This is a genomic window from Roseateles sp. YR242, assembly GCF_900109745.1.
Classification (GTDB): domain Bacteria; phylum Pseudomonadota; class Gammaproteobacteria; order Burkholderiales; family Burkholderiaceae_C; genus Roseateles.
Genome location: NZ_FOAV01000020.1, coordinates 1 through 57671, shown reverse-complemented (window position 1 = coordinate 57671; position 57671 = coordinate 1). Strand labels below are relative to the sequence as shown.

Annotated in this window: 41 protein-coding genes; 26 read left to right on the top strand and 15 right to left on the bottom strand. The window is 65.6% G+C overall.

All coding sequences use genetic code 11. The annotated features are described in order from the left end of the window. Positions 1 to 48: 48 nt before the first annotated feature. Entirely contained in the window at positions 49 to 825 is a 777-nt protein-coding gene (locus BMY53_RS23900) for an acid phosphatase (RefSeq protein ID WP_177201029.1), read from the bottom strand. Between the two features lie 184 nt (positions 826 to 1009). Between BMY53_RS23900 and BMY53_RS23895 the strand changes: the two genes are divergently transcribed. Both BMY53_RS23895 and BMY53_RS23890 read left to right on the top strand, forming a co-directional pair. Continuing rightward, positions 1010 to 1915, top strand: a complete 906-nt coding sequence (locus BMY53_RS23895) for a DUF6502 family protein (RefSeq protein WP_143074218.1) — start codon at positions 1010 to 1012, stop codon at positions 1913 to 1915. Between the two features lie 28 nt (positions 1916 to 1943). After that, complete coding sequence (locus BMY53_RS23890; RefSeq protein ID WP_177201028.1) at positions 1944 to 4001, top strand: prolyl oligopeptidase family serine peptidase; 2058 nt, start codon at positions 1944 to 1946, stop codon at positions 3999 to 4001. Position 4002: 1 nt separating this feature from the next. On the opposite strand, the gene BMY53_RS23885 is transcribed toward BMY53_RS23890, so the two are convergent. Beyond that, positions 4003 to 5124, bottom strand: coding sequence for an ABC transporter substrate-binding protein (locus BMY53_RS23885; protein ID WP_092949441.1), 1122 nt, complete (start codon positions 5122 to 5124; stop codon positions 4003 to 4005). A gap of 235 nt (positions 5125 to 5359) precedes the next feature. Here BMY53_RS23885 and BMY53_RS23880 point away from each other — a divergent pair, with 235 nt between their 5' ends. Next, complete coding sequence (locus tag BMY53_RS23880; protein WP_092949439.1) at positions 5360 to 6208, top strand: LysR family transcriptional regulator; 849 nt, start codon at positions 5360 to 5362, stop codon at positions 6206 to 6208. 29 nt (positions 6209 to 6237) lie between these two features. Here BMY53_RS23880 and BMY53_RS23875 read toward each other — a convergent pair whose 3' ends face one another. Then, positions 6238 to 7632 (bottom strand): FAD-containing oxidoreductase, encoded by a 1395-nt coding sequence (locus BMY53_RS23875; protein ID WP_092949437.1) that lies wholly within the window; start codon positions 7630 to 7632, stop codon positions 6238 to 6240. 158 nt (positions 7633 to 7790) lie between these two features. Here BMY53_RS23875 and BMY53_RS23870 point away from each other — a divergent pair, with 158 nt between their 5' ends. From BMY53_RS23870 to BMY53_RS23860, 3 genes are all read left to right on the top strand, one after another. Further along, the gene (locus BMY53_RS23870; protein WP_092949435.1) at positions 7791 to 8066 is read left to right on the top strand and encodes a metal/formaldehyde-sensitive transcriptional repressor; all 276 of its coding nucleotides are present in this window, start codon (positions 7791 to 7793) and stop codon (positions 8064 to 8066) included. Between the two features lie 61 nt (positions 8067 to 8127). Continuing rightward, positions 8128 to 9237 carry an S-(hydroxymethyl)glutathione dehydrogenase/class III alcohol dehydrogenase gene (locus BMY53_RS23865; protein ID WP_092949433.1) on the top strand — a complete coding sequence of 370 codons (1110 nt, stop codon included), beginning with the start codon at positions 8128 to 8130 and terminating at the stop codon, positions 9235 to 9237. Between the two features lie 187 nt (positions 9238 to 9424). Then, on the top strand, positions 9425 to 10633 hold the full coding sequence (locus tag BMY53_RS23860) for an NAD(P)H-dependent flavin oxidoreductase (RefSeq protein WP_092949431.1): 1209 nt from the start codon (positions 9425 to 9427) through the stop codon (positions 10631 to 10633). A gap of 105 nt (positions 10634 to 10738) precedes the next feature. Here BMY53_RS23860 and epsC read toward each other — a convergent pair whose 3' ends face one another. Both epsC and BMY53_RS23850 read right to left on the bottom strand, forming a co-directional pair. Beyond that, entirely contained in the window at positions 10739 to 11668 is a 930-nt protein-coding gene (gene epsC, locus BMY53_RS23855; protein WP_092949429.1) for a serine O-acetyltransferase EpsC, read from the bottom strand. Between the two features lie 58 nt (positions 11669 to 11726). After that, positions 11727 to 12101 carry a hypothetical protein gene (locus BMY53_RS23850; protein WP_092949427.1) on the bottom strand — a complete coding sequence of 125 codons (375 nt, stop codon included), beginning with the start codon at positions 12099 to 12101 and terminating at the stop codon, positions 11727 to 11729. A gap of 543 nt (positions 12102 to 12644) precedes the next feature. On the opposite strand from BMY53_RS23850, the gene BMY53_RS23845 reads away from it, so the two are divergent. Further along, positions 12645 to 14456, top strand: coding sequence for an aspartyl protease family protein (locus BMY53_RS23845; RefSeq protein ID WP_092949425.1), 1812 nt, complete (start codon positions 12645 to 12647; stop codon positions 14454 to 14456). 44 nt (positions 14457 to 14500) lie between these two features. On the opposite strand, the gene BMY53_RS23840 is transcribed toward BMY53_RS23845, so the two are convergent. The 3 genes from BMY53_RS23840 to BMY53_RS23830 form a co-directional block, all read right to left on the bottom strand. Further along, positions 14501 to 15892 (bottom strand): TAXI family TRAP transporter solute-binding subunit, encoded by a 1392-nt coding sequence (locus BMY53_RS23840; RefSeq protein ID WP_092949423.1) that lies wholly within the window; start codon positions 15890 to 15892, stop codon positions 14501 to 14503. 153 nt (positions 15893 to 16045) lie between these two features. Beyond that, positions 16046 to 16966 (bottom strand): 4'-phosphopantetheinyl transferase family protein, encoded by a 921-nt coding sequence (locus BMY53_RS23835; RefSeq protein ID WP_092949421.1) that lies wholly within the window; start codon positions 16964 to 16966, stop codon positions 16046 to 16048. Next, complete coding sequence (locus BMY53_RS23830) at positions 16963 to 17724, bottom strand: IclR family transcriptional regulator (protein WP_092949419.1); 762 nt, start codon at positions 17722 to 17724, stop codon at positions 16963 to 16965. The genes BMY53_RS23835 and BMY53_RS23830 overlap by 4 nt, the downstream gene beginning before the upstream one ends. Positions 17725 to 18011: 287 nt before the next feature. On the opposite strand from BMY53_RS23830, the gene BMY53_RS23825 reads away from it, so the two are divergent. From BMY53_RS23825 to BMY53_RS23770, 12 genes are all read left to right on the top strand, one after another. Beyond that, positions 18012 to 18764, top strand: coding sequence for an SDR family oxidoreductase (locus BMY53_RS23825; RefSeq protein ID WP_092949417.1), 753 nt, complete (start codon positions 18012 to 18014; stop codon positions 18762 to 18764). Between the two features lie 76 nt (positions 18765 to 18840). Continuing rightward, positions 18841 to 19698: an ureidoglycolate lyase gene (locus BMY53_RS23820; protein ID WP_092949415.1), complete on the top strand. Its 858-nt coding sequence runs from the start codon at positions 18841 to 18843 to the stop codon at positions 19696 to 19698. A gap of 110 nt (positions 19699 to 19808) precedes the next feature. Then, positions 19809 to 21089, top strand: coding sequence for an L-fuconate dehydratase (locus tag BMY53_RS23815; RefSeq protein ID WP_092949413.1), 1281 nt, complete (start codon positions 19809 to 19811; stop codon positions 21087 to 21089). A 29-nt stretch (positions 21090 to 21118) separates the two neighbouring features. Then, positions 21119 to 21478: an L-rhamnose mutarotase gene (locus tag BMY53_RS23810; protein ID WP_092949411.1), complete on the top strand. Its 360-nt coding sequence runs from the start codon at positions 21119 to 21121 to the stop codon at positions 21476 to 21478. Positions 21479 to 21680: 202 nt separating this feature from the next. Continuing rightward, on the top strand, positions 21681 to 23222 hold the full coding sequence (locus BMY53_RS23805; protein ID WP_092949479.1) for a sugar ABC transporter ATP-binding protein: 1542 nt from the start codon (positions 21681 to 21683) through the stop codon (positions 23220 to 23222). After that, positions 23219 to 24202, top strand: a complete 984-nt coding sequence (locus BMY53_RS23800) for an ABC transporter permease (RefSeq protein ID WP_092949409.1) — start codon at positions 23219 to 23221, stop codon at positions 24200 to 24202. The genes BMY53_RS23805 and BMY53_RS23800 overlap by 4 nt, the downstream gene beginning before the upstream one ends. A gap of 110 nt (positions 24203 to 24312) precedes the next feature. Beyond that, on the top strand, positions 24313 to 25281 hold the full coding sequence (locus BMY53_RS23795) for an ABC transporter substrate-binding protein (protein ID WP_092949477.1): 969 nt from the start codon (positions 24313 to 24315) through the stop codon (positions 25279 to 25281). Between the two features lie 32 nt (positions 25282 to 25313). Then, positions 25314 to 26333, top strand: a complete 1020-nt coding sequence (locus tag BMY53_RS23790) for an aldo/keto reductase (protein ID WP_092949407.1) — start codon at positions 25314 to 25316, stop codon at positions 26331 to 26333. Then, positions 26330 to 27238 (top strand): amidohydrolase family protein, encoded by a 909-nt coding sequence (locus BMY53_RS23785; RefSeq protein ID WP_092949406.1) that lies wholly within the window; start codon positions 26330 to 26332, stop codon positions 27236 to 27238. Before BMY53_RS23790 ends, BMY53_RS23785 begins: the two co-directional genes overlap by 4 nt. A gap of 50 nt (positions 27239 to 27288) precedes the next feature. Further along, on the top strand, positions 27289 to 28299 hold the full coding sequence (locus BMY53_RS23780; RefSeq protein WP_092949404.1) for a zinc-binding alcohol dehydrogenase family protein: 1011 nt from the start codon (positions 27289 to 27291) through the stop codon (positions 28297 to 28299). A 7-nt stretch (positions 28300 to 28306) separates the two neighbouring features. After that, entirely contained in the window at positions 28307 to 29506 is a 1200-nt protein-coding gene (locus BMY53_RS23775) for a mannitol dehydrogenase family protein (RefSeq protein WP_092949475.1), read from the top strand. 12 nt (positions 29507 to 29518) lie between these two features. Further along, complete coding sequence (locus tag BMY53_RS23770) at positions 29519 to 31081, top strand: UxaA family hydrolase (RefSeq protein ID WP_092949402.1); 1563 nt, start codon at positions 29519 to 29521, stop codon at positions 31079 to 31081. A gap of 100 nt (positions 31082 to 31181) precedes the next feature. Here BMY53_RS23770 and BMY53_RS23765 read toward each other — a convergent pair whose 3' ends face one another. From BMY53_RS23765 to BMY53_RS23755, 3 genes are read right to left on the bottom strand one after another with little or no spacing between them, the layout of a single operon-like run. Continuing rightward, entirely contained in the window at positions 31182 to 31976 is a 795-nt protein-coding gene (locus BMY53_RS23765; RefSeq protein ID WP_092949400.1) for a phosphodiesterase, read from the bottom strand. Positions 31977 to 32030: 54 nt separating this feature from the next. Then, a complete protein-coding gene (locus BMY53_RS23760; RefSeq protein ID WP_092949398.1) occupies positions 32031 to 32408 on the bottom strand; it encodes a GFA family protein in 378 nt (125 codons plus the stop codon). A 30-nt stretch (positions 32409 to 32438) separates the two neighbouring features. After that, positions 32439 to 34010, bottom strand: coding sequence for a methyl-accepting chemotaxis protein (locus tag BMY53_RS23755; RefSeq protein ID WP_255370355.1), 1572 nt, complete (start codon positions 34008 to 34010; stop codon positions 32439 to 32441). Positions 34011 to 34462: 452 nt separating this feature from the next. On the opposite strand from BMY53_RS23755, the gene BMY53_RS23750 reads away from it, so the two are divergent. The 6 genes from BMY53_RS23750 (at position 34463) to BMY53_RS23725 (ending at position 47046) form a co-directional block, all read left to right on the top strand. Further along, positions 34463 to 37711 (top strand): hypothetical protein, encoded by a 3249-nt coding sequence (locus BMY53_RS23750; protein ID WP_143074217.1) that lies wholly within the window; start codon positions 34463 to 34465, stop codon positions 37709 to 37711. A 1-nt stretch (position 37712) separates the two neighbouring features. Further along, positions 37713 to 42401 (top strand): GMC oxidoreductase, encoded by a 4689-nt coding sequence (locus BMY53_RS23745; RefSeq protein ID WP_177201027.1) that lies wholly within the window; start codon positions 37713 to 37715, stop codon positions 42399 to 42401. A 38-nt stretch (positions 42402 to 42439) separates the two neighbouring features. After that, a complete protein-coding gene (locus BMY53_RS23740) occupies positions 42440 to 44041 on the top strand; it encodes a DUF4331 family protein (protein WP_092949391.1) in 1602 nt (533 codons plus the stop codon). Positions 44042 to 44162: 121 nt separating this feature from the next. Continuing rightward, positions 44163 to 45362, top strand: coding sequence for a tetratricopeptide repeat protein (locus BMY53_RS23735; RefSeq protein ID WP_092949389.1), 1200 nt, complete (start codon positions 44163 to 44165; stop codon positions 45360 to 45362). A 20-nt stretch (positions 45363 to 45382) separates the two neighbouring features. Further along, positions 45383 to 46297, top strand: coding sequence for a HoxN/HupN/NixA family nickel/cobalt transporter (locus BMY53_RS23730; protein ID WP_143074216.1), 915 nt, complete (start codon positions 45383 to 45385; stop codon positions 46295 to 46297). A 263-nt stretch (positions 46298 to 46560) separates the two neighbouring features. After that, complete coding sequence (locus BMY53_RS23725) at positions 46561 to 47046, top strand: SgcJ/EcaC family oxidoreductase (protein ID WP_092949385.1); 486 nt, start codon at positions 46561 to 46563, stop codon at positions 47044 to 47046. 87 nt (positions 47047 to 47133) lie between these two features. Here BMY53_RS23725 and BMY53_RS23720 read toward each other — a convergent pair whose 3' ends face one another. The 3 genes from BMY53_RS23720 to BMY53_RS26220 all read right to left on the bottom strand — a co-directional run bounded on the left by BMY53_RS23720 (position 47134) and on the right by BMY53_RS26220 (position 49705). Further along, the gene (locus BMY53_RS23720) at positions 47134 to 48231 is read right to left on the bottom strand and encodes an acyltransferase family protein (RefSeq protein ID WP_092949383.1); all 1098 of its coding nucleotides are present in this window, start codon (positions 48229 to 48231) and stop codon (positions 47134 to 47136) included. 190 nt (positions 48232 to 48421) lie between these two features. Continuing rightward, positions 48422 to 48877 (bottom strand): DUF2726 domain-containing protein, encoded by a 456-nt coding sequence (locus tag BMY53_RS23715; protein WP_255370354.1) that lies wholly within the window; start codon positions 48875 to 48877, stop codon positions 48422 to 48424. Positions 48878 to 49558: 681 nt separating this feature from the next. Further along, positions 49559 to 49705, bottom strand: a complete 147-nt coding sequence (locus tag BMY53_RS26220; RefSeq protein ID WP_218151299.1) for a hypothetical protein — start codon at positions 49703 to 49705, stop codon at positions 49559 to 49561. 347 nt (positions 49706 to 50052) lie between these two features. On the opposite strand from BMY53_RS26220, the gene BMY53_RS23710 reads away from it, so the two are divergent. After that, positions 50053 to 56736, top strand: a complete 6684-nt coding sequence (locus BMY53_RS23710) for a DUF3320 domain-containing protein (protein WP_255370353.1) — start codon at positions 50053 to 50055, stop codon at positions 56734 to 56736. A 653-nt stretch (positions 56737 to 57389) separates the two neighbouring features. Here the strand turns inward: BMY53_RS23710 and BMY53_RS23705 are convergent. Further along, positions 57390 to 57671, bottom strand: a 282-nt coding sequence (locus tag BMY53_RS23705) for an IS66 family transposase (protein WP_143074120.1), incomplete at its 5' end; no start/stop codon positions are given.

The following is a 57671-nucleotide window of genomic DNA, read 5'->3' as shown; positions in this document are numbered from 1 at the left end:
ACGGGGGAGAGGCTCAAGCGCGGCTGGCGGGGTGCCGCCAGCCGGGGGTCAACGAGCGGCGGCCAGTTCGGCGCGGGCGCGTTGCAGGTCCTGCTGGAACTCGGGGTTCAAGTCCAACTGGGAGACCACGGCGGTTGCGAGCTGTCGGCCCGCTTCCACGTCGCTTTGGAAATGCATGCCGCAGATCAGGCGGCTGTCGGCGTATTCATTGGCGCGTGCCAGCAGCGCGGCGGCCTTGTCCGGTGCCACGCGGGCGAGCACGAGCGCCGTGGTCCAGCCATAGGTGGAATGGCCGGACGGGTAGGAGGTGCGCTGTTGCGCATCCGGGTCCGGCTTGGAGCCGCCGCTGCGGCCGCAGACCTGCGACAGCGTCAAGCGCTGGTAGGGGCGCAGCCGCCGGTAGATCTGCTTGGCCGCAAAGGCCGGTTGGCCAGCCTGGCGCACCGAGCGGTTCAACAGGCTGATCAGCGCAGGAAAGCGCTCGCGCTTGAGCTCAATGCCCAGCAGCGGCGCGAAGCGGTCATACAGCAGCTCGCCATCGAGCTCGGCGCTGGCGCGGCGGGCCGGGTCGACCTGCTGGCGTGCCAGCACGCCCGCCACGTCATCGCGGTCGGCCTGTGTGCCTTCGGCGGGCGGCGGTGGCAGCACCACCGCCTGCAGCGCGGTCACATCCGCATAGGGCTTCACGTCCTTGTGGCTGGTCGCCGGCGTCTCCCATTCGGGCGACGCCGCGTGGGTCGCAGGCGCCGCAGCGAGGCCCAGGCAGAGCAGCACCGCGCTCAGGCCGAGGGACCGTGGACGAGACGTATCGGGATGGTGTGGCATGTGAAGCATTGTTTATTTGTGCGAAAAAATCGCAAATCGAGACTAACCCTCATCACACAACAGCCACACATCCCGGATAGTTCATGGGCGCCAAACGCCAGGGAATGGATCGCGCGACCAGCGCCCACGACAACACGGCTGCGGCATGATGCGCCGCCCGCGCGGCGCGCACAGAGACATTGCCATGACTGCCCCAACCACCGCTCCTACGACTGCCAATACCCAAGAACAGGGCCTTCACATCGCCACCCTGCTGCTGCGTCCGGTGATCCGGTTGCTGGTGCGGGAGGGGGTGGGGCTGAACGAGTTGGTCGAGTTGGCCAAACGCGTCTACATCGAACAGGCGGTGCACCAGCTGGACGACGAAGGCCGGCGCATCACGGATGCCGCGCTCAGCACCCTCACCGGCGTGCACCGCAAGGACGTCAAGCGCATCGGCACCGAGGCGCCGGTGGCGCCGACCGAGCGTCGTCGCAAGAGCCTGATGGAAGCCGTGATGGCGCTGTGGAGTGGTGACGCACGCTTCATTGATGAACGCGGCGCGCCGCGTCCGCTGGAGCGCCGCAGCACCGCGCGTGAAGCGGACCAGGCCACCTTCGAGGATCTGATTGAGGAAGTCACCAAGGGCGTGCCGCCCAAGGCGCTGCTGGATGCCTGGCTGCAGCAAGGCGCCGTGCGTGTGGATGAGGACGGGCACGTGCGCTGGGGCACGCCGGAGCGCGCGGCAGGCGAGGGGCTGCAGAGCATGATGCGCAGCGCCCGTATTGCGGCGGACCGCATGCAGGCGGCCTGGGAGCGCCAGCAGCGCGATGACGCCGGCCACTACCTGTTCTCCGTGCGGGGTGGGCAATTGCTGGACGAGGACGTGAGCCGCCTGCACGGCCTGGTACGGCGCTGGGGGCGACGTTTCAGCGACCGCCTCAACCGAGAAGTGACCTTGGCCCAGGCCCGAGGCCGGCGTGCGGGTGGCACGCTGCGCTACAGCTTCGGCCTGCAGAGTTATGCCGAACCCGGCGAATCTGACACAGTCGGTGAACCACGCCTGGATGATGGAAAAGCGCGACGCGCCGCCATTGCTGCCCCGACCTGATTGAACCGGACCGATGCGAGCCGCTACCGTGATCACTTCCCTGAAGACCCATCGCCGCGATTGGCTGCGCCTGAGCGGCGGCCTGCTGGCGGCGTTGCACCCGCTGCTGGCCGCTGCCGAATTGGCGCGTCCCGGTGTCCACATGGTGTTGGACGGCATCCCGCCTTTTGAGAAGACACCGCTGGCTGAAGCCCATGACAGCGCCACCTTGCGCTTCCTCGGCTGGCATCCTCAACGTGCGGAAATGCTGGTGCTCATGCGCCACGGCGCCAGCCAGCAACTGCATCTCGTCCGTGCGCCTGGTGCCGCGCCAGAGCCGCTGACCTCCGGCCGGGACGCAGTGACCAGTGGTGCCTGGGAGCCTGCGCGCGGCGACTGCCTGGTTTTCAGCCGCGACCCCGGCGGCAGCGAGGCTTACAGGCTCTACCGCCTGGGCGTGGCGGGCCAGCTGGAGGGGCCGCCCGTTCCGCTGACGCCAGCGGGTGAGCGCATCAGCGAGTGGGTCTGGCTGCCGCAAGGGCGCGGGCTGGTCTGTCTACAGGAGCGGCTGGACAAGCGTCCGCCCTCGGCGGAAGAACCGATCGAAGATCGCGATGAGGGCAGCGGGGGCAGTGAGGCCAATGAAGCCACACCCCTGCCGGTCGACGGCGCCGCCAGTACGCCACCAACGCCCGACAGTGGCGCGCTGAGCCGCATCTGGTGGATGGACCCGCAGCGCCCCGATGAGCGCCAGTTGCTGGCCCAGAGCGCACGGGGCCGCTACACCGGCCTGCGCATCAGCCAGGCGGGCAGCATTCTGGCCACGCTCACCCTGGACGGGCGCAGTACGCCGGTGCGCTTTGCATCGGGCGCTAGCGCGACGGGGGCCTCCACGACCGTCGCGGTGGCTTCGGCGCGCGACCTGGCCTGGCATCGTCAGGCGGTCGTGGGTGAGTTCCGCCACCTCGTCCGGCAGGACCTGAGCGGCGGCTCGCGTCGCAATGAACTCACCGAAATCGGTGCAGACCTGGAGGCGTTGGCCGAACCGCCGCCAGGCAGTGATTGTCCGCTGGCCCTTGTCTACAACGTGGATGGTGTCTCCGAATTGCGCCTTTACCGTGATGGCACCAGCCAGCCGCCCGCGGCGGTGGCTGCCGGCCTGACGCCGGGCGTGATCCGCAACCCGCGCTGGCATCCCGTGCTGCCGCTGCTGGGTTTTGATCAGATCTCGGCGGACAGTCCTGGCCGTCTGTTTGCCTTGTCCCTGGAAGACGGCAAGGCCCGCCCGTGGAGCAGTGCGGCCGGTGAGGCCTCTGCATTGCGCACCCAGGTGTTGCGCTGGACCAGCTTCGACGGTCTGGCCATCAGCGGCCTGCACATCGCGCCACCGGCCCGCTTCGAAGGGCCCCGGCCGGTCTTCATCAGCCTGCATGGTGGCCCCTCGTCGCAATCCCGTCCGGGTTATCTGGCAGGGGTGATGCGGGCCTATGTGGAGCGCCTGGGCATGCATCTGATCATGCCCAACGTGCGGGGCTCCGACGGCTTCGGCAAGTCGTTCCTGACGCTGGACAACGGCCGGCTGCGCGAGCATTCAGTGCGTGACGTGAGTGCGCTGCTGGACCTGATCGCGAAGCTCCCGGACATGGATGCCGGCCGCGTGGTGGTGGCGGGCGGCAGCTACGGGGGGTATTTGTCGCTCGCGGTGGCCACGCACGAATCGGCACGGATCGCCGGCAGCATCTGCCGGGTCGGCATCGCCAACTTTGTGAGCTTCCTGGAGAACACCGAGAGCTACCGGCGCGACAACCGGCGCATGGAGTACGGCGACGAGCGCGATCCCGGCATGCGCAGCTTCCTCACTTCCATCTCTCCGCTCACGCATGCCGATGCGGTGAAGAAGCCGTTGATGGTCGTGCACGGCCGCAACGACCCACGTGTGCCCTTTGGCGAGGCGCAGGCCATGGTGGCGGCAGTGCGTGCACAGGGCACGCCGGTGTGGTTCCTCAGCGCTTCCGATGAGGGCCACAGCTTCACCAAGGCGGACAACCGGGCCTACCTGAACCAGGCCAGCTTCGAGTTTGTGCGCCGACTGGTGACGGCGGCTTGACTCAGCGCACCAACCGGCCGCCCGAGCCGAGGATGGCGAAGTCCACGTAGCGGGAAGCCGCCTGGCCCTTGCCGAAGCTCAGGCGCATGCCGCCGACATCGGTTTCGACGCCGCGTTCAAGTGCTTCGGTCAGGCTCTGGGCGGTGGGGCTGGGGGTGCGCTCCAGGGCCTTCACCAGCGCCTTGGCAGCGATGAAACCTTCCACCGAACGCGAGGACAGATCCGGGTCCTTGGCGTTCTGGCGCAGACGCTGATACTCACGCATGACTTCACGGTCCTGACGGTCGTCGGTGGGCAGCACCAGCGAGAACGCAAAACCGCGCGCGCGATCCGGGCCCAACTTGGCCAGCAGCTCCTGCACGTCGATGATGGACATGCCGTAGAGACCGGCGCGGCCACCCGCCGTCTGATAGCGGTTGGTGAACTCGATGGCGGCAGCGGTCGTGGCGGCCAGGAAGATCACGTCAGGCGTCTGCTTGACCATTTCGTCGACCGCCTTGCTGACTTCCACCGTGTTGCGGGCGTAACCCGCCTGAGCCACCAGCGACAGACCATAGGTCTTGGCGGAGGCTTGGGCGCCAGCCAGGGCATCACGGCCCAGGCCGTCATCCTGATAGACGATACCAACGCGGGTGCGGCCCATCTCCCCCAGTTGCTTGAACAGGCGCTCCACCTCCTCGCGGTAGGTGGCCTTCACCGGATACATGTTGCGTGCCGACACGACGCTGGTGGCGCCCGAGATGGCACCGACCATGGAAACGCGGGTCTTCTCCAGCACGCCGTCCTGCTTGAGGGCTTCGAGGTTGGAGGTGCCGATGGTGCCGATCAGGGCGGTCGGGTTGTCCTGTTCGATCAATTCCTTGACCAGGCGAACGGTCTCTTCCGGCTTTTGTGCGTCGTCACGGGTGACGAGCTTGATGCGCTGGCCGCGAATGCCGCCACGGGCATTGACGTCGTCGACCCACAGCTTGATGCCCGCACGAATCGCCTTGCCGGTCACCGCCTGGGGGCCGCTGAACGGCGCGACCTGACCAATGACGATGTCGGCGTGGGCCAGCGGCGCCACAGCGAAACAAAGAAGCGCAAACAGGTGGCGAGCGCGACGGGAGAGGGAGAGGTTCATGGGGAAGCGGCCGGGGCCGAGGCAACGTTTCGTGACATCGGTCACGGATCGATTCACAAATCGCCTCCGTGAGCAATTGGGGTAATCGCTTGGTTCGCGATCGTCTCCGACTTGTTCATATTGGTAAAGCGATTCTTATTGCTGCTTGAGTGCAAAATGCTTGATATCAAATTTCGAGTCGATTCGGGTCGAACCGTTTCGCGCTGATCTGCAACCGCTCGGTTGCGCCCCCGCCATGGACATCACGCTCGCAAAAACCTTTCTGGAGATCGTCGCGACCGGCAGCTTTGTCCGTGCCGCCGAGATCCTGCATGTCACACAGACGGCGGTGAGTGCGCGGGTGCGTTCACTGGAGGAGCATCTGGACGCCACGCTTTTTGTTCGCAACAAGTCCGGCGCCACGCTCACACCAGCGGGCGAGCAGTTCACACGTCACGCGTCGATGCTGGTGCAGGTGTGGGAGCGGGCGCGGCAGCAGGTGGCCTTGCCGCCCGGGCGTGAATCGGTGGTGACGATTGGTTGCGAGGTCAGCCTGTGGGATCCGCTGCTGCTGGACTGGCTGCTGTGGATGCGCACGTCTGCGCCCCATCTGGCCCTGCGGACCGAGGTCGGGATCTCGGGCGACCTGATCGAGCGGGTGGCCTCTGGCACGCTGGATGTGGCGGTGGTCTATGCCCCGCAGTTGCGGCCGGGGCTGCGCATCGAGCTGCTGCTGGAAGAGCGGCTGGTGCTGGTGACCACCCATCCGGATGGTGAGCTGGACCCCAAGGACTATGTCTATGTGGATTGGGGGCCGGAGTTTGCGGAGCAGCACGGGCTGGCGTTTCCGCATCTGGTGAATGCCGGCATCAGTGCCGGCCTGGGGCCGTTGGGGCGCGAATATGTGCTGACGGCCGGCGGCTCCGGCTACTTCCGGCTCGCGGTGGTGCGCAAGTATCTGGAAAGCGGCAAGTTGCGGCGGATTCAGGGCGCGCCGGAATTCCTCTATCCCGCTTATGCGGTGTTTGCGGATGGAGCAGATATGGCGGTGGTGGCACCGGCGCTGGAGGGGCTGCGAAGCATTGCAACGGCCATGGTCGTCTGATCATTGCCGCTGCGGCGGTCTCTCGATCTTCAAGACCCCGCCAGCGGCTTGAGTGACTGCAGCACGGTCGGCAGCAGTTCGCTCACCGTCGGATGGATACGCACGCCTCCCGTGGTGATGTCGGTATAGGGCCGCTGGGCCTGCATCACATCCAGCAGTGAGTGGATGGCCTCGTCCCCGTCCACGCCCAGGATGGTGGCGCCGACGATGGCTTGGGTGTCGGCGTCCACCAGCAACTTGATGAACCCGGCGTCCTCGCCTTTCTCCACCGCCCGGCCCACGCGGGACATCGGCCGCGTGCCGATGAGGGCAGGGCGCCCGCGCTTGCGAACCTCCTGCTCGCTCAGCCCGATGCGGGCGAGTGGGGGGTCCGTATAGAGCGCGTAGCTCACCAGCCGGTTCTTGACGCTGCGCTGCCCGCCATCAAACAGATTGGCGGCCACCACCTCGAAATCGTTCCACGACGTGTGGGTGAAGGCGCCTCGCCCATTGCAATCCCCCAGCGCCCAGATGTGCGGCACATAGGTCTGCAGCTGGTCGTTCACGCGGATGTAGCCCCGCTCATCCACGGCGACCCCCGCCCGCTCCAAGCCAAGATCCTGGGTGTTGGGCTGCCGCCCGGTGGCGATCAGGACATGGCTGCCATGCAGATGCGGCTCACCTTCGGTGCAGTTCACTTCCACCGCAATCTCATCGCGCGCCGGGGCGAGACGCACGCACTCGGCCCCCGTGCGGATCTGGATGCCTTCGTCCTCCAGGATGCGCTGCAGGGCCTGGGCCACATCGGCGTCCTCGCGCGGGACCAGTTGCGCGCCGCGCTGAACGACCGTCACCTCCGACCCGAAGCGCCTGAACATCTGCGCGAATTCCAGCCCGATGTAGCTGCCGCCCACCACCACCAGATGCCGGGGCAGGCGGTCCAGATGCATCACGCTGGCATTGGTCAGCCACGGGACGTCCTGCAGCCCTTGCACACCCGGTTGCGCCGGACGCCCGCCCACGTTGATGAAGATCTTCTCGGCACGCAGCAAGCGGTCGCCCACGCGAACGGTGTGGGCGTCTTCAAACGTTGCGTGGCCCTTGATCAGCTCGACCTGCCGCATGCCCTGCAGCCACAGCTCCACGCTCTGCCGGGATTTGCCGGAGATCCGGTCCTTGCGCGCCAGTACCGCGGCCAGATCCACTTCCACCTCGCCAGCAAGCTTGACACCCCAGCGCTGGGCGTGCTGCGCCACCCAGGCCGCATGCGCGCTGGCCACCATCGCCTTGGTGGGAATGCAGCCCGTGTTCACGCAGGTGCCGCCGACCCGGGCGCGCTCGATCACCGCCACCCGCCAGCCTGCCTGGGACATGCGTTCGGCCAGCGGTGGCCCCGCCTGGCCGGCACCGATGACGATGGCATCAAACGTGGTGGTGGACACCATGCGGGCTCCTGAGTCGCGAATGTTGCGTAGCCTAGAAGCAGCCGCCGCCACACGCAAGGCGCCGGCCCCAGGGCTGGCCGAGCAGGTGGGCGGATAGTGTCCCCATTGGAGGGGATGTGGTGAATGAATATACCCCCAGGGGGTATAGACTCCGCGCCATGCCGCATGCTCCCGAAGACAAGAAAAAGGCGCTCCTGCGGGTGCGCCGCATCCAGGGCCAGACCGAAGCCCTGGCGCGCGCCCTGGAGGCGGGGGAAGCGTGCGGCCCGGTGCTGGTGCAACTGGCCGCCATCCGGGGCGCGGTGAACGGGCTGATGTCCGAAATCCTGCAATCCCATATCCGCGAGGAGCTGGGGGCCCTGCCGGAGGCGGATGATCGTCATGCCCAACTGGCGCTGGAGATGACGACGCTGGTCCGCACCTATCTCAAGTAACCATTGCCCGGTGCGACGCCTTCCCCGGCGCCGCACGTCCATTCTTCTGAAAGGCCTCCCCATGAAGTCCCGTGCCGCTGTTGCGTTTGAAGCAGGCAAGCCCCTGCAAATCGTCGAGATCGATGTGGCGCCGCCCCAAAAGGGTGAGGTGCTGGTGCGCATCACCAATACCGGTGTCTGCCACACCGATGCCTTCACCCTGAGCGGGGATGATCCGGAGGGCCTGTTCCCGGTGGTGCTGGGCCACGAAGGTGCCGGCGTGGTGGTGGAGGTGGGCGAGGGCGTCACCAGCGTCAAGCCCGGCGATCATGTCATTCCGCTCTACACCGCCGAGTGTGGTGAATGCCTGTTCTGCAAATCGGGCAAGACCAACCTCTGCGTGGCCGTGCGTGCCACGCAGGGCAAGGGCGTGATGCCGGACGGCACCACCCGCTTTTCCTACAACGGCCAGCCGCTTTATCACTACATGGGCTGCTCCACCTTCAGCGAGTACACGGTGGTGGCCGAGGTTTCGCTGGCCAAGATCAACCCGGACGCCAATCCCGAGCAGGTCTGCCTGCTGGGCTGCGGCGTCACCACCGGCCTGGGCGCGGTGAAAAACACCGCCAAGGTGCAGCCGGGGGACACCGTGGCCGTGTTCGGCCTGGGTGGCATTGGCCTGGCGGTGATCCAGGGTGCCAAGCTGGCGAAGGCCGGCCGCATCATCGGGATCGACACCAATCCGACCAAGTTCGATCTGGCCCGTGTCTTCGGTGCCACCGATTGCGTCAATCCCAAGGACTTCGACAAGCCCATCCAGCAGGTGATTGTGGAGATGACCGGTTGGGGTGTGGACCACTCCTTCGAGTGCATTGGCAATGTGAATGTGATGCGTGCAGCGCTGGAGTGTGCGCACCGCGGCTGGGGCCAGTCCGTGGTCATCGGTGTGGCGGGGGCCGGGCAGGAGATCTCCACCCGTCCGTTCCAGTTGGTCACCGGCCGTACCTGGAAGGGTTCGGCATTTGGTGGCGTCAAGGGTCGTTCACAACTGCCCGGCATGGTGGAGGAAGCCATGCGTGGCGACATCCAGCTGGCGCCGTTCGTGACCCACACCATGCCGCTGACCGAGATCAATGAGGCGTTCGATCTGATGCACGAAGGCAAGTCGATCCGCTCGGTGGTGCATTTCTGAGCTGACTTGCATGAGTTGACTTGATCAAGGTTGGGCTGATCTGAAGGCTGGTTGAGCGGTTGGTCGGAAGGTCGGGAGTGGGAAGCGCCGCATTGGCGTGTCTTCCACCCCCGGCTTTGATTTTGTGCAAGGTCACCCATCGTCGCCCCTGGCACGATCGCCGGATTACGCACTTCTCTGCCCCACCATGCCCAGCAGCCCTTCGCCCCTGTTCGACCGTCTGACGCTGGCCGGTTTGCGGCCCCTGCAATTGGCAGGGCGCACGCTGCTTCCCGTGGTGCAAGGCGGCATGGGCGTGGGCGTCTCCGCGCATCGGCTGGCGGGCAGCGTGGCCGCGCAAGGAGCCATGGGCACCATCTCGTCGGTCGACCTTCGCCGCCACCATCCGGATCTGATGGCGCAGAGCACCGGCGCCTCGGTGCCGGACCGCAAACAGGCCATCGTGGCCGCCAACCAGCTGGCCCTGGCCCGAGAGATTCAGCGCGCGCGCGACCTGTGCAAAAACAGCGGCCTGCTGGCCGTGAACATCATGCGGGCGGTCAGCGACTATGCAGCCTCCGTCCGCACCGCCCTGGAGCACGGCATTGATGCATTGGTGGTGGGCGCCGGCCTGCCGCTGGAACTGCCGGACCTGGCCAGCGACCATCCCAGGACGGCCCTGGTGCCCATCCTGTCCGATGCGCGTGGCGTGTCCCTGCTGTGGCGCAAATGGGAGCGCCGCCATCGCGTACCGGACGCCATCGTCATCGAACACCCGGCCCACGCCGGTGGCCACCTGGGCGCGGCCCGTGTGGCGGATGTGACGGACCCGCGCTTCGATTTCAACGTGGTCATCCCGGCGGTGCGCGAGTGGATCCGCAATGCCGGCATGGACGGGCGTGTCCCCCTGATTGCAGCCGGCGGTGTCCGGACCTGTGAGGACATTCAGCGTCTTCAGTCCCTCGGCGCCGACGCGGTCCAGATGGGCACACCCTTCGTCGCCACGCATGAGTGCGACGCCCACCCCGAGTTCAAGCGCGTGCTGGCGGAATCCTCCGATGACGAGCTGGTGGAATTCACCAGCGTGGCGGGGCTGCCGGCGCGTGCCGTGCTGACACCATGGCTGCGCAAATACCTGGGCGCGGAGGGCCGCCTGCAATCCGTGGCGCAGGTCAAGAAGCACTGCACCATGGCCTTCGACTGCCTGGCGCAATGTGGCCTGAGGGACGGGTTGAAGGGCTGGGGTCAGTTCTGCATCGACCAGCGCCTGGCGGCTGCACTGCGTGGCGATGTCGACAAGGGCCTGTTCTTCCGTGGCAAGGGCGCCTTGCCCTTTGGCACGCAACTGGCATCTGTCCGGGAACTACTCGAGCGGGTGCTGACACCGGCTGCGCCGTCGGGCGCCGTGGCGGTTTAGGCCACCGCCGCAGGGTCGGGCCGAGCAGCGCTGGGCCCCGCCGCGCCGAGCCGAGCCGAGCCGAGCCGGATGGTTGCCGACGGGCCGGCAGAAAAGTCTCGGCGCTCAGACCTCCCCAGCGGCCTGGCTTTGAGAATTGGCCTGGCTGATATGACAGCCCGGCTCAATGCTGCGCGTCAGCCAGACATTGCCCCCCACCACCGAACCACGCCCCAGGGTGATGCGGCCCAGGATGGTGGCGCCTGCGTAGATGACCACGTCATCTTCCACCACCGGGTGGCGGGGCGCCCCCTTGCGGATCTGCCCTTGCTCGTCGGTGGGAAAGCTGCGCGCCCCCAGCGTCACGGCCTGGTAGATGCGCACCCGCTCGCCGATGACGGCGGTTTCGCCGATCACCACCCCGGTGCCGTGATCGATGAACAGGCCCGGGCCGATCTGCGCGCCCGGGTGGATGTCGATACCGGTGCGGCTGTGGGCCAGCTCGGCCACGATGCGCGCCAGCAGCGGCACGCCCAGCGTGTACAGCTTGTGGGCCATCCGGTGATGGATCATGGCCGTGATGCCGGGGTAGCACAGCAGCACCTCGTCGACACTGCGCGCGGCCGGGTCACCCTGGAAGGCGGCCAGTACATCGGCGTCCAGCAACCGGCGGATGGTTGGCAGCGCACGGGCGAAATCGGCGGTCAGTGCATCGGCGCGGCCGAGCAAGTCCGGCGCTGACGCGTCGAGGCTGGTGGCCGAGGTCAGCTCCAGATGCACCTGGTGGCGCAATGCCTGCAACTGCGTGTCCAGCGTATGGCCGATGTAGTAGTCCTCCGCCTCGGGGCGCAAGGTGGGGGGGCCGAGGCGCAGCGGGAACAGCACGCCGCGCAGGCCGTGGACGATGTCGTCCAGCACCTCGGTGGAGGGAAGCTCCCGCCCACGCGGCTCGTGCAGGCGGTGATGGTCACGCCACGCTTGGCGGGCGGCGCGCAGGCCGGAGACCACTTCATCGAGGGGCCAGTCACTGCCGGGCCGCTTGGGGGCATTGCTCACGCTGAGATCCTTTCCGCCGCCGTCGGCGGAGATATGTCCGGATGCCAGGGTATCAAAATCAGGCGCACTGCTCAGAGGGCAGGGGCATCTCCCAGCGGATGACGTCGAAGAGTTGGACGCGCGGGGCGCGGATGATCAATTGAGCAGGCACGATCCCCGGGCAGTTGGCGATCTCCACCAGCACCAGGTCGCTGCCCACCTGCACGGCCGTGATGCCGTCTTCACTGCTCCAGCGCACCCGGCCGACCAGGCAGACCCGGCCTTGTTCTTCAAAGATCGACTCGTCCTGATGGGTTTCCGCTACTTCGTAGCCCCAGTTGAGCACGCCCGGGACCGCCATTTCCACCTGGCGCGACGCGCCTTCTTCGGGCCGGGTGCCTACCCATTGGGCGGTGCCCCAGCCGAGCGCGGACTCGAAGGTCACCGTGGCCATGCTGCCTTGTACTTGTCTAACCTGATGAAGCTGAACCTGCATTGACTTGTCCTGATGGCCCGGTCGGCAGGCCGCGCCGCCGCCGTGAACGGCCTGGCGCAGGCGCCTGAACATCGAGCGGCCTCTCCCTCTGGATACGAACTGTCGCAGGTGGCCGTTTCATCACCGTTTCACACGCAACAACCATCCCCCTTTTGTCTGGATTGCAAAGAGTGTCCGAGGGCGGCAACGTTCGGGATATGACAGGAGTTTTGCTGATGGGTGTTGCGATAGAGTGCGGCCGCGCCAGTCCTGGGAAACCATACACAAGCCCGCGACCTGGCCAAGCCGATGTACCCGGTTCAAACATGTGAGATGTCCAGGGAGGACACTGTGATGCGAGGGATTACCCTGATTTCGACACACGGTGAGGGCGTGGCACCACAAGGTGCCAGTGGCCATCACCGCAGCCATAGCCATAGCCGCAGCCATAGCCATAGCCGCAGCCATAGCCATAGCCATAGCCGCAGCCATATTCATAGCCGCAGCCCGTGGCGTTCATGGATGGCCAGATGGTTGCCGGTGCTGTTTGGCGCACTGAGCGTCCCGGCCTGGGCGGGCTGTGGGTTGTCGACCATGGAGATTCCGGTGCGTATCGTCAATTCGCGCCCGATCGCCACCTTGACGCTCAACGGCACCGAAGTGCCCATGCTGGTGGACAGTGGCGCCTTCTTCAGCATGTTGCCGGAGTCCACGGCGGCGCAATTGAAATTGCCCCTGCGCAATCTGCCGTTTGGCTTTCGGCTGGAGGGCTACACGGGGGCCATCGAGGCGCAGTTGACGCGTGTGGACCGCGTGGGGCTGCGAGACGCCGAGATGAAACGGGTGGAATTCATCGTCGGCGGCAATGAGCTGGGGGCCGGCATCATGGGCATCCTGGGCCGCAATATCCTGTCGGTGGTCGATACCGAATACGACCTGGCCCATGGTGTCATCCGTTTGGTGTCGCCCGGCAATGACTGCGAAAAGTCCAACATGGCCTACTGGGCCGGCGACGCGCCGGTGGTGGTGGTGCCACTGGAGCGCTCGCGCGGCAGCAGGGACACCGCCATCCGTGTGGAGGTGGCCATCAATGGCCGCAAGACCATTGCACTGTTGGATACAGGCGCCCCTGAGACCGACCTGACCTGGCGAACCGCCAAGGCGTCTGGCATCGACAAGGCCAGCCTCAAACCCATCGGCCGGGTCGGCGGCGCGGGCGATGGCCTGGTGCCCAGCTATGTTGGCATGGTGGACAGCTTTGAGCTCGGCGGAGAAAAGATCAGCAACAACCGCATGCGGATCAGTGACACCGACAACTTTGAAGACGGCATGCTGGTGGGTCTGGACTATTTCCTGTCCCATCGCATCTACGTCGCGCGTTCGCAGAAGAAGCTGTACGTCACGTGGAATGGCGGGGTGATCTTTGCGCAGCAACGTGCCAATGCTTCGGGCAACTATGACCAGCGTTATGCGGCGCTGCCTGAAGACCTTTCAGGGGACGATGCAGACGCCCTGGCGCGCCGCGGCAATGCCTTCGCCGCGAAGCGGGATTACAAGCGGGCGCAGGAGGATCTGAGCCGCGCCATCGAGCTGACGCCCGGCGTGGCGAGCTTCTTCACCGATCGTGCGCGCATACTCGTGGCTCAACATCAGGGCAAGGCCGCACTGGCGGACATTGACGAGGCGTTGAGGCTGGACCCCAAGCAGGCCGAGGCCCGTGTGATGCGTGTCAGGTTGCGCCTCAATGCCAAGGATGAAGCGGGCGCATTGGCCGACCTGGCAGAACTGGATGCCAACCTCGCGCCGTCGGCGCAGCAGCGTGCGGCGATGGCGAACATCTATGTCCGCCTCAAGCGTCTGCCGGACGCCCTGCGGCAATGGGCGCAGTGGATGCCCACGCACGAGAGCGACATGCAATACGCGGAGGCGCTCAACAACCGTTGCTGGGCGCGGACCCGTTTCAACATGGAGCTGCCGCAGGCGGTGGAAGATTGCAAGGCGGCCGTGTCCAAGGACAAGACCGAGGCCAACTATCGGGACAGCCTGGGCTGGGCCTACCTGCGGCTTGGCGATGCGCAGCGATCCCTCAAGGCGTTTGACGGCGCGCTGGAGTTGAAGCCGGGGCACCCCTGGGCACTTTATGGCCGGGGCCTGGCACAGCTGAAGCTGAAGGACGGCGCAGCCAGCCAACGTGACTTGCAGGAGGCACGGAAGGCGGAAGCCAGGATCGACGAGCTGATTCGGGATGCGGGCTTGGATGTGGCGCCGGATGCGCCAGCGGTGGCGGCGAAGCCGGCGGCGAAAAGCGCATCGACCGTGACACCTGGCGGCTGAGGCTGGCCAGTGATGATCAGTCGTTCGGTCTGGCTATCTGTCGTTCAGTCCGTTCGTCCGTCCGTCATTCCGTCAGTCCGCCGGGGACCCTGCGCCAGCAGGCGTTTGCGCACCGCATGGATGTTGTTGCGCAGCGCGTAGAGTTCCTCGGCATACGACAGCGGCACCGCAATGCGGTGCGTCACACGGTCCAACTCGTCCAGCTCGTCGAGCAGGGCCTCGCGCTCGCCAGCGCCGGTCTCCAGCTTCGCTTCCACCTCGCGCAGCCGCGCATACCAGCGGAACACGCGCGAGCGTACCCGGAAGGTGTAGAGCGGCGGAACGACCCGCGATAGCGGCAGCATCAGCACCAGCAGGCCGCCGACCACCAGCCACATGCGCTCCAGCAGATTGCCGGCCCAGAACGGCAGGTGGCGCGCCCAGGCGGGCGGCGTGCCATTGATCGCGCGGTCGCCCTCGGCGCTGACCGGCAGTTCGCTGGTGCGGGTGTTGGGGAAATCGCGCGCGCCATTGAACCAGCCGGCCCCGCTGTGCTGTCCCAGCGCCGCCTGAGCGAACAGCTGGCGCAGTGCCGGGTGGGTCTGCTCGCGCGCCAGCAGGGCGGTGGTGGTGGCCAGCAGCGGCACATCGTGTGGCGGCAGATCGGCCGCCAGGTCCACCACGCCGCGCGGCAGCGTCACGGTGGACAAGAAGGGCAGGTGGCGCGAGTAGGCCTCGTTCTGCTCGAAGGCCATCAGCGCGACGGCCGGGTCGCGCAGCAGCGTGCGGATCACGCCGGCCTGCGGCGCCGAGATCAGCACCACGGCATCCAGCCGGCCCTGGCGCAGCGCCGCGCCGGCGGCATCGGGTGCCAGGTTGGACAGCCGCAGATCGGTGGGCTTCAGCTGGTTCAGCGCCAGCAGCTTCTCGACGATCTGCGGCACACCGCTGCCGTCCTGGTCCACATTGACGCGCAGGCCGCGCAGCTGGGGCAGACGCTGCAGTTCGCCGCCGGGCTGGCGGCGCGCAACGCCGAGATCACGGCGATAGAAGATCCAGATCGGTTCATAGAACAGGCTGCCCAGCGAAACGATGCCAGCCTCGGTATCGGCCACCGGATCGGCCATGCCACCTCGTACGAAACCCACATCGGCCGTGCCCGCGCGCAGATGGGCCAGATCGTCCTGGGCGCCTTCACTGGGGACAAGCGCCACCTGGATGCGTTCACGCGCCAGCGCCTTGGCATAGCCTTCGCCGAAGCTGGCGTAGGCACTGCCGGCCGGACCAGTGGCCAGCCGAACCTGGCGCGGCGGCTGCGGGTCCAGCCACCAGTAGGCCGCCACCAGGAGGCCGCCGCCGAGCAGCAGCAACGGCCCCATCGAGAGCAGCATGTCGCGCAGCGTCTGCAGCAGCAGGCGCAGGCGGCGGGTGGCGTGCCATTGCTGGATCGGGGTCATGGCTGGCCGTCCTGCTTGTGCTGTGCAGGCGTGGTGGCCGCAAGGGTGCGGATGGTGATGATGCCGGGGCGTCGCATGGACTGGATCTTTGCCGATGGAGGAACGGCCGATCGTATTCGAGGTGCGCGGGCTGGTCGGTCTGACTCGCAGGCCTCACCAACTCACATGGGTGAAGACCACCGCCGGCTGGAGCAGCGCGTAGTGGGCCGTGATCCGGCTGCCGGGCTGCAGATCAGGGCTCAGGCGCTCGGTCAGTTGCAACACCAGCCGCCGCTCCGATGGCGCCAGTTCCACCACCCGCGCCGCATCGAAGTCAAAGTAGCGTTGCACTGACGGGAAGGCGGCCTTGAACAGGCTTTCCTTGGCAGAGAAGGCCAGTGTGATCAGCACGGGCACTGGCAATGTGTTGTCGTGGGACTCGAGCAATCGCCTTTCTGCAGCGTCCAGCGTGGTGGTTCGCAGGGCTTCCAGGTTGTCTCCGGTCGCTACCCGTTCAATGTCGATGCCCAGCGCGCGCAATGCGGACACGCGGGCCACCGCTGCAGCGGCAAAGCCCTCGCAGTGAGTGAGGCTGCCCACCATGCCTGCCGGCCACAGCGGCTCGCGAGACTTCCCAATGGGCAGGTTCCAGTCGGGGCCCCCGGTCGTGTCCTGCGCCTGATGCAGGACGCACCGTGCCGCCCACCGGCCATGGAAGAACTCCGCCTGCCGCTTGGGCACGCTGCGGGCAATGGTTTCCGGGATGGCCATGCCGGCCGCCTTGAACTGGCCGATGTCGAAGGGAACGTCCTCACGCAATTGCAGCAGGCAGGAATGAATCGTCGAAGTGGCCGTCGACGTTGTCGCCAAACAGCCCGCCGATTCGGCCGCCGAATGGGCCGACGGATCGCCCGCCGGATCGGCCGTCAGATCAGCGCGCGGAGCCGATACCCAATGAGCCGGCAGCGGCAACACGCCTTGCGTGAGGATGCACTGCGTGGGGCTGGGCAACGCCCGGCCCGCCATGCAAGGCTGCGCTTCGGAGCCGGACTGCAGGGGACCGTACGGCGGGAGCCCGGAACGGGACCCGCTCATTGCAGCGACAGCCCTCGTGCCGCCGCCAACATCAGTCCCCGCACCGTCTCCAGGTCCGCCACCACATGCCGGTCGATACGCCGGATGAAGGGGCAGGTGAGGGCGGCCAGGGCATGGCCGTCGGGCCCGAGGATGGGCATGGACAAGTCGGTGATGCCGTGTGCCTGCGGGCTGTCGCCCTCCCAGTAGCCCCGGTCCCGCACGCTCTGCAGCATGGCGAGCAACTCCGTGTCCGAGACCGGCAGTTCCCCCTCCAGCACCTCGTGCTCCGCCAGCATCTCGGCCCGGCGCTCTTCGGACTGGAAAGCCAGCATCACATGCCCGGAGGCCGTGTCCATCAGGCTCACGCGCGAACCCAGCCGGGAGGACAGGCCCCAGGTCGCCGGGCTGTTCACTTGCGCAATCAGCGTGAGGTTGCCCCGGTCGAAAACGCCCAGGTGGCAGGACTGCTCCGCCGCCTTTGCAAATGCCTCCATCGCCGGCCGCGCCTGGGACACCAGCCGCTCCACCGGCGGGTGACGATGGCCCAGCACAAAGAGCTTGAGGCTGAGCGAATAACGGTCGCCTTCCGCAGAGCGTGTCACGTAATGGCGGGCCACCAGCCGCTCCAGCATCCGGTAGATCTCGCTGGGGCTGCGATCCATGGCCTTGAGGATCTCGGCACGGGTCAGGCCGGTGGGCTGGTCGGCCAGCAGTTCAAGAATGTCCAGGCCCTTGTCCAGGGCGGGCGCGCGATAGCGGTCCTGAGGATCGGTCATGTGTGTGCGTGAGTCCAATGCGTCACCCGAATACATCGTTCTTTTGTGGATCGGTCTTCCTGGATCCGGTGGTCCGTTCGTCGGCGTCTGTCGTCGGCATTTGTCGTCGGCATCTGTGCGCCGCCGAACCATACCCCGTCTGCAGCACGCCGCTAAACATTCGCAACATCGTCGCGGCGGGTGGTCGCAACTGCGGCGTCAGGGTTAGCACTGAAGGCAGTCAGCGTTTCCAGGCCTACATTGTTCTCCAATAAACAAAGAGTTCATAGATGAACTCGGAGACAAAAATGAGGCTCAGAGACAAGACGATCCTGGTCACCGCAGCGGGCCAGGGCATCGGCAAGGCGTCCGCATTGGCCTGTGCGCAGGCTGGGGCGCGTGTCATTGCCACCGACATCAACCCCGAATTGCTGGACGGCCTTCGTCGTGAGGACGAGCGCATCCAGACGCAGGTGCTGGACGTGCGCAGCAGTGAGGCGGTAAGTGCCCTTGCTGCCCAGACGCCAGCGCTGGATGGCCTGTTCAACTGCGCCGGCTTTGTGCACCACGGCACCGTGCTGGAATGCGATGAGGCTGCCTGGGATTTCAGCTTTGACCTCAACGTCAAGGGCGCCTACCGCGTCATCCGCGCGCTGCTGCCGGCGATGCTGGAGAAGATGAGCCGCGAGCACACCGCTGGGTCCATCCTCAACATGGCGTCCATGGCGTCGTCGGTGAAGGGCTTTCCCAACCGCTTTGCGTATGGCACCACCAAGGCGGCTGTGATCGGCATGTCCAAATCCATTGCGGCGGACTACGCGCGCATCGGCCTGCGCTGCAATGCCCTGTGCCCCGGCACGGTGGATACACCTTCGCTGCGGCAGCGCATTGCCGCCGCGCCGGACCCGGTGCAGGCGGAGAAGGACTTCATTGCCCGCCAGCCGCTGGGTCGCCTGGCCACGGTGGATGACATTGCCCCCCTGGTGGTCTATTTGCTGAGCGACGAATCCCGCTTTGTCACCGGCCAGGCCGTGCTGGTGGATGGCGGCGTGACCATCTGACCGCTGCCAGGCCCCGATTCCATGGGTGCGCTGCGAAACTGCAGGGCACCGAGACCGTCTCCCGAAAGGACTTGCTGTGAAACTCTTGCGATACGGCCCGCGTGGCCAGGAGAAGCCCGGCCTGCTGGACGCCGACGGCCGCATCCGCGACCTGTCTGCCGTGGTGGCCGACATCAGCGGTGACGTGCTCACACCAGCCGGGTTGAACCGGCTGCGCGATGTCGACCCGGCCAGCCTGCCGGTGGTGCCGGGCGTTGCACAGCAGGACGTGCGCCTGGGCCCCTGTGTCGGCCAGGTCGGCAAATTCATCTGCATCGGCCTGAACTACGCGGACCACGCCGCCGAATCCGGCATGGCGGTGCCGGTCGAGCCGGTCGTGTTCTCCAAATGGACCAGCGCCATCGTCGGCCCGGACGATGACGTCGAGATTCCCCGTGGCAGCGAGCGCACCGACTGGGAGGTGGAACTGGGTGTGGTGATCGGGCAGGGCGGCCGCTACATCAGCCAGGCCGACGCGCTCTCCCATGTGGCCGGCTATTGCGTGATCAATGACGTGTCCGAGCGCCAGGTGCAGCTGGAGCGTGGCGGCGGCCAGTGGGACAAGGGCAAGGGCCACGACACCTTCGGCCCCATCGGCCCCTGGCTGGTGACCGCCGACGAGGTCCCGGACCCGCAGGATCTGCGCCTGTGGCTGGAGGTCGACGGCAAGCGTTTCCAGGACGGCAGCACCCGCACGATGGTGTTCGGTGTGGCTGCACTGGTGAGCCACCTCAGCCAGTTCATGAGCCTGCAGCCGGGCGACATCATTTCCACCGGCACGCCACCCGGCGTCGGCCTGGGCCAGAAACCGCCGCTTTATCTCAAGGCGGGCCAGGTGATGCGCCTGGGCATCCAGGGCCTGGGCGAACAGCGCCAGCGCACCGTGCAGGCGTGAGTCCTTGAGCGCCTGAACGGTGGGGCGCCTGAGCGCCTGACCGACCGTCTCCCCTACCGCCGCGGCTCCCCGGCCGCGAATGGACAACCCTTTCCGATTCGCAAGCAGACATGGCCATCATCCGCTCGATGCGCGTGCTCGACGTGCGCTTCCCGACCTCCCAACATCTCGATGGCTCCGACGCCATGAACCCGGACCCCGACTACTCGGCCGCCTACGTGGTGCTCGAGACGGATCAACCCGGGCTGGAAGGCCACGGCCTGACCTTCACCATCGGCCGGGGCAATGAGATCTGCTGTGCCGCCATCCGCTCCCTGGCGCCGCTGGTGGTGGGGCTGGACCTGGCCGACATCGCCCGCGAAATGGGCCGCTTCTGGCGCCGCATGACCTCGGACAGCCAGCTCCGCTGGATAGGCCCGGACAAGGGCGCCATCCACCTGGCCACTGGCGCGGTGGTGAACGCCGTCTGGGACCTCTGGGCCAAGGACGAAGGCAAGCCGGTCTGGCAGCTGGTGGCGGACATGACGCCGGAGGAAATGGTCCGGCTCATCGACTTCCGCTACATCCAGGACTGCATCACGCCCGACGAGGCCCTGGCCCTGCTGCGTGAACGCGCGGCAGGCAAGGCCGAACGGTTGGCGGACCTGCAGGCCCATGGCTACCCCTGCTACGTGACCTCCGCGGGTTGGCTGGGTTATGACGATGCCAAGCTGCGCCGCCTGGCCCAGGAAGCGGTGGATGCCGGCTTTGACCACATCAAGCTCAAGGTGGGGCGAGACCTGCAGGACGACATCCGGCGCGTGCGCATCGCCCGTGAGGTGCTGGGGCCGGACCGCCATCTGATGATCGATGCCAACCAGGTCTGGGAGGTGGAGCAGGCCATCGACTGGCTGGGTGAACTGGCCTTTGCCAAGCCCTGGTTCATCGAGGAGCCGACCAGCCCGGACGACGTCGAGGGCCACCGCCGCATCCGCGAAGCCATGAAGGGCGCCATGCAGGTGGCCACCGGCGAGATGTGCCAGAACCGCATCGTCTTCAAGCAATTCATGATGCGGGACGCCATCGATGTGGTGCAGATCGACGCCTGCCGGCTGGGCGGCGTGAACGAGGTGCTGGCGGTGATGCTGATGGCCGCCAAGTACGGGCTCAAGGTCTGCCCGCATGCCGGCGGCGTGGGCCTGTGTGAATACGTGCAGCACCTCTCAATGATCGACTACCTGTGCATCGCAGGCACCAAGGAAGGCCGGGTGATCGAGTATGTGGACCACCTGCACGAACACTTCGTGGACCCCTGCGTCGTGCGAGGCGCCGCCTACCTGCCACCGCAGCGGCCGGGTTATTCGATCCAGATGAAGCCCGAGTCATTGGCGGCTCATACGTTTCGGGGCTGACGCGGACCCGGGCGCACAAGGAGACAGCTTTGGAACACTGCCTGCTGCTGGACCTGAAGGAAGACCCCGCGCTGATCGACGCCTATGAGGCCCATCACCGTGCCGTGTGGCCAGAGGTGCAGGCCCATCTCAAGGCGCACGGGGTGCTGGGCATGCGGATCTACCGCCTGGGCACGCGCTTGTGCATGGTGATGGACACCGACGACCAGCATCACGACCCCGCCGCCATGGCGGCCGAGGCGCTGGCTTCGCCGCGTTTGCGTGAATGGGAGGCGCTGATGGGGCGCTTCCAGCAGGCAACGCCCTGGACCGTGCCCGGCACCAAGTGGACACCCGCCACCCGGATTTTTGACTTCTCTGGCCTGAACCCGCCTTCTGAGCCCGGATGACCGCCGGGGGCCACGCCTTGCCTTGGTGGCATAGTGGCCCCGCCTGACGACCTGATGGCCGTACCGCTTGACCGCCCCATAGAGCGCGGCGAGTGCACCGCAAGACCTGGAGACCAGCGACGTGAGACAGCGCGTGAGACAGGAAGTGGCAGACCCCGTGGAGGCCGGCACCGATGGAGCCGGCGCCCCGGCGGCCGTGCCCATGCTGAGGCTGGCAGGCATCCGCAAGGCATTTGCCGGCGTGACGGTGCTGGACCAGGTGGACTTCGACGTGTTCCCGGGCGAGGTGCATGCCTTGTGCGGCGAGAACGGCGCGGGCAAGTCCACTCTGATGAAGATCATGAGCGGCATCTACCAGCCCGATGGCGGCTCGCTGCTGTGCGGAGGCGAGGAGCGGCGCTTCAGCTCCACCCAGGAGGCCGAGGCCCACGGTGTGGTGATGATCCACCAGGAGCTCAACCTCATCCCCCACCTCACCGTGGCGGAGAACATCTTCCTGGCGCGCGAGCCACGGCGTGGCTGGTTCATCGACCAGCGCCAGTTGCGGGCGGATGCCCAGGCCTGTCTCGACCGGCTGGGCGTGGCCATCTCGCCGCGTTCGGTGGTGCACGGCCTCTCGGTGGCGCAGCAGCAGATGGTGGAGATCGCCAAGGCACTGTCGATGAATGCCTCGGTGCTGATCATGGACGAGCCGACCTCCTCGTTGACCGAATCCGAAACCGCCCAGCTGTTCAAGGTGGTGCGTGAACTCAAGGCCGCTGGTGTTGGCGTGGTCTACATCTCCCACCGGCTGGACGAGATGGCGCAGATCGTGGACCGGGTGACGGTGCTGCGCGATGGCAAGCGGGTGGGCCACAGCCGGTTTGGCGAAACCAGTGTCGACGAGATCGTCGCGCGGATGGTGGGGCGGCCACTGGAGGACAAGTTCCCGGCCCGCCGCAGCGTGCCCACCAACGACACGCTGCTGGCGGTGCGGGACCTGTGCCGGCCGGGTGTGTTTTCGCCGGTGAGTTTCGAGCTCAAGCGCGGCGAGATCCTGGGCTTTGCCGGGCTGATGGGGGCTGGCCGCACCGAGGTGGCACGGGCCCTCTTCGGGGCGGACCCCAACTGCGGGGGCGAGGTGCGTCTGCAGGGCCGGACGCTGCGCATCCGCTCACCCCGGGATGCGATCCGCGAGGGCATCGCCTATGTGTCCGAAGACCGCAAGGCCACCGGCCTGGCGGTGAAGATGACGGTGGCGGAGAACATCACCATGGCCCACCTGGGCCGCGTGTGTCGACGCTTCGGTTTCATCCGGCGTGGGGTGGAACGCCGGACGGCGCAGGAGTTCATCGAGCGCCTGGGCATCCGTACCGCTGGCCCGCATCAGGTGGCGCGCCTGCTCTCCGGGGGCAACCAGCAGAAGGTGGTGATCGCCAAATGGCTGTTCCGCCAGCCCCGGGTGATCATCTTCGACGAGCCCACACGCGGCATTGACGTGGGGGCCAAGTATTCGATCTACGAGCTGATGGACCAACTGGCCACCGAAGGCATTGGCGTGATCCTCATCAGTTCCGAGCTGCCCGAGATCCTGGGCATGACAGACCGCGTGGCCGTCTTCCACGAGGGGCATCTCGTGCAGACGCTGCCCACCCGGGCCACCGACCAGGAAGAAATCATGCACTACGCCTCCGGCCGTGGCCCCACGAGCCGTCCCCAGGACCTGCCCGCCGGCCGGGCCTTCTTGCAAGCCCTCCCATCATGAATGACCGTCGCAAAGACCTGATCCAGAAATTCGCCGCGTTGGCCGGACTGCTGCTGCTGGTGGCCGTGTTCTCCGCCACCAGTGACGCCTTCTTCAGCGTGGGCAACGGCATGACCGTCGCCCTGCAGGTGACCTCCATCGCCTTGCTGGGCGTGGGGGCCACCTACGTCATCATCGCGGGCGGCATCGACCTGTCCGTGGGTTCGGTGCTGGCCCTGGCCGGTGTGCTGGCGGCGATGGCGGTGAAGGCCGGTGTGCCGGTTCCCCTGGGCATGGCGCTGGGCGTGCTGGGTGGCGCGGTGTGCGGGGCGCTGAATGGCTTGCTGGTCACCAAGGCGAAGCTGCCGCCCTTCATTGCCACGCTGGGCATGATGCTGGTGGCACGTGGCGTGGCGCTGCAGATCACGGGGGCGCGGGCCATCTCCGGCCTGGGCGAGTCCTTCGGCGTGCTGGGCAACGGCTCGCTGTTCCGGGTGGAGCACATCGATGCGCAGGGTTTCCCGGAGGTGGTGTTCCCGGGCATTCCGTATCCGGTCGTGCTGATGGTGCTGATCGCGGTGGCGGCCTCCGTGCTGCTCACGCGCACCCGCCTGGGCCGTCATATCCATGCGGTCGGTTCCAACGCCGAGGCGGCGCGCCTGTCTGGCGTGGCCGTCGACCGGGTGGTTCTGTTCACCTATGTGGTTTCCGGCGCACTGGCCGGGCTGACCGGTTGCGTGCTGATGTCACGCCTGGTGACGGCCCAGCCCAACGAAGGCGTGATGTATGAGCTGGATGCCATCGCGGCCTCCGTCATTGGCGGCACCTCGCTGATCGGCGGCGTGGGCACGATTTCCGGCACCGCCATCGGGTCGTTCGTCATCGGCATCCTGCGCAACGGACTCAACATGAACGGCGTATCCGCTTTCACCCAACAGATCATCATCGGCCTGGTCATCCTGCTCACGGTGTGGATTGACCAATTGCGCAACCGGCGGTGACCTTCGACCTTCCATCCCGTGCCAATGTTCCCTAGGAGACAACCATGACAAATGCGAAGAGCACCGAGAGCACCAACAGCGAGATGAACACCGCCCGCGACCCGGGCCGTATGACGGTCCGCGGCTTCATCCAGCGCCTGGCGGGCGTGGCAGCACTGGGGGCGCTGGGCTGCGCCGTTGGTGGCGCCGGGGCCGCCCAGGCCGGGGAGATCGCCGTCATCGTGAAGACGACCAATTCCACCTTCTGGCAGAACGTGAACAAGGGCGCCGCTGCCGGCCTGAAGGAATCCAAGGGCGGCCACACCATGACCTTTTCGGGCCCGGCCGCCGAATCCGCCATTGCGGAGCAGGTGAACCTGGTGGAGAACGCGGTGAACCGCAAGGTGGCCGGCATCGTGCTGGCGCCGTCCGACCCGGATGCCCTGATCCCGGCCATCAAGAAAGCCTGGGAGGCCCGCATTCCGGTGGTGCTGATCGACTCCATGGTGTCTGACGCGGGCAAGGCCTATTACCAGTCCTTCCTGGCCACGGACAACGCGCTGGCCGGGGAACTCTGCGCCAAGCAGCTGATCGCCAAGGTGGGCACCACCGGGAAGATCGCCATCATGTCCTACGTCGCCGGGGCGGGCTCGGAGATCGGCCGGGTGGGGGCCTTCAAGAAGTACATCGAGACCCAGTCCAAGCTGCAGATCGTGGGGCCGTTCTATTCGCAGTCGCAGATGGCCACCGCGCTGAACCAGACCACCGACGTGCTGGCTTCCAATCCGGACCTCAAGGGCATCTTTGGCGCCAATGAGCCGACGGCCGTCGGCATGGGGCGCGCGCTGGTGCAGTCCGGCAAGGCCGGCAAAGTGGTGGCGGTGGGCTTCGATGGCAACGAGGATCTGCAGAAGTTCGTCAAGGAGGGCACGCTGGAGGCCACCGCCGTGCAAGGCTCCTACCAGATGGGCTTTCTGGGCGTGAAGACGGTGGCGGATGTCATTGCCGGCCAGAAAGTGCCCAAGGTGCTGGATACCGGCGTGGTGATGGTGACCAAGTCCAACATCGACAAGCCGGAAGCCAAGAACGTCCTGTACTGAGCGCTTTTGTCGTTTTGCTTCAGGGGGTGTGAATGAAGGTCACGGATGTGAAGCCCATCGCCGATGGGCATCTCAAGCTGACGCGCTTCGGCCTGGGTGGCGCGGCACTGGCCGGGCTCTATCAAGCCGCGCCAGCCCAGGATGCCCTGGACACGCTGCGGGCCGCCTGGGCGGCGGGGCTGCGCTACATCGACACGGCGCCTTATTACGGCCATGGTCTGAGCGAACACCGCGTGGGTGCCTTCCTTCGCGAGCAGCCGCGCGACAGTTTTGTGATCAGCACCAAGGTGGGCCGGCTGCTGCGGCCGGATGCCAGCGTGCGGCCCATGGACAACGGCTGGGCGGCGCCACTGCCGTTCCGGCCGGTCCATGACTACAGCTACGACGGCGTGATGCACTCCTTCGAGGACAGCCTGCAGCGGCTGGGCCTGGCGCGTATCGACATCCTGTTTGTGCATGACATCGGGCGCTATACCCATCGGGAGGCGCATGCCGTTCACTGGCATGCGCTCACGCGGGGCGGCGGCTTCCGGGCCTTGGAGCAACTCCGCGAGGCCGGGCGCATCCAGGGTTTTGGTCTGGGCGTCAACGAAACCCAGGTGGTGCTGGACAGCATGCAGGAGGCGCGGCTGGACTGCACGCTGCTGGCGGGGCGCTATACCCTGCTGGAGCAACACAGCCTGGCGCTGCTGCAAGCCTGCCAGCAGCAGGGTAATGCGGTGGTGGTGGGCGGACCCTTCAATTCGGGGCTGCTGGCCGGCAACGGCAAGTTCGATTACAGCGATGCCCCGCCCGAGGTGCTGGCCCGTGCGGACGCGTTGCGCGAGACCTGCGCAAGCTTCGACGTGCCGTTGCAGGCAGCGGCCCTGCAGTTTCCGCTGGCACACCCGGCAGTGGTGGCCTGCCTGTCGGGCATGCGCTCGGCGGCGCAGGTGCGGGAGAACGTCGCGTGGTTTGAACGGGACATCCCCTCCGCCATGTGGCGGGCGCTGCGGGAGCGCGGTCTGATCGATGCCGACGCGCCAGTGCCGGGCGACGGAGCGGCGCCATGAACGCGCCCGCCACACGCGCCGGCCGTTCCTGGCGCGTTGATGCCCATCAGCACTTCTGGCAGTTGGCCGACCGAGTGGGTGAATGGCCACCGGCCTCGCTGGCCGCGATCCATCGGGATTTCGGGCCGGCCGATCTGCAGCCGCTGCGGCAGCGGGCCGGTGTTGACGGCACCGTCCTGGTTCAATCCCTGCCCACCGAGCAGGACACCCATTGGATGCTGTCGCTGGCGGACCGGCATGACTTCATCTGGGGCGTGGTGGGCTGGACAGACATGAAGGCACCAGATGCAGCGGTGCGTGTGGCGGCACTGGCCCGGCATCCCAAGCTGCGGGGCCTGCGCCCGATGCTGCAGGGGCTGTCGCCGGACGACTGGATTGCGGACACCGCCGTGGACCCGGCCGCGCACGCCATGGTGGCGCACGGGCTGGTGTTTGACGCGCTCGTGCTGCCTCGACAACTGGCCGCGCTGGAGGTCTTCGCCCGTCGGCATCCGGACTTGCCCATCGTCATTGACCACGGCGCCAAACCCTTGATCGCCACCGGCGAGCTTGAACCGTGGCGCACCCAGATGGCGCGTTTGTCCGCGCTTCCCCAGGTGTGTTGCAAGCTCTCCGGGCTGCTGACCGAAGCGGGCGATCGGGCCAACGCCGAAGCGCTGCGGCCGTTTGTGGCCGCGTTGCTGGATCTCTTCGGCCCGCAGCGCTTGTTGTGGGGGAGCGACTGGCCGGTGCTGTGCGTGGCGGGCGGTTATCAGTCCTGGCTGGACATGAGCCGCGGGCTCCTGGAAACCTTGGTGCCCGGCCTGACGGATGCCGACCATGCGGCGGTATTTGGCGGCAATGCGGTGCAGCTGTATGGCCTTCAACCTGTCGCGCCCGTGGCCCCGCTGGCACCCGTGGTCTGAACTCGGGCGGCCAACCCCAACACCGATCAACCCTGGACCCCTACAACGCCATGCTGACCGTCATCTGCGAGTCCCCCGGCCATCTGCAGGCGCTTGAGCGCCCGCGCCCTGAACGGGCGCCGGGCGAGGTGCTGTTGCGGGTTAAACGGGTGGGTGTGTGCGGCACCGACCTGCACATCTTCACCGGCAATCAACCCTATCTCGCTTACCCACGGGTCATGGGGCATGAACTCTCCGGGCTGGTGGAGGAGGCGGATGCGCAGAGCGGGCTGTCGCCAGGTGATGCGGTCCACGTCATGCCTTATCTCTCCTGCGGACACTGCGTGGCATGCCGCCAGGGCAAGACCAACTGTTGCGTCCGCATCCAGGTGCTGGGCGTGCATCGGGATGGCGCCTTCACCGAATTTCTGAGTGTGCCGCAGGCCTTTGTGCACCGCGCCGAGGGTGTCTCCCTGGACCAGGCCGCCATGGTCGAGTTCCTGGCCATTGGTGCGCATGCGGTGCGCCGGGCCAGCGTGGGCACCGGGGAACGGGTACTGGTCGTCGGGGCCGGGCCCATTGGCCTGGCGGCGATGATCTTCTCGCGCCTGCGCGGAGCGGTGGTCACCGCCATTGACGGACGGCAAGATCGACTGGATTTTGCGCTTCACGAGGTGGGGGTGGCGGCGACGGTACGGCTGGGCGAGGGCGATGAAGCCGAACTCGCCCGCCTGACCGACGGCGAGTTCTTCGACGTGGTGTTTGACGCCACCGGCAATCTCGCCGCGATGGAACGGGGTTTCCGTTTCATCGCGCATGGGGGGCGCTATGTGCTGGTGTCCATCGTGCAGGGCGAGGTGAAGTTCTCCGATCCCGAATTCCACAAGCGGGAGGCCACGCTGCTGAGCAGCCGCAACGCCACCACGGAAGACTTCCGTACGGTGATGGACGCCTTGCGCGCCGGCCAGGTGCCGGATCGGGCACTGGCCACCCATCGACTGACGCTGGCGGAGGTGCCGACCGGTTTCTCCCGGTTGCTGGATCCCGCTGAGGGCGTGATCAAGGCCATCGTGGAATGCTGAGGTGGCCATGAGCGGCGGTTTCCCCATCCTGCAGTTCGGCACCAGCCGGTTTTTGCAGGCGCATGTGGACTTGTTTGTCTCCGAGGCACAGGCCTGGAAGGGCGCTCTAGGCGGCATCACCGTGGTGCAGACCACGGCCAATCCCGCGAGCACCGAGCGCGTTCGCGCCATGGCGCGTGCTGACGGCTTTGACGTGCTGGTACGGGGGCTGGTGGACGGACGCCCTGTGAAGACACGCACCGTCTGCCGGTCCGTGGGCGAAGCGTTGGAGGCGCGGACGCAGTGGCCACTGGTGCGACAGCGGATGCGGGAGGACGTGCGCGTCATCGTGTCCAACACCGGGGACAGTGGCTGGGTGTCGCATCAAGGAGACCATGCAGGTCTGCTGGCGCCCGACGCCGCCGCGCCCCAAGGCTTCCCGGCCAAGCTGGTGGTGCTGCTGCATGACCGCTGGCGCCACCGACCCGAACTGCCGCCGTCGGTGCTGCCTTGTGAACTGGTGTCGGCCAATGGCACGCGGTTGCGGGATCTGGTGACGGGGATTGCGCAGGCATGGTGCCTGGATCAAGGCGCTGCGGAAGAAACGGCTTCAGCAGGACCGCCGTCGGAGCGTTCCTCTCCTGCGGTCCGTTCCCGTTTCGCGGATTGGCTTCGAACCCATGTGGTGTGGGCGAACTCGCTGGTGGATCGCATTGTGTCCGAGGCCCTGGTGCCCGTGGGCGCGGTGGCGGAGCCTTACGCGTTGTGGGCCATCGAACGCCAGCCTGGGCTGGTGCTGCCATGCCAGCATCCGGCCATCGTGCTGACGGACGATCTGGCGCGCTTCGAGCGGCTCAAACTCTTCCTGCTGAACCTCGGCCACACGCTCCTGGCGGACCTGTGGCGAAACGGCGGCCATCCGGTAGACATGACGGTGCTGCAGGCCATGCAGGAGCCAAGCATGCGAGACGTGCTGGAGGCGGTGTGGCGTGACGAGGTGCTGCCGCTGCTGGATGCCATGGGGCAGGGTGATGAGGCGCGGACGTATCTGGGGACCTTGCGGGACCGCCTGCTCAACCCATTCCTGGCGCACCGGTTGGCGGATATTGCCCAGAACCATGCGCAGAAGCTGGAACGGCGAGTGGCCCCGCTCGTGGCGCTGGCTCACGAGCAACTGCCTGGTCTGGACCAACCCAGGTTGCGAGCCCTGCTGGCGGCCCAGGCGTGAAGGAGCCATTTGATGGAACAGGTATTGGATGAACGCAGCTTGCTGGTGCTGCACGAGGCGGACAACGTGGCTGTGGCGCGCGTGGATCTGGCTGCCGGGGCGTTCGTGATGCGAGGGCGCCGGCACCAGACCGGTGCCGCCGCCGCAGCCGGCCGGCTGTCCATACGCGAGCCTGTTGCTGCCGGACACAAGGTGGCGCTTCGGTCCATTGCGCCTGGGGAGCTGGTGCGAAAGTTCGGACAGCCCATTGGTGTGGCACGCCAGGCCATCGCACCCGGGGACCACGTGCATGTGCACAACCTGGAGGCCGGTGAATCCCACCCGGACCATGGCATCGGTCGAGCGTATGTGCCCACCGAGCCGATTCGGCCTGCCGCCACGTTTGAAGGTTATGTGCGCGCCGATCTGCGGGTGGGAACGCGCAACTACGTGGGCATCATCTCCACGGTGAACTGCTCCGCGACCGCCTGCAAGGCGATTGCGCAGACCTTCGCCGGCCCGGCATTGGCCGAGTACCCTGGCGTGGACGGGGTGGTGGCAATCACTCACGGCGGCGGCTGCGGCACCAGCGCGCAGGGGGAGGGCATCGAGCTGTTGCAGCGCACCTTGCGCGGTTATGCGGAACATCCCAACTTCTCGGCGGTGCTGGTGCTGGGGCTGGGGTGTGAGGTCAACCAGGTGGATGCGCTGGTGGCCGGGATGGCGCTGCCGCCGGGCCGGTTGCGCACGCTGACCGTTCAGGATGCTGGTGGCACGCGGGAGGCGGTGGCGCAGGGCGTGGCCATCGTGCAGGAGCTGCTGGTGGAGGCGGGCCGGGCGCGCCGCAGCACGGTGCCAGCCTCCCAGCTGGTGGTGGGGCTGCAGTGTGGCGGCTCCGATGGCTATTCCGGCATCAGCGCCAATCCGGCGCTGGGCGCCGCAGTGGACCTGCTGGTTCGACATGGAGGCACGGCGGTGCTCTCGGAAACGCCGGAGATCTACGGCGCGGAACATTTGCTGACTGCGCGGGCCGCCTCAACGGCCGTGGCAGAGGGCCTGCTCACGCGCCTGCGCTGGTGGGAGGCCTACACCGCGCGTCATGGTGCGGCGATGGACAACAACCCATCGCCGGGCAACAAGGCGGGTGGCATCACCACCATCCTGGAGAAGTCGCTGGGCGCAGTGGCCAAGGGCGGCGGCAGTGGGTTGATGGACGTGCTGGGTTATGCCGAGCCGGTGCGCAGCCAAGGCCTGGTCTTCATGGATACGCCGGGTTATGACCCGGTATCGGCCACCGGGCAGGTGGCGGGCGGTGCCAACCTGATCTGCTTCACCACCGGGCGCGGCTCCACCTACGGCTGCAAGCCCACGCCCTCATTGAAGATCGCCACCAACACGGCGATGTACCAGCGCATGAGCCTGGACATGGACTTCAATGCCGGTGAGATTGTCGATGGCACGCTCAGCGTGGCAGAGGCGGGCGAGCGACTCTTCCGACTAATGCTGGCCACCGCGTCGGGGAAGCACACGCTCAGCGAGGAGAACGGCTTGGGGGACAACGAGTTCGTACCCTGGCAGCTGGGCGCCGTTCTTTGAGAGGGTTGGTGCGCAGGTATCGGTGGGATGGCTAGGTTCGCCCTCCGTCATCGAGGATTTGCCACCGCGAGTGGCCAGTGCATATCGTGTGTACGAGAGCTCAGGCGAATGGGTAGGGGCCGGGTGATTCGCCCACCAGGCTGGTGTGGCTGAGCATGCCCAGGTGCTCGTCCCACAGGTGCAGCATGCAGCCGCGTGGGCCTGCATGGCTGCTGGGCAAGGCGTTGGGCAGCAGCTGCAGGTCGATTTCGGTGACGGTGCTGGGGCAGGCGCACACCACGGTGCCGGCCCAGCGGCGCAACATGGAACGGTGTACATGGCCGCACAACACCAGCTCGATGTTGCTGTAGCGCTGCAGCACGGCGGCCAACGGCGCCGGGTCGATGTAGCGATATTCGTCCATGTAGGGAATGCCGCAGACAAACGGGGGGTGGTGCAGCATCACCACCGTGGGTTTGACGGGGTTGCTCTCCAGCACGCCGTCGAGCCACGCCAGGCCGTCCGCATCGATGTGGCCGTGGTGAAGCGTGGGAACACATGAGTCCAGCCCGATGAAGCGAACAGCGTAGTCGTCCACGCAGTAGTGCAGGGGGCCTTCCGCGGGCAGATAGCCGTGGTCCTGGAATGCGGCCCGGAAATTCTCGCGATGGTCGTGGTTGCCGGGAATGACCAGGTAAGGCATGGGCAGGCGGGCCAGCAACGCTCGGGCCACCGCATATTCCTCAGGGCGACCTTCATCGACCAGATCACCGGTGACCAGGACCAGGTCGGGCCGCTTGTCGATGCGCAGCAGATGATCGATGGCTTCGATGAGCGCCTGGTTCGAGTCGACGACGCCTTGATACAGCACGCCGTGCGCACGGACATGTGGATCGGACAATTGGCCTATCAGCATTTGCATACTCCCTGCGCCGAAGCGTACTACGGGAGGAGGTGAATGGCCGGACCGTCATGGACGGTCCTCCTCGTATTGCACGGCGCCGTCGATAGGCTGCAGCCACGGCTCCCGCCGCTTCACCCACAGCTCATAGCTGGGCTTCAGGCCGCTGGGTACATCCGACAGGCTGCCCAGCTTGATCTCCGCTTCGTGTTCATCGACCGAGAACATCGGCGACCCACAGCGTGGGCAGAAGTGCTGCCCGCGTGATTCGGTGGTCTGGCCACTGTGCTCGAACTGCGCCACCGGCCAGACGGCATAGAAGGTGAACGCCGAGCCGCTTTCCTTGTGGCAGTTGGCGCAGTGGCAGATGCCCACGCGCAGCGGCTCACCCCGGACAGCGACCCGGACCTGGCCACAAAGGCATGTTGCGCTACGGTGCTGGGTCATGCACCGTTGTCCACCCTGGCGGCGTCGGCGTCAAGCCCGCAGCTTGAATACCCGTACGGTCTGCGCCAGCTGCTCCGCCTGGTGCCGCAGGCTGTCTGCCGCTGCCGCGCTTTCTTCAACCAGTGCGGCGTTCTGTTGCGTCACCTGGTCCAGCTGCGCCACCGCGTCGCCCACCTGGCTGATGCCGGAGGTCTGCTCGGTGGTGGAGTGGGAAATCTCGCCCAGCAGGTCGTTGACCTTCTGCACCTGGGCCACGATGGAGGTCATGCTGCGGCCGGCGTCGTCCACCAGGCGTGTACCGGCTTCCACCTTCTGCGAGCTGTCCTCGATCAATTGCTTGATCTCCTTGGCCGCACCCGCCGAGCGTTGCGCCAGCGTGCGCACTTCCGCTGCCACCACCGCGAAGCCGCGGCCCTGCTCGCCGGCACGGGCGGCTTCCACTGCCGCGTTCAGCGCCAGGATGTTGGTCTGGAAGGCGATGCCGTCGATCACACCGATGATGTCGGTAATGCGGCGCGACGAGGTGACGATGTCCTGCATGGTCGTGACCACATTGCCCACCACCACGCCACCGCCGGCAGCCGCTGTCGACGCCTCGCCAGCCAGACGGGCGGCTTCCTTGGCGGTGTCGGCATTGCTGCGCACGGTGCTGGTCAGTTCCTCCATCGAGGCCGCCGTTTCTTCCAGGTTGGCCGCCTGTTCTTCGGTGCGCTGGCTCAGGTCCGCATTGCCGTTGGCGATCTGGCTGGAGCCCGAAGCGATGTGCTCGCTGCCTTGACGCACAGAACTCACGATGCGGGCCAGCGAGAGCTGCATCTGCTGTGTGGCGTTCAGCATGTCGGCCACTTCGCCGCGGCCGACCACCTGGATGTCCTGCGAGAGATCGCCTTCACCGATGGCCTTGACCGCCTGTATGGCCTGGCCCAGCGAACGGCGAATGCCCGACACCATCAGCCAGGCAAAGACGCCCAGCAGTGTCAGGCCGGCGATGCCGGACACGATGATGGTCCAGCGGTAGGCGGCGATCATCGCGGCGGCTTCTTCACCATGCTCCCCGGCGCGGCGCGCCTGGTAGGCCACCATCTTGTCGGCCATCCCGTTGTACTTCTCCATCAACGGCGCATAGCTGCTGAGCGCGAGCGACTTGGCCTGTGCCAGGTCGCCAGCCTTCTTCAGGGCCAGTGCCTTGTCGCGGGCCTCCATGTAGGGCTTGCGCGCCGTGGCGAGTTCCTCAAGGATGCTCAACCCTTCGGGCGACTTTTCCAGCTCGGTATAGCGCTTCTGCGCAGCAGATGTGTCGGCCGTGGTGGCAGCCATCACGTCCTTGAAATAGTTCTGAAGCTCGTCGCCATCGGAGAGGATGACGGCGAACACACGGGTCGAATTGACCGCGATGTTGTTGCGCCAGCGCTGGGCCAGCTGCAGAAGCTCGACCTGCTCGTTGGCCAGTTCGTCGACCGTCTGGCCCAAAGCCTTCACGCGGACCAGGCTGATGGCGCTGATGCCCAGCAGGATGGCGGCGGCGAGGCCGACCAGCAGGACAAACTGCTGCGCGATGCTGAGCCGCGCGCTCAGGGTTCCGTGACTGTGCGTGGTATTCAAGGTGTGCTCCCAATAAAGCCCCGGGGGCCTCGCGATGGACCATCGCGAATCGTCGACGCGCTTGTGACTTTGCGCGTTCGATCGATGGTGTCTACTCCCTGACATCCACGTTGCAAATGGTAGCGCTATCAGGCTCGTCACCATCCTCCGAAAGCCGACCTCTGATTGATTTTGTTCACGGAAACCCCGATTGCATCTAGGGAATCTCCGCAGCAGCCCTGAGAGGAATTCTGCTGGTCTCCCTGGCTTTGGACGAGGACGTTTTTTGCGCTGTCACTTGAATGCAGCGCATCCTTCAATCTGTTGACGCTGACTCCTTGCATTCCTGCGATCCTGTGCCAACAAAGTCACGCAAGCCCACTTCAACAAAACACACGGCCTGACGGCACCTCCTGGAGGTGGCCTGCCACCGGACGCTGCGAGACACCCCTCGGGTCTATGGAGGATGAACCATGCCGGTTGGAATGGTCGTGGCCTGGACTCGTTCGCTGCTGGCGACGCGTCGTGCAGGTGGTGTGTGGCTGTCTGCCTTTCTGGCCGCCACGATGAGCTGGTCCGGCTCCGCGCCGGCATCGACGACCGCGCCGAAGGGCTCCACCGCGTCCGCCACGGCGGCAGCGCCTGCCGCCTCTGCCGCCTCATCCTCGGGCCCGTCGCTGGACGAGATCCGCGCCCACTACCCGGCTGCGTCTCTCACTCCGCGCTCGCAGCCGGGTTGGGAAAAGCTCTCCAACCGCGTGGAAGCCGCCGCCCCCGGCGACGAAGCGGCCAGCGGCAGCCGCAGCCCCAATGGCTCCACGCTCTACCGGCGCATCAAGATGTGCTTCCCCACGGAGATGCGCAATCTCTTCAGCGAGGTGGACCAGGTGGTGGGCCCGGATGGTGCGCTGCGGCCCATCGACTATTTCAACGGTACGGTGGTGCCTGACGATGCCCGTTCCGCCATCCGGGGCCAGAACACCTGGATGCTGTGGGGGGAGGGCAATGATGCGTTCTGGGGCTGGCTGCAGGAAAACGGCTACGGCATTGCGGACTTCCTCATCCTGATCGATTCGCGCCAGCGCGCCGCTCGCTTCAAGGAAGCCGGCCTGATCAACCAGCCGGGCCTGCGCGCCCAGAAGGAGCCTGGCAAGCGCATCCTCGGCCTCTACCTGGACCAGGCGGATGGCGACAAGGTCAAGCTGCCGCAGCCCGCCAACGACATCGACGCCAAGACCGGCAAGCTGGCGGAAGTGATCAAGCCGCCCCCCAGCCACCAGGGTGCCGCGTACAAGGAGTTCTTTCGCATCGGCGACCAGAAGCTCTACGACGAGACCGTCAAGCAGATGCCGGACGACGGCATCGACCCGCTGATCTATGGCTACGCCTCGGGGGTGGTGGGGCTGCGGCTGATGCTCAACCCGGACTTCTTCGGCGATTCTGCGGCGGCCTCGCAGGCGCGCAGCTACTGGAACGAGCGGGTGCTCAACAGCCCAACGCCGGATGCCTACTACACCGACGACACCATTCGGGCCGACCCGAAGCTGGTGCGCCCCTTCCGCATCAGCATGGCCTGTGCCTTCTGCCATGTGGGCCCACACCCGTTGAACCCGCCGGCCGATCCCGCCAATCCGGGCTGGGCCAACATGTCCAGCGTCATCGGCTCCCAATACTGGACGCCGGACAAGGCGTTCTCCAACCTGAAGAAGCCCAACAGCTTCCTGTGGCAGTTCGTGGCCAGCCAGCAGCCCGGCACCATCGACACCTCGCTGGTGAGCACGGACCACATCAACAACGCCAACACCATCACGGCGATCTTCGAGATCAACCCTCGCCTGGCCCGCGCCAAAGAGAACCCGCCGGAGCAGCAGAGCGCCGCCAACCTGCGCCAACGCGGGATCGAGGATGCGCCGAACTTCCAGACCAATCCCCGCCACACCCCGCGCGTGTTGCTGGATGGGGCGGACAGCATCGGCGTGGAAGGCGCGCTGTCCCGCGTCTATCTCAATATCGGCACCTATTCGGAGCAATGGCGCCACCTGCACAACCCGGTGATCGGTTTCAAGCCGCAGCGGCCGTTCGAGCTCGCCACCATCCAGGACAAGTCTGTCTACTGGCAGGCCACCGAAGCCTTCCGTATTCCGCAGCTGGAGTCCTTCTTTACCTACGTCTCGCCACGCACCGGGGTCACCTCCACCCAGGCCATGAAGCTGTCGGCAACGGCGGACGGGAAGGTGCGCCTGGCCGCCCATGCCGCTGATGTGAACCCGGGCCGCCAGGTCTTCATCCAGCATTGCGCGGTGTGCCATTCCAGCAAGCAGCCGGCGCAGCAGCAATGGGGCTTCTCGCGGGACTGGCGCGCGGCCGCAGCCCCGGCGGGCGCGGCCAGCGCAGCCGCGGGCGGCATTCGGCCCGCCGCCCTGACGCTGCCGATGGACTTCGCCGAATGGGATGCCTTCAAGGCCAGCCCGGCTTACCTGGCCTACGTCAAGCGGCTGGAGGCCTTCCTCGCCGATGAACAGGCACAGGGCCGGGACTTCCTCAAGGACAACTACCTCTCCAACGACATCCGCGTGCCCATCACCCTGGTCGGCACCAACTCTGGCCGTTCGATGGGCACCAACGGCATGCGCGGTCAGGTGTGGGACAACTTCTCCTCCGACACCTACAAGGCGTTGCCGGCCGTGGGCGTCGTACGCTTTTACAACCCGCTGCTGGCGGCCGAGACGGGCGTGGACCGCTGGGGCAACAACGACAGCTATGTGCCACCTGCCGGCGGCCCCGGCTATTACCGGCCCGCCTCGCTGGCCAGCCTGTGGACGGCCGCGCCGCTGCTGCACAACAACGCGCTGGGCCTCTATAACGGCGACCCGTCCATCAAGGGGCGGCTCGCGGCATTTGACGATGCCATCGACAAGCTGCTGTGGCCGGAGCGGCGTGCCAGCGGCAGCGGCCGGCCCGGGGACATGCGCCACCGCCTCCCATCGCTGGCGAATGAGCCGGGTTTCATCTACCGGACCACGGAACGTTCCTGGATCGATTTCCGCGCACCGTTCATCCGGCCTCTGGTGGAAGGCGTGGCCGGCAAGGGCCTGACCGCCTTCCTCACCGGCTGGCTGTGGTGGCTGGCCGCGCTGCTGGCCATCGTGCTGGTATTGGTCGGCCGGGCACGGCTGGCCGGATTTGCGCTGACCGTCTTTGCCGCGCTCTTTGCCGCGTTGCTGCGCGCCTCGGCCATCGACACCATCTTGCCCTGGCTGTGGCTGATCCCCGCCGTGGCGCTGGCCGGTGGTGTGTGGTTCCTGGTGCAGCAGCATGCCCGCACCGCGGCGCGAGTGGTCTTCGGGCTGAGCGCTGTCGCCTTTCTGGCCATCGGCGGGGTCGCCACCGCCTTTGTGGATGGCCGCGTCGCGGACATCCGCCTGGGGCCGATCCCGACCGGCACGCCGGTCAACCTGCTGATGAACATCAACCCGGAGGCGCCGCCGCTGGACCTCTTCCATGCGGTGGCCGGGTTGGTGCGGGGCATGCTGCGGGTGCAGAAGGAGGAACTGACGGACGACAAGGGTGCCGCGCTGGACGCCTTCCTGCAGGAGGCCGGCAAGCCGCTGCTCAAGGCCAGCAAGTGCCCGGACTTCGTGCTGGACCGGGGGCACTGGTTCGCGCAGAGCCTGACCGATGAGGAGAAGCGGCAGCTCAAGGCCTTCCTGGAGACGCTCTGACATGAGCGCCGTCCATTCCTCCCATGCCCCGGTGGACCGGGTCACGCTGCTGGCGCAGGCACGTGACCCGCTGACGACGCCGTTCGACTACATCGTTGTCGGCTCGGGCGCTGGCGGCGGCACGATGGCAGCCCGCCTGGCGCTGGGCGGCAAGCGGGTGCTGTTGTTGGAGGCGGGCGGTGATGCCTCGCTCGGCCCGGACGGCAAGTTGCTGCCGATCAAGCCCGGGGACAACACCTCGGGAGGGGAGCGCCAGGTCGCGGTGGTGCCGGCCTTCCACGGCGCAGCCACCGAGGACGCCCAGATGAGCTGGACGTTCTCCGTGCGGCACTACGACGACGACCACCGCCAGCGGCGGGACGCCAAATACAACGCCGGCGAGGACCCTTCTCAACTAGGCGGGGCGGGCAAGGGCGGCATCCAGTATCCGCGCACCGCCGCCATTGGCGGGTGCACGGCGCACTACGCCATGATCATCATCCGGCCCAATGATGCGGACTGGGACTGGATCGCCGACCGGACCAACGACCCGTCCTGGCGCTCGGATTACATGCAGGGCTACTTCCCCAAGATCGAGAAGTGCCTGTACTACGGTGTCTACAACACGTTTGGCCGGCGGTTCCTGGGCAGTGTGCTGACCACGGCCCGCAAGATCGCCACCTTCATCAACCCGCGCCGGCAGCTGGACCCGGGCGGGCACGGCACACAAGGCTGGCTGCCCACCAGCTTCATCGACCCGCTGGTGATTGCCAGCATTGTGAAGGGCGATCGTACCTTCCTGCGGGTGCTGCTCGACGTGGCCCTGGCCACCCTGGGGGGCAAGGACGAGCGGGGGACCTTCCTGCGGTCCCTGGCCCATCTGCAGCTGCTGCAGTTCCTGGACCCGAACGTCCGCTCGCCGGACCTGCCATCGCGGGCCCACCTGTCATTGATCTCCATCGGGACCGACGGGAAGCGCCGGCAGGGGCTGCGCGAACACCTGCTGCGGACGCAGAAATGCAAACCTCAACATCTCGTGATCGAGACCGGCGTTCACGTCACCCGCGTGGTGTTTGAACGCAGCGCGGACGCGGGCATGCCGCCGCGGGCCATCGGCGTGGAGCTGCTGCAGGGCCAGCATCTGTACCGCGCCAGCCCGCTGGCCGGCACCACGAGCGAGCAACCGGTGACCTTGCAGCTGTTCGCCCGGCAGGAAGTGATCGTCTGTGGCGGCGCCTTCAACACCCCCCAGGTGCTGATGCTCAGCGGCATCGGGGACCGGGAAGCACTCTCCAGCCTGAACATTGCCGGCCCGCGGGACCGCACCGGCCAGGTCATCGCACCCATCGTGCACCTGCCTGGCGTGGGCTGGCACATGCAGGACCGCTACGAGGTCAGTGTCATTACCGAGGCGGGGCAGGATTTCTCGACGCTCAAGGGCGTCACCTTTGTCCCGGATACCCCGAGCGACGTGGCCGCCCAGCAGTGGCTCAAGGACGGCTCCGGCCTGTATTCCACCAACGGCGGTGCACTGGCAATGATGATGTCGTCGACCGCCAACCAGGCCGTGCGGCGGGACCCGGACCTCTTCATCTTTGGTGTGCCCGCCGCGTTCCGGGGCTACTACTGGGGCTATTCCAAGGAACTGCTGTGGGCCCACAAGGGCGTGGACAAGGAACAGCGCAACCTGTGGAGCTGGGTCATCCTCAAGGCCTACACGCACAACCGACATGGGTCGGTGCGCCTGCGTACGGCTGATCCGCTGGACGTGCCGCAGATCGACTTCCACTCCTTCGACGAGGGGGACGACGATCCGCAAGGGGCCGGCGCCCAGGAAGACGTCAATGCGCTGGCCGAGGCGGTGACGCGGGTGCGGGAGATCAACAAGAAGATCGCCGTGTTCGGCAACGAGGTGCAGCCGGGGCCCGGTCTTCCCCCCGGGAAGGGCTTGGACCAGTGGATCCGCGACGAGGCCTGGGGCCACCATGCCTGCGGCACCTGCCGCATTGGCGCCGACCGCTGGACGCCAGACCCCGCGCGCTTGACCGAACCCGATGCCGTGCTGAGCAGTGACTTCCGGGTGCACGGGGTGCAGGGGCTGCGGGTGGTCGATGCGTCGGTGTTTCCGCGCATTCCGGGCTACTTCATTGTGACCCCCACCTACATGATCGGGGAGAAGGCGGCCGACGTGCTGCTGGCCGACTCCCAGGACTATCCGCGGGCACTGCGCGCCGTGGAGGCGCAGGAGATCCATCGTCGGCGAATGGCTGCCAAGCTGCCCTTGTCGACCGCGCCGGCGCGGGAGGCTGATGAGCTGCCTGCAGACACGGTGGGGCTGGCCTTGTCCGGCGGCGGTGTGCGCAGTGCCACGTTCTGCCTGGGCGTCCTGCAGGCGCTGGCGGCGCGCGGGCGCTTGCGGCAGGTCGACATGATCTCGTCGGTTTCCGGTGGTGGTTACATCGGCGCCTTCCTGGGCCGTCTGTTCACCCAGCAGAGCGAGTGCGTGGAGGACAAGGCCGGGCGCGTCGAAGCCATCCTCACCACGCCGTCTTCGCCGGAAGTCTGGTGGCTGCGCAAACATGCCAACTACATCGACAGCGGCAGCCGCACCGATCTGCAATCGGACGTGGCCATCGTGCTGCGCAACCTCGCCTTTGTGCATGTGTGGATAGGCGCGCTGGTGTTCGGGCTGTTCGGGCTGGCGCGGCTGCTCGTCGACGCGTGGCCGGAGCCCTATGTGCCGGCGTGGACCTTCCACGGTATCGGCCTGTCGCCCTGGTGGCCCCTGCCGGTGCTGATCTTGCTGCTGGCGGTGGTGCCCACGGCGGCAGGTTACTGGTTTGTTCTGAAGGATCCGCATGAGGGGCGCGGGGTGCTGCTGCCGCTCTGGTTGTGGGTGGCCTTGCTGGGATGCGCCGTGTTTGCGCTGGGCGTACCGGCACTGCTCCCGTGGGGCGGGCTGGCGCTGGTGTTGTTGCTGCTGGCCTGGACGGCGCAGGAGGTGGCGAGCTGGGGCATTCCGGACGATGACCCGGAACGCGCCCGGCGCGGCCCCAAGCGTGCGGCAGGCACGCCAGCGCCGACGCCGCCCAGCCTGATCATCCGTACCCGGCTGTCGCGGGCGTTGGGCAGCGCGCTGTTCGGGCTGGGCCTGACGCTGGCCTGGGTGGTGCTGGATTCCGTGTCCCGGGCGGCAGGCGAGGGCGACTTCACGGTCACCGGCTGGTCCATGCTGGTGCTGCCGCCGCTGCTGGCGCTGCTGCGGGGCGTGGCCATGCAATACCTGGGCGGCAAGCCGACACCGCTGCTGCCGTCCAGGCCGCTGGCGCAGCAACTGCTGCTTGCCAGTGTGGCGTTTGGCCTGCTCATCCTGTTGCTGTTCTACCTGGATGCAATGGTGCATTGGTCCTTCCGCTGGCCCGATGTTGGCCCCTGGCTGGTGTTCAGCACGCTGCTGGCCTCGCTGGTGGTGGCGCGGATCTTTCCCTTTCTCAACCTCTCGTCGCTGCAGGCCGGGTATGCGCAGAAACTGGTGCGCAACTTCCTGGGCGCGTCCAATGCAGCGCGGGTCCATCCGCCCGGGGTGGATGCGCCGGTGCCGATCAACCTGGCCGATGCGGGCGACGACATCGACTTCGATGCCTATCGGCCTCAGCAGCATGGCGGCCCGCTACACCTGATTGGCGCGTGCGTGAACGACACCGTCGACCGCAACTCCGGCCGGCAACTGCGGGACGACAAGGGCCTCTCGCTGTGCGTCGGGCCGGCCGGCCTGAGCATCGGCCGGCGTCACCATGCGCTGTGGAAGAAGGTGGAGGATGAACGCGCCGAGCTGCATCGCGTGCCGGTGGAGCCGCTGCGGGTGGCGCCGGACCCCAACCAGTTCCATGTGCTGGCGCGGCGCGACGGCAAGCCTGTGGAGGTGGAACGGCTCAAGCTGGGTCAATGGACCGCCATCTCCGGCGCCGCCTACACCACGGGTCTGGGTCGCGGCACGACCTTGGCCAAGTCCTTGCTGCTGGGGCTGCTGAACATCCGCATTGGCTATTGGTGGGACAGCGGTATTGCCGCCGGCCAGCGGCCCGGGCGTTTCCCGCCTGGACTGTGGCGGCGGATCAAGTCGCTGCCCGGGGTGGCGTTCCGCCTACAGGCCGCGCTGCTGGACGAATGGCGGGCCTGGTTCCCGGGCGCTTCCAGCCAGCTGTGGTACCTGAGCGATGGGGGCCACTTCGACAACACCGGGGTGTATGAGCTGGTGCGCCGGCGCCTGCCCTTCATCGTGGCGGTGGATGCCTCCCAGGACGAGGCCTATCAATTCGACGACCTGGCCCTGCTGACCCGGCAGGTGCGCCTGGACTTCAACGCCACCATCGAGTGGCTCTGCCCGGCCGACCTGCAGACGGCGGTGCCGGGCTGGATCGCGCAGCGCATCGACCTGGGTGCCCTCGGGGCGCTGAGCGACCTCAAGCGCGACGGCACGCACTACGCCGCCATGGCCCGTATCAGCTACGCCAACCAGCCCGGTGAGGCGAGTTGGCTGCTGCTGGTGAAACCCAGCGTCGGCGCCAACATCCCGACGGACGTGCGCTACTACGCGCAGACGCACGCGGCCTTTCCAAACCAGAGCACCGCCAATCAGTTCTTCGACGACGACCAGTGGGAGGCCTACCGCATGCTGGGGCAGGACGCCGGCCTGTCGGTCTTCCGCTGAACCGTTCCGATCCGCACACACCGCAAGGAGCGCCGCTCATGGCCGACCATAACGATCCCAATGCCGTCAACACGATCTTCTCCGACATCGATGTCAGCGCGGCCGACCTCTACGACCTGTTCGGATTTCCGAGCGATGACAAGACTGGCCCGGAGAAGGTCTACATCGCGCTGACCTTCGCGGCCGAACCCAAGGCCGGCACGCTGGACACGGACCTGCTGTACCGCGTCCAGATCGCGCCGTCGCCCCGGGTGGTCTGGCCGCATGGGGATGACCAATCTCTGGAGACGCTGCTCAACTACTTCGAAGCGGTGAAGGAGCGCTACCTCGGCCCCTCCAGCGCTTCGGAAATCCGTGTGACGGTGGATGAGCAGCAGCGCGCAACGGTGCGCTTCTTCGGCTTCCCGTGCGGGGACTTCTCCACCACCATCGACACCAACCAGGTGCTCACCATCGACACGCCGGACGGGCATGCCATCAAGACCTTCATCGGCGGGCGGGACGACGCGTTCTTCAACGACCTGACCGGCTTCTTCCGCTCCATCAACTACGCGCCGCAGTTCTATCACGTGCCGCACACCCGGCCCGACCTGCGGGAGCTGCCCATCCCCAAGACCCTGTTGGAGCTAGAGGGCAACGACCTCTTCAATGCCGACCCCAACGACCCGGACTGGGGTTACCTGCACGTCAACGGCCGGCCCAACGGCTCCAAGCGCGACCTGCCGCCCGGGCCCTATGACTGGAAGGGCGACCGGTTCCGCAAGGACGAGAACGGTGACTATCGCCTGGTCTATTCCGGCTACGACTGCCAGAACGGCAAGAACATCAATGCCATCGTGCTGGAGATCCCGCTGGCCTTCCTCACGAAGGAGCCGCAGAAGAACCGCATCGTCAACACCTGGGGCGAGAGCTGGGTCCGCAAGGCGGCCAACAAGGTGGAGACCATCCCCGACCATCCGTTCTGGCTGGAGCATCCACGCAGTGTCTTCGATGCGTTCCGGCTGGACGATGAGCTGAAGCACTACAAGCTGGTGGATACGGATGGGCAGCCCTTTGCGGACGCAGGTTTCAGCGAGCGGGAGGACAACCGCCAGCTCGGCGCCAACAATTTCTGGCTGGCGCCGACCTTCATCCGGCGTACCGCCCACCTCGGATGGGGTTTTGGTCCCTCCATCAGCGCGCTGGGGCTGGCCACCTGCTTTGACCACGACAACTCGCCGGTATCGGTCCACAAGACCTACGAGCTGGTGCTGACGGCCTTCCCACGCGCGAAGAAGCTGCTGTTCCAGCATCTGCGCATGCCGGACGACTCCTGGAACCCCAAGGGGCTGGACATCCCCTTGCGCAGGCCGGTGGAGATCTTCATCCCCAATGTCTGTGCCATCGACATGGACACCACGGGCACCTGGCCATTCGGCCGGCGACTGGAAGACCAGGTGGCCAACCGCTTCCTGGCGATGTTCCTGGACATGGATGCCGAGTTCAACGGCCACAAATACCACCTGGACCTGCTGAACGACCCGGCCCTGTGGCAGGCGGCGCCGGTGCAGCCCAAGACCTCGCCGAACCCGCTGCACAACGACAAACCGTTCCTGAAGGAGTTCCCGTACCTGGCGCCGCCGTGGCCGGAGGCGTATTGACGAGGGCGGCATCGGGCCTCCGGCTCCGCGAGTTGTTTCGGTGCCCCAACTGATCTGCGTCGCCACTCTGAGCTCGATGCTCACCCCACGACTCCACCACGAATCCACTACGACTTCCACCATGTCCATGCCCATGTCTTCGATCGCCAAACCAACGGCCGCCTTGTCCGACTATGCAGTGGAACTGGCGCGTTATGCCAGGGAAATTGCCGAACTGGAGCCGCCTGGTGCAGACCGTGGCCGCCAGCACCGGCTGGTCTACAAACGGTACCAGCAGGCCTCGCTGCGCGGGGACTATGCGGCATTGGCTTCGGTGGACCAGACCCTGCGTGGCCTGATCAGCGCCGAACGGCCTGACCCGGATCTCTGCTACCTGAAGGCCAACCTGGACTTCAAGTTCCACCGTCTGGAGGGGGTGCTGCGCACGCTCCAGGCCTGCCCGGACCTGCGCGACAGCACGCCGGGCCAGGCCCTGATGGCCGACCTGCATCTGCAGCAGGGCCGGCATGACGAGGCGGAACGGCTGTACAGGGAGGTGCTGGCGCAGGACCCCACCTGGGACAACCTCGCCCGGCTGGCGCACCTGGCCTTCAAATGCGGCGAAGACGAGGTGGCAGAACGCTATTTCGACGATGCGGAGGACGAGCTGACGGTCAAGGAGATGCGCCACTACGCCTGGCTGCAGCTGCAACGCGGCGTGCTGGATCTCAAGCGCGGCCATCTCCAGGCGGCGCGCGAGCACTACGACCGCGCCAACCGGGCCTACACGGGCTACTGGCTGGTGGCCGAACACCGCGCCGAGCTGCTGGCGGCCCTGGGCGAGTGCGACGAGGCACGAGCCTTGTATGAAACGGTGCTGGCGGAAGTTCCTCGCCCCGAGCTGCAGCAGGCCATGGGTGAACTCTGTGCCTACATGGGCAACGATGCCGAAGCCGAATTGTGGTTTGGCCGCGCGCTGGATGCCTATCTGAGCTCAGCCGCTCAGGGAGAGGTGCACTACCTGCATCACCTGGCGGACTTCTACGCTGATGTCCGCGAGGACGGCGCGCAAGCGCTGCACTGGGCGGGAGCGGACCTGGCCTTGCGGCAGAACCCGGCCACGCTGGCGGCCTGGGCCTGGGCGCTGTACCGCGCGGGGCGGGCGGGCGAAGCGCTGGTGCCGATGCAGCGGGCGCTGGATTCCCGGGAGGTCGATGCGCACACCCTGGAGCGCGCGGCGGTGGTGTTCCAGGCGGCGGGCTCGGCCGAGGCCGGACAGCGGCTGGCGCAGCAGGCGCATGGGTTGAATCCGCATGCACGTGGCTTCCACGTGCATCGCTAGGGCAGGGCGGGGGACGCGGGATGTCGGCACTACCTGAACTCTCTGCCCTCGCTGTACTGAGCGCCCATTGGCCGGCGGCATGGCCGGCGGGCGGGTCGGCACTGTGTGTGATTGCGCTGCTGTTGGGGCTGCAGCATGGGATGGATGCCGATCACCTGGCCGCCATCGATGGGCTGACGCGGCTGAACACGCGGCGCGGTCGCCGCTTTGCGCGCTGGTGCGGGGCCTTGTTTGCGGCGGGGCACGGCCTGGTCGTGCTGGCGGTGGCGGTGGGAGCGAACCGGCTGAGTCAGCACCTGGCGGTGCCACATTGGCTGGAGGCAGGGGGCAGCCTGTTCTCGATTGCGCTGCTGACCTTGCTGGGGGTGGGGAACCTGGCGGCGGTGCTGCGGCCTGCTGATCCGGGGGGCGGGGCAGGGGGAGGCGTTGGCGGACGGGCAGGCGCTGAGGCGGTGGATGGCCTGGTGATGCGCCGCTGGCGCTGGAAATGGATCCAGGCGCAGCGGCCGGCCAGCGTGGCGCTGGTAGGCGGGCTGTTTGCGCTCTCGTTCGACACCATCAGCCAGGCGGCGGTATTTGCCCTGGCCGCTGGCCATTCGGGCGGGGCCGGGCAGGCGGCAACACTAGCCTTGCTGTTTGCGGGCGGCATGCTGGTGGCGGATGGCGCCGGCGGCCTGTGGATCGCACGGCTGATCCGCCGGGCGGACCGTCTGGCACCCATCTCGTCCCAGGCGATGACGATGTCGCTGGCAGTGTTGAGCCTGCTGGTTGCTGCGGTGGGCGCGGCCCGGATGCTGACGCCGCCACAGGGCGATGCAGGTTCCGGGCTGATGTTTGGTGGCGTGGTCCTGCTCTTGAGCGGGGCAGGGTATGTGGTGGCTTGCTGGATGGCCCGGTGGCCGTGGGGCGGGGCGCGGCAGCGGCGCGCTCAATAAGGGCAGGGAGGAGCTACAGGGCCTGATCCAGAGCAACTCGACAGGCAGAACAGCTTTGTAGAGCTGCTTTCCATGCCCGTATTGCTTCCCGCGCGGCGCATCCGTTCGTGAACTCTTTTCTGTCATTCATTACAAAAGAGAGCCGGTGGCACCAGCGTCGTCCAGAAAAGTTTCTGCGTCGGTACTTGCCATCGCGATCGCCACGGATGACGTCCTGCTCTCGGGTGGGCGCGTTCGCATCGTCTATCAAGGAGTTCCGCCACATGACCGTATCCATCCGCTCCCGCTTCAGCGCTGCCACTGCCTTCATGCTTCTGGCGGCCGGAATGCCTGCATTCGCGCAGGACCGCGCAGCAGGCTCTGCCAGTTGCGTGGCCGCCAGCCGGGCTCAGATTGCCGCGCTGTTCGAGCGCTGGAACGCTTCGCTTGGCACGCTGGATCCGGACCGCGTGGTGGCCAACTACGCGCCTGATGCCGTGTTGCTGCCGACTGTCACCAACGAACCGAGAGAGACGCCAGCAGAGATCCGCGATTATTTCGTGAAGTTCCTGAAGAATTCACCGAAGGGAACCATCGACAAAAGGATTGTCCGAATCGGCTGCAATGAGGCGCGTGACATCGGCACCTATACCTTCCGTTTCAAAGACGGCTCTTCGGTGAAGGCGCGCTACACGTTCGACTATGAATGGGTCAATGGGCAGTGGTTGATCGCGCATCACCACTCGTCGGCGATGCCTGAAAAGCACTGATGCACCGTACAGCCTGAATGCTCCCCGACGCCATGAAATCCACGGGGCGAAGAGCGGTCGCCCGGTCTGACCGGGTCTGGGCGGCCGTCAACTGGCGGCCGCGCCAACTGGCGACGCCTCTGACCTGCTGTGGGGCCGCTGCTTGAGTTTCATCAGCCGACGCTCAAGAAATTCCCATGACAGCGCGGCGATCGCGCAGGTGGCCAGAAACTGCGCAACGATCAAGGCCCAACGGGCGTGGGGTAACCAGGGCAATTGGTCAGCGTATCGACTGAAGGCCGGCAGAAAGAAGTGATACACGTAGAACCCATAGCTGATGGTGCCCAAATACCGCAACGGTGGGAACCCCAGCGCTCGGACCAGCCAGCCCTCTTGCGCTGCGGGAAGGTAGGCCAGCACGGAAAAGCAGATGAGCAGGGCGCCCAGCTCCCGTAACCCGCGTATGGCACCCGGCGAGGTGATGGCAAGGGCGCGACTGAGGGCGTCGGCATACAGCAGCACGCCGACGATGAAGATGATGGACAGCACCAGGGCAGGGGGCATCCGGTGGCCGGCGGTTCTGGCCAACGCCAATGAACCACCGCAGGCCATGAAGGCAAAGAAGGGCAGGTCTGGCAGGTATGGCTTGGGTACGGTGTCGAACCGGGCGAAGTCCGAGAGCGCCGAAGCCATAGCCAGCGTCAGCAGCGCCAATACGACGGCCTGATGGCGGGCGGCCGCTATCCACAGCAGCAGGGGCGAAGCCAGCATATAGAAATGCTGTTCCACCGACAGGCTCCAGAGGTGGGAGATGCCACCCCAGACATGCGAGACATGCTGGATGTAGTAGTTGCCCAGGAAGGCGAAGTAATAGTGCAGGCCGTCGGTCTTCAAACTGCGGCCCTGGGCCAGGAGCACCACCACCACGAGCGAAAGCACCAGGAAATAGATCGGGAAGATGCACAGGGATCGGCTGATCCAGAAGCTGCGTAGCTCCTGAGCCGGCGTGCTGTGGCCGAGGTCCACCTTGACCCGTTGGCCATGGAGGATGCCAACGATGAGGAAGCCGCTCAATGCAAAAAAGACGTTCACACCCAGGCTGCCCAGGTGGAGGTCACCCCGGACGAAGTGTTCGGCAAACACCAGCATCACACAAAGCGCGCGTACACCGTCCAGCCCGGCGATGCGGGCGTGAGTGTTGGACATGGCTTTCTCCCAGGGCTGGCAAATACTAGCCGAATGGGCTGCGATGGGTGGCTGTGGAGATGACCGGAAACCCTTGCATCCCTTGTCTGAAGGGGGCGGGCATCAAACACCGGTGAAGGTCCACCGACCCCCTGCGTCACCCGCTTCGGCTGACGCAGAACCGCGACGGCCGTAGCGAGTGATCAATGTTTCAGGCTGCAGCGGCTGCGGGCTGAGGCGTGGGTGGACTGAAGCGTGCGCGAAGCTCGTCCTCATTGGGGACCTGTGAGAAACGTTCGACCCGATAGCCGGCGGAGGTCAGGATGGCGGCACGTTTGGCGTCTGCTTCTGCGCGGCCCTTGTGGCTGGCATCGTCAAGTTCAATGACAGCCTGCACGTCAAAGGCCTTGGAGCAAAGGACAAAGTCGCAGACCTTGCGATCGAACGTGGCGCGAGTGGGCCGGTCTTTGGTGGTAATCAGTGCTGAGAACGCGACCTGCGCGAGGATCACATGGTCCGGAAACGTCTGCAGCAGGCGGAAATACATGGCCTGCTCGCGTTTGGTCAACGGCACCTTGCCGGCCAAGACGTTGGTGGCTTTGCGTCCATTCTTGGCTGTGAGTGCCGCCAACACGCCCATCGCAATGAATACAACCAGCAGCAGCAATAGCAGCTTTGTCATTGACCTCTCCCTGTTTGAAATTTGTGCGAGAAGTATGCAGTTTGTGGGCATGGGCAGTGGGCGGATTGGCGTGAATAAGTCACTCAATCGAAGCGGCCAGGGAACCATTGCATAACTCCCGCGAACCGAGTGAGTCCTGATTTGGGATGGCGTGCAAGGCGCAGGACAAGGTCACAGACGAGGCAGGCGATGTCATGGGCGGGCGAGGTTTGGACAACCACTTTGGGACTGTCATCTTGGTCGAAGGCGGCGACCACGGTATGTTTGGGACGGCCGTTGGTCTGAACTGCTGCAACAGACACTGCTGACCCAAGAACCGATGAGCAGTCGCGCAGGAACTTGGACAAGGATGCCCCAAGCTCGACTACGAAACGCGAAGGCGGGAATTCATGCAACGTGACGAGCGTGAGGGACGATTCCAACGGGCGCTTGTTCTCAGCGTTGCTGCGTTGGCGATCTACTGGAGCGAGCCGACACGAAACCCCACTACCGTTTTGACGCCTCCACCTAGGAGAAGTTAGCCCCGTGAGGGGCTTTTTTGTCGCCCTCGTGCGTCAAGAAAGGGCTACCGAAAACGTGACAGGGCAGTGCCAAGCATGCTGCCGTTGCAAGCTCATCCACATCAAAGAAAAATGGCCTGGGGCTTGCGCTCCAGGCCATCCCCCGTCACCTCGACTTCATGATGACCACGTAGGCGGTCATCGTGTGTCCGAAGGCCGTCGCGGGATCGAAAACGCATTGAAGCGCGCCGAACAACGCGATGAAGCCAACGAACTTCGCCAAAGCCGCTGGGGTCATATTCAGTTTAGGCATACGCCCTCCCTTCCTATGACGTCGGGCCTCTAAAAATCGGGGTTCCGACGCATACCCAGGCTTCGCCCTCTATTCGTCGTTTCTGCAGCGGACTGGCGAGGGCGACCCGACTGCTCGTCGCGGACTATGCCAAAGGCGATCATGTGCGTTGAGTCAACGGCGCTTCGGGCGCAGAAGGCTGGCGCACGTGTGTGGACTGTTGGACGCCACCCGCGCCAGCCCCCCCGTTTACGCGCTGTGGAATACCGCGCCGACGTGCCAAGATACATTTGTATACGGATGCGCTGAAGGGCGTAGCCGAGGGAGGGCCCAAGAGCCCAAAGTCACCACGAGACGGGAGGGCAGGGATGTCCAACAAGATGGAGTCGCTCCAGGCAAGTCAGCCTCTGGACGCAACCGACGCTTCTAGAACCTCGCCCGAGAGCGATTACGCGGCGCCGTTGGAGCCGCCGCCGGCGCTGTCTGTCGACGTCACGCTCGCTGCGAAGCTCAGCCTCGCTGACTTTCAGAACTCAGTTCCCCTGCTCCGCGAACTTACGGTTGCAAGCACCCTCAAGTGCGACACCGAACAGCTAGAGCTCTCCCTGACTTCCACGCCCGCGTTCGTCAAGCCAAAGACCTGGAGGCTGGACGCGATTCGCTCGGGCGACCGTTACCGGCTCAAGGACCTAGACGTTCAGCTAGATGGTCCGCTGCTCACGCGGCTCACGGAGGCTGAAACTGCAACCGTAACCTTGACCGTTCGCGCTGCCGGCGGTGAGGCGCAGGTACTCACAGAAACGTCAAAGGCTGTTGAGCTCCTGCCCCGCAACCAGTGGGGTGGTCTGTCCCACCTACCCGACATGGTTGCGGCTTTCGTGCAGCCCAACGATCCAGCGGTTGACCGCGTCCTCAAGAAGGTCGCAGATTTGCTGCGAGAGCACGGGAAAAACCCCGCCCTGGATGGCTACAAGCTGGGGAGTTCCAAACGAGCGTGGGAACTCGCAGCAGCAGTCTGGAGCGCCGTCGTCTCGATGAAGATCGACTACGCGCTACCACCTGCTAGCTTCGAGCATCGCGGTCAGAAGATTCGGGGAGCAACGCAGATCGCAGACTCTGGGCTGGGAACCTGCATGGATCTGGCCCTCTTGTTTTGCTCGACTCTGGAACAGTTAGGGCTTAACCCTGTGGTGGTCTTCACGCGTGGGCATGCGTTTGCCGGCGTGTGGTTGAAGTCGGAGGAGTTTTCGACGACGGTTGTCGACGACGTGACCGCTCTGCGCAAGCGACTGAAGCTCAAGGAGATGGTTCTGTTCGAGACCACCTTGGTCACGCAGCGCCCCCAGGTACCGTTCAGCCGAGCAGCCGAAGTTGGTGCCGAGCAGATCGCCGAAGGCAAGGACGACACGTTCGAGCTTGCAGTCGACATCCGGCGTGCTCGGCTGCAGCGCATCAAGCCATTGTCCAGCCCTGAGCTTCTACAAGCTCCTGAGCCCGCCGAAATCGTCACCGATGACACGGCTCTTCTCGAGGATGCCCCGGACCTTCCGGATGACGACTTGCACGTCGCAGATGACGCCACGCTTGATCCTAGAGACCGCTTGGCCCGCTGGCAGCGCAAGCTGCTCGACCTGTCGCTGCGCAACAACTTGCTCAATTTCAAGGCGAACAAGAAGGCGCTGAGGCTCGACGCCCCCGACCCGGGGCTGCTTGAAGACGTCATGTCTGATGGCAAGGAGCTGAAACTGCAGCCTCGACCGGACCTGATGGACGGTAACGATCCACGCAGCCAGGCCATCCATGAGGGTAGGGACCGCGAGAACCTGCGTCGTCAGTTCGCACTGGATGCGCTGCGCCGGCGAGAAGTGTTTGTTGAGCTCTCGAAGGATGAGCTCGAGGCGCGCATGGTCGAGATGTACCGCAACGCGCGCACGACTCTCCAAGAGGGCGGCGCGAACACCCTGTACCTGGCGCTGGGCTTCCTCACCTGGAACCGCGCTGACAAAGGGGAAGTGAAGCACCGTGCGCCGCTCATATTGATTCCGGTTTCGCTGAATCGACGAAGCGTGAGGTCAGGCTTCACGATGACGCTGCACGACGACGAGCCTCGGTTCAACCCGACGCTCATCGAGATGCTGCGCCAGGATTTTCATCTGAACCTTGGCATCGCCGACGGTGAGCTTCCTCGCGATGAAGCGGGTTTGGACATCGCCAAGATTTGGAAGTCGGTGTCCGTTGCTGTGAAGGACATCAAGGGCTGGGAGGTGTCTGAGGAGGTGGTGTTGTCCACGTTCTCCTTCGCCAAGTACCTAATGTGGGTTGACCTGACGCAGCGAACAGATCACTTGCGCCTCAATCCAGTCGTCAAACACTTGATTGACACGCCTCGCGACCCCTATCCAAGCTCATCTACTTTCCCCAGTCCAAAGTCTCTCGACAGGGACTTCTCTCCGCAGCAGACCTTCTGCCCGCTACCTTCGGACTCCTCGCAACTCTCAGCGGTGATGGCGGCCGCTCGTGGCAAGGACTTTGTACTCATCGGCCCGCCGGGCACGGGGAAGAGCCAAACCATCTCGAACACCATCGCCCAGTGCCTGGCCGAAGGCAAGCGCGTGCTGTTCGTGTCGGAGAAGATCGCAGCTTTGGACGTTGTGTACCGACGCCTGCGTGAGGTGGGTCTGGGTGAGTTTTGCCTGGAGCTGCACTCGAGCAAGGCGCGCAAGGCGGATGTATTGGCGCAGCTGAAGACCTCATGGGAAGCCCGTGGGGAAGTCGACTCTGCCGTCTGGGAGCAAGAAGCCGACCGCCTGAAGCGGGTCCGCGACGAGCTCAACGTGTACGTCGAGCGACTGCATCATCGCCATGCAAACGGCAGGTCCATCTATGACGCCATCGGCACCGTTGTCGATGGCTCTGACGTGCCCAACTTGCCGTTGTCATGGGCGACACACGCGGCTCACACCAAAAGCGACACTGAACTACTGCGAGAGGTTGTCACCCGCCTTGAGGTGAATGCGGGCGCTGTCGGAGCCGATTCGCTTTCGGGCGGAGCTCTGCTGGACATTGGCCATTCCGACTGGTCGCCGAGCTGGCAGCAAGGCGTCGTCGAGGCGGCGCGACAACTGCTTCCCGTTTGTGAGGACGTCCTGTCTGCCTACGAGCGCTTCCGCGCTGTTACGAGGTTGCCTGTGCTACCCCTCACACGTCGCGCGCGAGTCGCCACAGCTTCGCTCGCACGCTGCCTGCCGCACGCCGCAGGGCGAGATTGGAGCTTCGCCTTCGCGTCCGATGCCAGGCTCACCGTTGAACGCCTTGTTGCGGGAAGCTCCATGCTGCAGAAGCATGCAGCGTTGTCGGGGCATCTGTCTGGTGGCTGGGACCTCGCTCTGCGAGGAACTGCGACGAAGGCAGTTGGCCTGCTCGAGAAGCGGCGAGCGTTGTTCGCCAGCCTTCCCACCCCTTGGTCGCACTTTGCGCTGGAGACGTTGCGCAAGGGAACAAGTCTGCTGCAGGAGCTCGGCGACCTGGAGCACGGCCTCTCTGTTCGCTACTCCGAAGGGGTGGAGCAACTCAACGTGTACCAGTTGAGCCGAGACTATGCCAAAGCGTCAAAGTCTGTCTGGCCTCTTACGTGGCTAGGCAAGCGCAAGGTCAAACAGGAAGTTGAAGCGGTAGTGGCTGGCGAGGGCGAACCCAGGGTTGCTGACGACCTGACGAAGCTCGTTGCCATTCGCGAAAAGCGCGCAGAAATCGAGAAGCTGGACCCGGCCGACGAGCTTGTTGGTGTCTGGAGGGGGTTGAAGTCCAGACTCGACGTGCTTGCGGCGGCAGCCGCGCTGCAGGAAGTCTTGAAGCTCGTGCGTGCCAACGGACGCTGGGTTCTGGATGGGCTTGAACCGTTGAGCGTTGGGCGGGGAGGGGAAGCGCTAGCTGCTGAGGTGAGCAAGCTGCGGGAGATCGCAAAGTTGGATGCACAGATGGCCGAACTCGGCGATCTTGAGGACGCCACAGACCGGCTTTGGAAGGGCCTCGACACGAACATTCCAGTGCTGGAAGAGGCTATTGCCTTCACGAAAGCGTTGCCGGACGTTCGCGCTTCTGGAGCGATGACGGCAGCCTTCGAACAGGTGGCCCAAGGTGCATGCGGCGAGCGGTTGGCCAAGGATCATGCAGCCTTGAAGGAACGAGCCTCCCTTGAGGCAAAGCTGGCCGACATGGACGACATGAAGTCGTTGTGTCCCGACGTTTGGAAGTGCCTGGAGACCGATCAGGACGAGGTGGCAAAGGCCGTCTCGTTCCAGCGGTCAATCGCTGCAGCGGTCTCGAACCTCGCTGCGGCCCCGGAGCACGTGGCCGACGTCTGCAAGGCCCTTGAGCAACTCGTCACGACGGGAAATGCGCTGCTGGACGTCGCCGGTCCCGTCGCTGCGGCGGGTGATCTGTACCTCGCTGCTATCGGGCGACTTCAACCCAGCATCGACCTGCTTGCAAGCCGCGGAACGTTCACGCCCGAAGCTGAGGCGGGGTACAGCGATTCGGACTTGCATCAGCTGAAGGCCCGCACTGAGGCAATCATCGCTTCCGAGCACAGGCTCAACGCTTGGTGCGCTTGGCGCAAAGTCAGCCAGCAGGCGATGGCCCTTGGCTTGAGTTCAATCGTCGCTGGTTTGACCAATGGGGCTTTGCGCCCAAGCAGCGTTAGCCGCGCATTTGAGACGAACTACTGCCGTTGGTGGTTGAACGCCGTAGTCGACAGCGAACATGTCATCCGCACCTTCGTGTCCGCAGAGCACGAGCGACGCATCACGGACTTCAGGGCACTCGACAAGCGCTTCACCGAGCTGACGAAATCTTGGTTGCGGGCGAATTTGTGTAGAGGCCTGCCGGCGCCGGACGACGTGACGCGAAGTTCCGAATGGGGTTTCCTGAAGCACGAGATCACCAAGAAGCGCGCGCACAAGCCGCTGCGGGAACTCATCAGCAACATCCCCACCGCGTTGACCAAGCTGACGCCATGTCTGCTGATGAGCCCTCTGTCCATCGCACAGTATCTTGCAGCGGATTCAGAGCCGTTCGATGTGGTGATTTTCGATGAGGCCTCTCAGATTCCAGTTTGGGACGCCATCGGTGCGATTGCTCGCGGACGTCAAGTCGTCATGGTGGGGGACCCGAAGCAACTTCCGCCAACGAGCTTCTTTGACCGTGCCGAATCGTCGACTGACGACGAGGATGTCGAAGGAGACATGGAGAGCATCCTCGACGAATGCATGGGTGCGAGCCTGCCCACATTGAACCTCGATTGGCACTATCGGAGCCGCAATGAGAGCCTGATTGCCTTTTCGAATCACCGCTACTACGGTGGTCGCTTGGTGACGTTCCCGTCCCCGGTCACCGAAGATCGCGCGGTCAGCTTTCACTACGTCAAGGGCTCCTATGCGAAGGGCGGCGCCCGGACCAACCAGGCTGAGGCCAAGGCGCTGGTCGCTGAAGTCGTGGAGCGTCTCAAGAAACCAGGCTTTCGAGAATCCAAGCTGACCATCGGTGTAGTGACCTTCAACACCGAGCAGCAGAAACTCATCGAGGACCTGCTGGACGAAGAGCGGCGCAAGGACTCGAGCCTTGAGCCGTACTTTGCCGAGTCGGAGTTGGAGCCGCTGTTCATCAAGAACCTGGAGAGCGTCCAGGGGGACGAACGCGACATCATGTACTTCTCCATTACGTTTGGGCCCGACTCAAACAACGTCGTGTCAATGAATTTCGGGCCGATGAACCGCGCGGGGGGAGAGCGTCGCCTCAACGTTGCCATCACTCGCGCTCGCCAGGAACTGCGAGTGTTCTCGACGCTTCGCGGCGACCAGATGGACCTATCGCGGACTCAAGCCGTCGGCGTCCGAGACCTAAAGCACTTCCTCGAGTTTGCTGAGCGCGGATCACGGGCGCTTCTCGAGGTGACAGCTGGCAGTCTCGGTGGATTCGAAAGTCCGTTCGAGGAGGCAGTTGCTGTGGCGCTGACTGCAAGGAACTGGCAACTTCATACACAGGTCGGCGCTTCGTCTTTCCGTGTCGACCTGGCTGTGGTCCATCCGGACGCGCCCGGTTGCTATCTCACAGGCATTGAGTGCGATGGAGCGACCTACCACCGGTCGGCCACCGCACGCGACCGAGATATGTTGCGCGAACAGGTACTGCGTGGTCTCGGCTGGGAGATTCTACGAATCTGGTCAACCGACTGGTGGGTTGACCCGAAGGGCGTCATCGAGCGCATCTGCAAGCAACTTGACGACCTTTTGACCGTCAGCCGCGCAAAGCGCGCGGTCGAGGCAGAGAAGGCCGCGGCGGAGGCAGAGGCGAGGGAGGCCATTGAAAAAGCGATGGCAGAGGCACCAGTGGCCGCGCAGCCAGCGCCCCCGTTGTCGAAGACGGCTCAGGCCGCGCCCAAGGTGGTCAAACAGGAGGCCGCAGCTCAAAGCGAGGCGTCGGAGGAGATGTATGCACAACGAGCGTCAAGTGATGACACGAGCCTGCCGTCGAGAGGAGTCTTTGCAGAATGCGATCCGGCTGTTGCGGTAGAGGCGCGTGACCCAGATGCATTCTTCGACAGTTCGTATGACGAGCGGTTGAAGGCGATGATCGCGTACGTTGTCGAGCGCGAGGGGCCGGTGCTAGATATCGTGCTTGCGCGCCGCATCTCTCGTGCACACGGTTGGCAGCGCACGGGTAGCCGCATCCAGGACCGCGTTGAAGACGTAGCGAAGCGGGTCTTCGAAAGTTCAGAGGAGTCGGTTGGCACGTTCTATTGGCCTGCAGGCATGACACCGGAGGGCAAGGTACTGTTTCGCGTGGCCTCGGCCGACTCCCGACGCTCTGTAGACGAAGTTTGCCTGGAGGAACTGACAGCCCTTGCAGCCTTGGCCGTCAACCCGGCCGCGTCCGACGACGAGAACCTGGTGGCCATGGCCAGAGAGCTCGGGCTCTTGCAACTGAGAGCTGCTAGCCGCGGGAGGCTGGAGCAGGCGCTGGTGCGCTTCCGTGCAGGTCAAGGCCTGGCCTGACGAACGCGCAGGGGGAGGGCACCGGTCCTCAGTACCGCCCTGCTTCAAACCACGACAGCGCGAGACGCGACCTGATGCAACGCGGCGACGGAATGGCCGGATAGGAATCCGTGGTTTCCACAGGCCGAAGAGGCACTGCCACGACGGCTGTCGTGCCTTGAGGCATCTGCGACTCTACGGTCGATGTCGCTGCCAGGGCCGCACCACCTGAATGCGCGCTTGGCTGGCCATAGCTGCGCTCATGCGTCGCGACGGCCGGCTTGGGTGGAAATGTCGCGCTGGGCGTGCTTCAAACCACGATATGTGGACGCACGGCCAGACCAAGCCGGATCGGCCGGGGGCCGCCGGAACTTCACACTTTTCACCGCGCCCCCTGAGACAGATTTCTCCAACCGGGAGAGCGTCGGAGGCGTTTTCGGGCTGGCCATTTCTGTCGCATTGGCTCTGAGGATGCGGCTAACTTGATGTCGCAGTTGCAGATTTCGGCAGACGTTCGGGCTGCTGCATAGCTTGGTCGCGACAAGATTGTCCAACCGGAAGTTGGATTTCCAGGCTTGGTGGCTCGCTGTGCACCGCTCGACGCCAACGACTGCGACGTAAGCGGTCAATGAACTGCGCCCTTGGCGCCAACGAGTTGTCGGGGTAGAAGCGATTCAGGCCGCGAGGTCGATGCGCCAGGGCAGCAATGCGGCGTAGTCGTCCGCCGTCTGGGCCTTGGGCAGCGCAACGAACAGTGCGCGCAGGTAGCGGTAGCCGTCGATGCCGTTGACCTGGCAGGTTTGCAGCAGCGAGTACAGGTTTGCGCTGGCATTGGCCCCGGCCACGGTGTCGGCGAACAGCCAGTTGCGTCGGCCGACGCAGAACGGCCGGATCGCGTTCTCCTGGACGTTGTTGTCGATGCTGTAGCGGCCGTCCTCAACGTAGCGCTTGAGCTT

Excerpts from the sequence above, each read along its gene's own strand:
- BMY53_RS23725 (WP_092949385.1), top strand. The coding sequence starts at position 46,561 with ATGACCGTATCCATCCGCTCCCGCTTCAGCGCTGCCACTGCCTTCATG.
- BMY53_RS23840 (WP_092949423.1), bottom strand. The coding sequence starts at position 15,892 with ATGACCCCGATCCAGCAATGGCACGCCACCCGCCGCCTGCGCCTGCTG.
- BMY53_RS23800 (WP_092949409.1), top strand. The coding sequence starts at position 23,219 with ATGAATGACCGTCGCAAAGACCTGATCCAGAAATTCGCCGCGTTGGCC.
- BMY53_RS23895 (WP_143074218.1), top strand. The coding sequence starts at position 1,010 with ATGACTGCCCCAACCACCGCTCCTACGACTGCCAATACCCAAGAACAG.
- BMY53_RS23780 (WP_092949404.1), top strand. The coding sequence starts at position 27,289 with ATGCTGACCGTCATCTGCGAGTCCCCCGGCCATCTGCAGGCGCTTGAG.
- BMY53_RS23765 (WP_092949400.1), bottom strand. The coding sequence starts at position 31,976 with ATGCTGATAGGCCAATTGTCCGATCCACATGTCCGTGCGCACGGCGTG.
- BMY53_RS23710 (WP_255370353.1), top strand. The coding sequence starts at position 50,053 with ATGTCCAACAAGATGGAGTCGCTCCAGGCAAGTCAGCCTCTGGACGCA.
- BMY53_RS23720 (WP_092949383.1), bottom strand. The coding sequence starts at position 48,231 with ATGTCCAACACTCACGCCCGCATCGCCGGGCTGGACGGTGTACGCGCG.
- BMY53_RS23865 (WP_092949433.1), top strand. The coding sequence starts at position 8,128 with ATGAAGTCCCGTGCCGCTGTTGCGTTTGAAGCAGGCAAGCCCCTGCAA.
- BMY53_RS23760 (WP_092949398.1), bottom strand. The coding sequence starts at position 32,408 with ATGACCCAGCACCGTAGCGCAACATGCCTTTGTGGCCAGGTCCGGGTC.
- BMY53_RS23795 (WP_092949477.1), top strand. The coding sequence starts at position 24,313 with ATGACGGTCCGCGGCTTCATCCAGCGCCTGGCGGGCGTGGCAGCACTG.
- BMY53_RS23825 (WP_092949417.1), top strand. The coding sequence starts at position 18,012 with ATGAGGCTCAGAGACAAGACGATCCTGGTCACCGCAGCGGGCCAGGGC.
- BMY53_RS23830 (WP_092949419.1), bottom strand. The coding sequence starts at position 17,724 with ATGACCGATCCTCAGGACCGCTATCGCGCGCCCGCCCTGGACAAGGGC.
- BMY53_RS23770 (WP_092949402.1), top strand. The coding sequence starts at position 29,519 with ATGGAACAGGTATTGGATGAACGCAGCTTGCTGGTGCTGCACGAGGCG.
- BMY53_RS23735 (WP_092949389.1), top strand. The coding sequence starts at position 44,163 with ATGTCCATGCCCATGTCTTCGATCGCCAAACCAACGGCCGCCTTGTCC.
- BMY53_RS23850 (WP_092949427.1), bottom strand. The coding sequence starts at position 12,101 with ATGGCCACGGTGACCTTCGAGTCCGCGCTCGGCTGGGGCACCGCCCAA.
- BMY53_RS23845 (WP_092949425.1), top strand. The coding sequence starts at position 12,645 with ATGGCCAGATGGTTGCCGGTGCTGTTTGGCGCACTGAGCGTCCCGGCC.
- BMY53_RS23835 (WP_092949421.1), bottom strand. The coding sequence starts at position 16,966 with ATGAGCGGGTCCCGTTCCGGGCTCCCGCCGTACGGTCCCCTGCAGTCC.
- BMY53_RS23785 (WP_092949406.1), top strand. The coding sequence starts at position 26,330 with ATGAACGCGCCCGCCACACGCGCCGGCCGTTCCTGGCGCGTTGATGCC.
- BMY53_RS23870 (WP_092949435.1), top strand. The coding sequence starts at position 7,791 with ATGCCGCATGCTCCCGAAGACAAGAAAAAGGCGCTCCTGCGGGTGCGC.
- BMY53_RS23815 (WP_092949413.1), top strand. The coding sequence starts at position 19,809 with ATGGCCATCATCCGCTCGATGCGCGTGCTCGACGTGCGCTTCCCGACC.
- BMY53_RS23730 (WP_143074216.1), top strand. The coding sequence starts at position 45,383 with ATGTCGGCACTACCTGAACTCTCTGCCCTCGCTGTACTGAGCGCCCAT.
- BMY53_RS23775 (WP_092949475.1), top strand. The coding sequence starts at position 28,307 with ATGAGCGGCGGTTTCCCCATCCTGCAGTTCGGCACCAGCCGGTTTTTG.
- BMY53_RS23885 (WP_092949441.1), bottom strand. The coding sequence starts at position 5,124 with ATGAACCTCTCCCTCTCCCGTCGCGCTCGCCACCTGTTTGCGCTTCTT.
- BMY53_RS23880 (WP_092949439.1), top strand. The coding sequence starts at position 5,360 with ATGGACATCACGCTCGCAAAAACCTTTCTGGAGATCGTCGCGACCGGC.
- BMY53_RS26220 (WP_218151299.1), bottom strand. The coding sequence starts at position 49,705 with ATGCCTAAACTGAATATGACCCCAGCGGCTTTGGCGAAGTTCGTTGGC.
- BMY53_RS23900 (WP_177201029.1), bottom strand. The coding sequence starts at position 825 with ATGCCACACCATCCCGATACGTCTCGTCCACGGTCCCTCGGCCTGAGC.
- BMY53_RS23740 (WP_092949391.1), top strand. The coding sequence starts at position 42,440 with ATGGCCGACCATAACGATCCCAATGCCGTCAACACGATCTTCTCCGAC.
- BMY53_RS23790 (WP_092949407.1), top strand. The coding sequence starts at position 25,314 with ATGAAGGTCACGGATGTGAAGCCCATCGCCGATGGGCATCTCAAGCTG.
- BMY53_RS23860 (WP_092949431.1), top strand. The coding sequence starts at position 9,425 with ATGCCCAGCAGCCCTTCGCCCCTGTTCGACCGTCTGACGCTGGCCGGT.
- BMY53_RS23805 (WP_092949479.1), top strand. The coding sequence starts at position 21,681 with ATGCTGAGGCTGGCAGGCATCCGCAAGGCATTTGCCGGCGTGACGGTG.
- BMY53_RS23750 (WP_143074217.1), top strand. The coding sequence starts at position 34,463 with ATGCCGGTTGGAATGGTCGTGGCCTGGACTCGTTCGCTGCTGGCGACG.
- BMY53_RS23745 (WP_177201027.1), top strand. The coding sequence starts at position 37,713 with ATGAGCGCCGTCCATTCCTCCCATGCCCCGGTGGACCGGGTCACGCTG.
- BMY53_RS23875 (WP_092949437.1), bottom strand. The coding sequence starts at position 7,632 with ATGGTGTCCACCACCACGTTTGATGCCATCGTCATCGGTGCCGGCCAG.